This is a genomic window from Pseudoalteromonas shioyasakiensis, from assembly GCA_013391845.1.
Lineage (GTDB): Bacteria > Pseudomonadota > Gammaproteobacteria > Enterobacterales > Alteromonadaceae > Pseudoalteromonas > Pseudoalteromonas apostichopi.
Genome location: CP058414.1, coordinates 1102501 through 1160171 on the forward strand (window position 1 = coordinate 1102501; position 57671 = coordinate 1160171).

Genomic DNA, 57671 nt, shown 5'->3' on the forward strand with positions numbered 1-57671 from the left:
TGCAAACTCCGAATACCGTAAAGTACTATCCGGGAGACACACGGCGGGTGCTAACGTCCGTCGTGAAGAGGGAAACAACCCAGACCGCCAGCTAAGGTCCCAAAGTCATAGTTAAGTGGGAAACGATGTGGAAAGGCCCAGACAGCCAGGAGGTTGGCTTAGAAGCAGCCATCCTTTAAAGAAAGCGTAATAGCTCACTGGTCGAGTCGGTCTGCGCGGAAGATGTAACGGGGCTAAACTATGCACCGAAGCTGCGGATTCAAACTTTGTTTGAGTGGTAGGGGAGCGTTCTGTAAGCCGTTGAAGGTGTACCGGGAGGTATGCTGGAGGTATCAGAAGTGCGAATGCTGACATGAGTAACGATAATGCGGGTGAAAAACCCGCACGCCGGAAGACCAAGGGTTCCTATCCCATGTTAATCAGGGTAGGGTAAGTCGACCCCTAAGGCGAGGCCGAAAGGCGTAGTCGATGGGAAACGGGTTAATATTCCCGTACTTGGTATAATTGCGATGGGGGGACGGAGCAGGCTAAACAAGCATGGCGTTGGTTGTCCATGTGAAAGTGAGTAGGTTGAGAGTTTAGGAAAATCCGGACTCTTAAGACTGAGACACGAGACGAGCACCCAAGGGTGTGAAGTTGTTGATGCCATACTTCCAGGAAAAGCCTCTAAGCTTCAGATTATACCGAATCGTACCCCAAACCGACACAGGTGGTCAGGTAGAGAATACTAAGGCGCTTGAGAGAACTCGGGTGAAGGAACTAGGCAAAATCGTACCGTAACTTCGGGAGAAGGTACGCTCCTATCTGTGATGAGACTTGCTCTCTAAGCGGACGGGAGCCGCAGTGACCAGGTGGCTGGGACTGTTTATTAAAAACACAGCACTGTGCAAAATCGCAAGATGACGTATACGGTGTGACACCTGCCCGGTGCCGGAAGGTTAATTGATGGGGTTAGTTTTCGGACGAAGCTCTTGATCGAAGCCCCGGTAAACGGCGGCCGTAACTATAACGGTCCTAAGGTAGCGAAATTCCTTGTCGGGTAAGTTCCGACCTGCACGAATGGTGTAACCATGGCCACGCTGTCTCCACCCGAGACTCAGTGAAATTGAAATCGCAGTGAAGATGCTGTGTACCCGCGGCTAGACGGAAAGACCCCGTGAACCTTTACTACAGCTTGGCACTGAACATTGAACCTACATGTGTAGGATAGGTGGGAGGCTTTGAAGCAGAGACGCTAGTCTTTGTGGAGCCGTCCTTGAAATACCACCCTTGTAGTTTTGATGTTCTAACGTTGGCCCCTAATCGGGGTTACGGACAGTGCCTGGTGGGTAGTTTGACTGGGGCGGTCTCCTCCCAAAGAGTAACGGAGGAGCACGAAGGTTGGCTAAGTACGGTCGGACATCGTACGGTTAGTGTAATGGTAGAAGCCAGCTTAACTGCGAGACAGACACGTCGAGCAGGTACGAAAGTAGGTCATAGTGATCCGGTGGTTCTGAATGGAAGGGCCATCGCTCAACGGATAAAAGGTACTCCGGGGATAACAGGCTGATACCGCCCAAGAGTTCATATCGACGGCGGTGTTTGGCACCTCGATGTCGGCTCATCACATCCTGGGGCTGAAGTCGGTCCCAAGGGTATGGCTGTTCGCCATTTAAAGTGGTACGCGAGCTGGGTTTAGAACGTCGTGAGACAGTTCGGTCCCTATCTGCCGTGGGCGTTTGAGAATTGAGAGGGGTTGCTCCTAGTACGAGAGGACCGGAGTGAACGAACCGCTGGTGTTCGGGTTGTCATGCCAATGGCACTGCCCGGTAGCTACGTTCGGAACTGATAAGCGCTGAAAGCATCTAAGCGCGAAGCAGGCCTCGAGATGAGTTCTCACTAGACTTTTAAAGTCTCTGAAGGGCCGTTGAAGACTACAACGTTGATAGGCAGGATGTGGAAGTGGTGCGAGCCATTAAGCTAACCTGTACTAATTACCCGTGAGGCTTAACCATACAACGCCAAACGCGTTTTGTGACAGCGTAACAGACAGAAGTTAAGAAACTAAAGTAGACATTTACTTGATATCAGAATTCCAGATTTATTAATTTGCTCAAAAGAGCGAATTAAAACCAAATTTGCTTGGTGACAATAGCGTTTTGGACCCACCTGACCCCATGCCGAACTCAGTAGTGAAACGAAACAGCGCCGATGATAGTGTGGCATTTGCCATGTGAAAGTAGGACATTGCCAGGCTCCAAATTAAAGAAAGCCCGATTCGAAAGAGTCGGGCTTTTTTGCGTTTGGAGCTGTCAGCTTTCAGCTTTCAGACGTCAGCTGAAACACAGAGACATCAGACGTTAGATATTAGATGTCAGCTGAGCGGTAGGGTTGTTTACTGAAGAGACTCCTTCAGCAACAAAACGAGTAGGAGGCACGTCAGTGCCGAATCTAGACCTTAACAAACACATTCATGGCTAAAGCCATTCCTACAACTACACTCTTCCTAGAACCTAGAACCTAGAACCTTTATGACTTACTCTTTCTAACTCGCAAATCGTGTTTTGTTCAGCTTACTCCCCTTGTCTTTGTTCAGCCTTGGCTAATTGAATGTATTTGGTTTCTACTAGCTGTGAGAGTGGAACAAGTTCGAAGCCTTGCTGTTGTAGTTTTGGGAGTGCTTGCTGTAGAAATGCAACGGTTTCTGGGTAGGGGTGTGCAATAGCGATTGCATAGTTGAAGTGCTCAGCTTTGGTCTTTAGTTCTTCAAGTTGATGTTGTAGCTGGCTTTGGGTGACATTGTTATCAAGGAATACATGACGAGATACGTTTGCGACACCATAAAGGTTGGCAACATTTTGCGCTTCACTTTGGCTAGTTGTTCGACTATCTAAGAAGTACAAACCACGCTTTTTTAGGACTTCCATGGTCCATTTCATAGGCTCAGTAAGCTGTGTTAGCTCAGACCCCATATGATTATTGACACCTTTTACTTGTGGCAATGAGGCTAACGCATGGCCGAGAGTAGTTTGTAACTCGGACTTAGTCATGGTATCTGTTAGGGCTCCTGGACCAAGCGCTTTGCTTTTATCAAGCGCTTGCATTGGAACATGTAAAAGCAATTCTTTATGAGTTTTACTGGCACGCTCTGCAAAAATTTGCGAATAGGGGGTATGGGGCAAGATTGAGAATGTCACTTGCCCTGGTAATTTTAATATTTCAAGATCGCGCTGATGATTACCTATATCATCGATTACTATGGCTATTTGCTTTGCTTGGCAGAATAGCGGTAGGCAACATACGGCGAGTAATAAGCCTGTTCGTAGATTCACTTTTTGTAATTATTATATCCATTGTGAGCATTTACTTACTGCATAATAACTAGCTGCTTTGCTGTAAGTTGCTTTTTGTCTTGTCTATCTAGAAGTGAGCTAAAAAGCGCCAATTCTTGAATGTTTTTTATTATAACGTCTTGGTCAATTTCTGAAAGCATTGTTTGATTAATACTCACATCTGGGGGAATCCCTTTACCATCGATTGATTGACCTGCAGGTGTGTAATAGCGTGCTGTGGTCAATTTTAATGCCGTATTACCGTTACCTAATGGAATAAGCGACTGCACAGAGCCTTTACCAAATGAGGTTTCGCCAATTAGCACTGCTCGTTGATTATCTCTTAATGCTGCAGCGAGTATTTCAGCCGCAGATGCTGAGTTCTCGTTAATAAGTAGGGCGATAGGGGCACCATTGAGTATGTCACCCTTATGCGCTTGATACTTTTGATTGGCTTCGTTGAAGCGACCTCTGGTTGAAACAATAGTGCCGTTATCTAAAAACAGATCAGCGACTTCAATGGCCCCTTGTAATGTACCACCAGGATTGTCACGTAAATCAATTATTAGCCCAGAAAGTGGAAAGCTATTGGTGACTTGCATTTTTGCAAGTTCTCGAGCAACATCGTGCAGTGTGTGATTGTTAAATGCATTGATACTGATTAGTGCAACGCCTGTATCTGCTAAATAGCCACTAACGCTCTGCAAATTAATTTGTTGGCGTTTAATCGAGAAGTTGAGCTCAGCTTCTTTCTCCCTTTTAACTGCTACATCGACAGCGCTTTGCCCGCTTTCACGAATTAATTTCGCTACTTCTTCAATGCTTTTATCTATAATTGGCTGTTGATTTATACCAATAACTTCATCATTTACTTGTAAACCAGCAACTGCTGCAGGTGATTTATCAATGATGTTGACTATAAATACTCGACCATCTTCTACTTTGACTTCGATACCTAGTCCTGTGTATCGACCATTAGTGCTACTGAAGATGGCATCGAGCTCATTCTCATCCAGATACTTTGAGTAAGGGTCAAGGCGTTCGAACAATTCTTCGACTTGTAAATTATCTGGCTGGTTAACAAATGAATTTTGTAGTTTAAGATCATCTACATAATACGTATGAATATTAAAAAGGATTTCGTTTAATTCATGATGCTGAAGAGACTGTAACGAGGGCTTAGAATGAGCCTGAAACGATTGCAGCATCAGGCAGAGAAAGGTTATAAGCATCACTAAAGACAGCTGAGTGAAAAACTTAGCTGGGGAAAAGTGTGCTTTGCAAGAATGTTTAGTTTTTAGCATCAGCTGCTCCTCATAGAGTGCAGCTATTTAATCAATTAAATGCGTCTGCACCATTTTACAGGATTTACTGCGCGTCCTTTGTGGCGTATTTCGAAGTATAGACCAGGATCCGGTTGTCCGCCGCTTTGACCTACTAAAGCAATTGTCTCCCCTTCTCTAACAAGGTCGCCAACATCGCGAAGTAGAGTTTGTGCGTGGCCATACAAGCTCATGAAACCATCGCCATGATCAATAGCGATAACCCAACCAAAGCCATTTAGCCAGTCAGCGTAAACAACTTGGCCGTTCTGTACGCTTTTTACATTACTGCCTTCTTTAGCGCTGATAAGTACGCCTTTCCAATCTATGTTGCCGTGCTTACGTTGCCCAAAGCGATGGCGTAATGACCCTTTAGTTGGCCAGTCAAGTTTGCCTTTACTACTTTGTAAGCCTAGTAGTTCTACTTTTTGGTTTCGTTCTTGTTCTAGCTCTTCTATTGCGGTTATTAGGGTTTGCTCGTTTTCTTTTAAATAATCAATTGAGCTCTTTGTTTCTTTTAATGCTGATTGTAGTTTATTGAGGTTAGTTTTACGTTCTTGCTGTGCATTGACTAAGGCTTGCTGACGTCTTTTTTGTTCGTCATATAAAGCAACTAGGCGTTGTTTAGTTTTTTCAAGTTCAGCTTGGTTGTCTGCAATTTCTTGCTGCAGTGCTTTGAGCTCTTCAATTTGTTCGATGCGTGCTTTATTTAAGTAATTATAATAACTTAGTGTACGTTCAATTTTGGCAGTGTCTTGCTGGTTAAGCAGCATTTTTGAGTAGTCATGGCTACCAGCCATGTAAGCACTTTTTAACTGTGCAGCTAATAAGGTTTGTCGCTGTGCTTGTTGGGCTTTCAGCTTTTGTGCCTTTGCTTGCTGTTCACGCTGTTGTTGCTCGTTTTCTTTAACTGATTGGGCTGCAAGATTTAATGCTTTTGCATTTTTAGCAATGTCGAGTTCATGGGCGCGGAGATCTTTGCGCATTTGGGCAATTGACTTGCGTTGACCTTTAAGTTCAGCCTCTGTTTTTTGTAAAGCTGATTGAATATCTGATAGGTCTTTTTTGGTTTGATCTTCATTAGCAACAACCGAAGTTGCTACTAATGAAGTCAGTATTAAACCAATTTTAAGGAAGTGGTTAATACATTTACTCATAGCTTATTTCAGCGTCATGATTGGTTTACCAGTCATTTCACTTGGCTGCTCTAAGCCGAGTAGGTGGAGCATGGTTGGTGCCACGTCACTTAATGTCTTACCATCATGCGGTGTTGCATCACGGCCAACATAGATAAATGGCACAGGCTCACTTGTATGTGCAGTATGTGCTTGCCCCGTTGCTGGGTTAGCCATTTGTTCAGCATTGCCATGATCGGCTGTGATCAGAGCTTCACCGCCATGTTCTTCAAGTGCTGCAACCACACGACCAATACAGTGATCAACTGCTTCACAAGCTTTAACTGCAGCTTCAAATACACCTGAGTGACCTACCATGTCTCCGTTAGGGTAGTTACAGATGATAGCATCGTATTTACCGCTAGCGATTGCTTCAACAAGTTTATCGGTCAGCATTTCAGAGTTCATTTCTGGTTGCAGATCATAGGTTGCTACTTGAGGTGATGGGATCAGTTCGCGAGTCTCACCAACAAACTCATCTTCACGGCCACCGCTGAAGAAGAAGGTAACGTGTGCGTATTTTTCTGTTTCAGAAATACGTAGCTGTGTTTTACCTTGTTTCTCTAACCATTCGCCCAATACGTTTGTTAAGGGTTCCGGTGCAAATGCAATCGGCGCTTTGATGTCTGCTGCATACTCAGTCATCATTACAAAAGCGCTTAACTTAGGTGATTTTTTCTTATCAAAACCACTGAAGTCAGCATCAACAAAGGCACGAGTCATTTCTCGTGCTCGGTCAGCTCTGAAGTTAGCAAAAATAACTGTATCACCGTCATTAATTTCAGCAGCTGATTGGCCCTCTGGCACAACAGTTGTTGCAGCAACAAATTCATCGTTTTCGTCACGTGCATAAGCGGCTTCAAGTGCGGTAACGCCATCTGTATAGCTGTATTCAGCAATGCCACTAACCATAACGTCATAAGCAAGCTCGACACGGTTCCAACGGTTATCACGATCCATTGCATAGTAACGACCAACAAGCGTAGCTAAACGGCCGCAGCCAAGTTCTGTAAATACGGCTTCGATTCGTTCAATTGATGCTTTTGCACTGCGTGGCGGCGTGTCACGGCCGTCTAAGAAACCGTGAAAGTAAACTTCTTTTGCACCGCGCTTGGCAGCAAGTTCAATCGTTGCGACAATGTGATCTTCATGACTATGAACACCACCTGGGCTTAAAAGACCCATAATATGAACGGCTTTGCCAGCCTTTACAGCTTTGTCAATATTATCAACAAGTGCTGGGTTGCTATCGAACTCACCATCATCAATCGCTTTAGTAATGCGAGTGAAATCTTGGTAAACAATACGGCCAGCACCTAAATTTACGTGGCCTACTTCAGAGTTACCCATTTGTCCTGCAGGTAAACCAACATCAAGTCCCGAACCTGAAATTAATGTATGTGGGCGGGTTGCCCAAAGGTTATCGAGTACTGGGGTATTAGCAGCAAGAATAGCGTTACTTTCTGTGTCTTCACGGTATCCCCAACCGTCTAAGATCATTAATACCAATGGTTTTTTATGCTCTGTCATTATAGCTCCTGAAGATTGGCACTTATATATCACTAGCATACCGTGTTTTATGGTTTTGATCAGCTATCAATATGTCATATTAAAATATTTCACGCCCTAGCATTTTCAATTCAAGCACGTATACTTGCGTGGCAAATTTTAATTAACCCATGGCTATGCGCTGTGGCACCTAAATTTCTTAGTGGAAAACGCATGGATCAATATATTGAATTTATCTCAAATCATCCGGTTTTGAGCATTATCTGGTTGGCATTAGTCGCAATGCTGATCAGCAGTTGGTTTAAAAGTAAATTTTCGGCTATTCGTCAAATCAATCCACAGCAACTTACTTTGCTAATTAACCGTGATGATGGTCAAGTCGTTGATATACGTTCACAAAAAGAGTTTAACTCTGGCCGTATTGCAGGCGCAACTCACTTAAATCCAGAAAAAGCAAAGCAATCTGATTTTTCAAGCCTTGAAAAGTTTAAGACTAAACCCATTATACTAGTATGTACCACGGGCATGACTGCCTCAGGTATCGGAACTGCAATGCATAAAGCAGGTTTTGAGCGTGTTTATGTATTAGCGGGCGGTATGGGCGCTTGGCAATCAGCTAGCTTACCAACAACGACCGGTCGTTAAACAAAGCAGCTAACAGCCCGATAGAGGAATTATTATGAGTAAAGTTGTTCTTTACACCAAAGCATACTGTCCATTCTGCCAACGCGCTTTGGCGTTATTAGAGAGCAAAGGTGTAAACTACACGAATATCGATATTGGTGTTCACCCTGAGCGTCGTGATGAAATGATCGACAAAGCTAATGGTGGTTACACGGTTCCGCAAATTTTCATTAATGATGAACATATCGGCGGTTGTGACGACATGATGGCAATTGAAGCGCAAGGCCTTTTAGACGCAAAGCTTAACGCTTAATAAATTTTAAATATAAAAACGAATACAAGTTAGGAATTACAATGAACGAAGAAAATCAAAACGCAGCAGCAGAACAACAAGCAGGCGCTCAATTCTCAATTCAACGCATTTATACTAAAGATGTTTCTTTTGAGACACCTAATTCACCTGCTATTTTCCAAAAAGAGTGGACCCCTGAAGTTAAGCTAGACTTAGATACTCGTTCTAACAAATTAGAAGAAGGCGTGTTTGAAGTTGTTCTTGCTTTAACTGTGACGGCTTCAATCGGTGAAGAAACAGCATTCCTTTGTGAAATCCAACAAGCGGGTATTTTCACTATCGGTGAAGTTGAAGAAGTTCAGCTTGCGCACATGTTAGGTGCTTTCTGCCCGAACGTACTTTTCCCTTACGCTCGTGAAGCAGTATCAAACCTAGTTAACCGTGGTACTTTCCCACAATTAAACTTAGCGCCAGTTAACTTTGACGCACTATTTGCTCAATACATGCAACAACGTGCTGCTCAAGACCAACAGGCAACTGCAGACGCATAAGCTATGAGTACAGCACAATCAGCTGTTACAGTATTAGGGGCGGGGTCTTATGGCACCGCCCTTGCTATTTGCTTTGCCAGAAATGGTCACCCAGTTACCTTGTGGGGCCGCAATAGCGATGACGTTGCTACGCTTGCAGCTGAGCGGAAGAATCAACGTTATGTTCCTGATGTTAGCTTTCCTGAAACGCTTCAACTAGAAGCTAATTTAGAAACGGCAGTTAAAGCAAGCAAGATCATTCTTGTTGTTGTGCCAAGTCATGCGTTTGCAGGTACGCTTCAAAAAATTAAACCTTGGTTGTCAGAAGGTGCCGAAGTTGCATGGGCTACTAAAGGCTTAGAACCTAATACTGGCCGTTTATTGCAAGAAGTAGCAGTGCAAGAGCTTGGGGATGATATCCCATTGGCTGTGCTTTCTGGGCCTACTTTTGCTAAAGAAATGGCAATGGGCTTACCAACGGCTATTTCGGTATCGTCGACTTCTAAAGATTTTGCAAAGCAGCTGGCAGACCTTTTACACTGTGGACGTTCATTTAGGGTGTATAACAATGATGATTTCATTGGTATACAACTTGGCGGCGCGGTTAAAAATGTGATTGCAATTGGCGCAGGTATGTCTGACGGCTTTGGTTTTGGTGCTAATGCACGAACAGCCTTGATCACTCGTGGTTTAGCTGAGCTTTGTCGTTTAGGTTGTGCATTAGGTGCTCGTTCAGATACCTTTATGGGGATGGCTGGCCTTGGTGACTTAATCTTAACCTGTACAGATAACCAATCTCGTAACCGTCGTTTTGGTCTTGCGCTTGGTAAAGGTGAAGGGGTTGAAGCTGCGATTGAATCAATAGGTCAGGTCGTAGAAGGCTATAGAAATACCAAAGAAGTGTACCTACTTGCTGAGCGTACAGGCATAGAAATGCCAATTACGGAGCAAATTTACAAAGTGCTTTATGAAAATAAAGATGTAAAAGAAGCTGCGATGGCGTTGCTTGGCCGTGAGCAAAAATCCGAATAAACAATCTTAAAAATTCAGATTGTGCACTGTAAAATAAAAAACGCGATTCATGAATCGCGTTTTTTATTTGCAATTTTAACTGCTAGCTAGATTGCTGGTTCTCTAACGTGTCATTAATAAATTCGCTGACTTGCTCGGCTTTTAATGGTTTACAGTAATAATAACCTTGCTGGAAATGACAACCCATAATATGCAGCATATAGGCCTGCTCCTCAGTTTCCACTCCTTCAGCAACCACATTTATATCCAAATATTTAGCTAGTCGCACTATGGTGGCAGTGATATTGCGATCTTGTTCATTCTTATCGATGTCTTTTACGAATGACTTGTCGATTTTGAGCGTATCTATTGGAAAACGCTTTAGGTAACTTAGCGATGAATGGCCAGTGCCAAAGTCATCAAGCGCGATATGTACACCAATTGATTTAATCCGTTTCATTTGCTGTTCTGCAAACTCAGGGTTATCCATCATGGCGCTTTCAGTGATTTCAAGTTCTAAGCAATGTGCAGGCACGTCAAATTTAGCCAAGTTGTCGATTAGCGTTTCGATAAGGCTGCTTTGTTGAAAGTGTAAGGCTGAAATATTAATAGCTACATTACCAAATGAAATGCTTTGCTTTCGCCACTGAGCCAGCTGATTAAGAAGTTGCTCCATCAGTAATTGGGTGAGCGGAATAATTGCCCCATTTTGTTCTGCGAGAGGAATAAACTCATCAGGAATAATGATGCTGCCATCCTCTTGTGGCCAACGAACTAAAGCCTCAAAACCGTACAATTGGTTGTGCTGAGCATCAAACTTAGGTTGAAAGTAAAGCTCAAACTCATTGTTGGTAATCGCTCTAAATAAAGCGCTTTCTTTGGTTAATTCGGTTGGGTCGAGCGTGTGGCGGTCTTTATCAAAAAACTGATAAGTATTACGGCCCATTTTCTTAGCATGATTTAGGGCACTATTTGCGCTGCGCATTAAGTTTTCACAGTTGTATGCATTGTCTGGGTAGATAGCAAGGCCACAACACGCTGTTAGCGAGGTTTCAAAACCATCTAACATAAAAGGGGTCTTAAATTGTTGTAGTACGATGTCTGCGGTCTTTTTGGCGAAGAACACCGTTTTGCCAGAGTATAGGTAGGGCGGCACCAGTACCGCGAATTCATCAGCACCAATTCTTGCAATAGTAAAGCCTGAATTTAGGGAGTCGGTTAAACGACAGGCGACTTCTTTTAACAGAACATCGCCAATCGTGTGGCCCAGTGAGTCATTAATTTTTTTGAAATTGTCTATGTCGATAAAGATGATCAACAGGCTTGGGTAAGTGTCATTACAGGCTTTAATTGCTTTTTCAAGTGATTCTATAAAAATGGCGCGGTTTGATAAGCCTGTTATGCTGTCTTTGGTAGTGAGCTTGAGCATAGCTCGCTCGTTATTCTTACGAGCAGTCACATCAGAAAACATACCAACGTATCTTACAGAGCTTTTCGCAAAGCGTGGTGTGGTCACTTTTGTTATACACAAATCAATGGCGTAGGGTTGCCCATCTCTACGTAAATTCCAAATTTCGCCAGACCAATAACCGTCATTACTTAACTCCTGTTGTATGATTTCTTCGAGTTGCTTATCGCGACCAGCTTGCGTTAATGCTTTGAATTTTTTGCCAAGTACATCGTTTTTTTTATAACCCGATATTTCACTAAATGCGTTATTGATTTCTATGATCCGAAACTGCTCATCGCTGACCCAAATTCCATCTTTAGACTGAGAGAGTAGGGCATCCAATAGCGTCATCTTTTGATTTCTTTGATAATAGATGACCGCTCCAACAAGGATGACAATAGCTAAAAGAATCAGCAGTAAAAGGGGCGCTATGTTTGGGGCTTGCGAGATAGTGGGATTTGAAACAGCAGTAGAAGCAGCACTAGAAAAGTGCTGCATCAGTAAAATGATACTGCCTACTTGGGCGAAAAAGCGCATTAAAATCCATCTTTAGGGAACAAACTAACCTATTTAGGTTAGTCCATAAAAAATGGTCGTGCTAAACAATTAGTAAATATTTATTACGAGCGTTTTTTCAATAAGTTATTGACCGTTCACAAACCCCAGTTGACGCCAAGACTCATAAACAAATACAGCCACAGAGTTAGATAAGTTCATGCTACGGCTATCTTTTTGCATCGGAATGCGAACTCGCTGCTCTTTAGGTAATGATTGAATGAGCTCATCAGGTAGGCCGCGGGTTTCTGGACCAAACACTAAACAATCGCCTGGTTGGTATTGCGCTTGGTGGTGAAATTGGCTGCCTTTAGTGGTACACGCATAGACTTTTTTCGGCTGGCACTTTTCAAGATATGCTTCAAACGACGCATGGCGCTGTACATGGCTAAATTCATGATAATCAAGACCAGCACGTTTGACCCGTTTATCATCCCACTCAAAACCAAGTGGTTCAATTAGGTGCAGCGCATAACCCGTGTTCGCGCATAAGCGAATGATATTACCCGTGTTCGGTGGAATTTCTGGTTGGTACAACACAATATCAAGCATTTGAATCTCATTTAAAAAGGATTAGATCTGCTGCTGAGTATACACGAACTAGAATGAAAAGATGATATACTCAGTCTAGTTACTCTCTGAAGGTAAGTTGTTGTGCAGCATCGTAGTTATGAGTTTTGGGTTAGAACAGCCAGTCTAGTCACCATTGTAATGGTGAGTTTGATGATCGCGGCAAAAAGCTGGGCTTGGCTTGCATCAGGCTCAGCCTCGATGCTCGGTTCATTGACTGATTCGTTAATGGATATCACTGCATCACTGATGAGCTTTTTAGTCCTAGGTTATGCATTACGTCCTGCTGATGATGATCATCGCTTTGGTCACGGTAAAGCTGAAGCGTTAGCTGGGCTTGCACAAGCCGCTTTTATTGCCGGCTCGGGTTGTTTCTTAGCTTTTCATGCTGTTGAGCGCTTATTTAACCCTGTTATTTTAAAGCACTCTGATCTCGGTATTTGGGTTAGTATTTTTGCTATCGTTTGTACGCTTGTGGTGGTATTTGTTCAAACAAAAGTGATTAATCACACTGAGTCAATTGCGATAAAAGCAGACTCTATTCATTATAAAGGCGATTTAATCTTAAACTTGGCTGTATTACTGGCAATCGTATTAGCTAAGTACGGTGTCGCTTATGCCGATCCATTGTTTGCTATTGGTGTGGCTGTTTATTTGCTTTATAACAGCTGGGATATTGCTCGCGAAAGTGCTGACCACTTAATGGATAAAGAGCTTCCTGATGAAGAGAAACAACAAATATTGGAGATTGTGAATAGTCATCAAGACGTGTTTGGCGCCCATGATATCCGTACTCGCCAAGGTGGTAAAATTAAGTTTATTCAGATGCATTTAGAGCTTGAAGATTCATTATCATTGATCAGGGCGCATCAAGTCGCAGATGAAGTAGAGGCCTTAATTCAAACACATTTTGATTGTGAAATGGATATTCTCATGCACCTAGACCCGCTTTCAGTGGTTAATAAAACACGTCAAAGTGCAGCACAAAACTGATAAAAATCACTGAGTACAGCCTGCCTTATCTCGTCGCGTTCACATAACAGTTCGTGGCGTGCACCAGCATAGCTTTTTAGTTGTGCCTGTTTTTGTTTATGTGTAAGTGCAAACTGAGCGGCGTTATCGACCACTGTATCTTGCTCAGCACTGGCGATAAACAAAGGAATATCGACTTTTTTATCGACTAAAGAGGCGATAAAATCAAACGATGCATTGAGCCAACCATAGGTTACCCCACCTAACTGTAAATCATTTTCTGCAGCATACAGCTCTCTGAACAGTTTATAGCGAATTTCACTACTGGTTAGCTCATTGGCTGCAAAGTCGACCGGTAAGTAGTCGCTTTGGCCAAATGCATAACTGTGGCTAAGACCAATTAAAGATGCAATTTTAGCAGCCAGTTTTGCTACAGGCTTTGGTGTCCCTTTGGTATAAATATCAAACATGGGCGCTGACAAAAATGCCCCCGAAAATTGATGTTGATATCGTGACAGGTAATCATAGGCAATGGCGCTCCCCATTGAGTGTCCGAGCAGTACTTGTTTTCCTTGCCAGTGTTGCTTCACTACTTTATCTATAAACATAGCAAAGTCATCAGCATAATCAGTAAAGCGGTTTACATAGCCTTTATGTGTGTTTTCTAAATGGCGATAAGAGCGGCCTTGTCCTTGGTGATCAACACTAAAAACAGCAAAGCCATTTTGATATAGCTCCCATAGCAACTCTTTGTATTTAACCAAAGACTCTATTCGACCACTACTAATAACAACAGCGGTTTTTGCTTGGCGAGGAATAGCATAACCGTAATAAAGCTTACCATGAGCTGTACTCAGAAAGTCTTGCTGTAATTGCTCAGAAAAGAACTTATTAATATTAGGTATGTTACTGACAAGGCTTGCTTCGCTGCTATAAAACATTTACTCACTCTTAAAAGGAAGGCGGATGTTTACACAAAGTCCACCGTGTTCTTGGTTTTCAAGTGTTAGTGTACCATCATGTACTGAGATAGCATTCTTTGCAATTGCAAGACCTAAACCGGTACCACCTGTACTCCTATCGCGGGAATGCTCTTGACGAAAGAAAGGCTCACAAAGTCTTGCAAGGTTACTTTCTTCAACCCCTTTACCGTCATCACAAATAGTGATGTAGATAGCATCTGATTCAATTAAACCTATTGAAATAGAGTGCTCAGCGTATTTAATCGCATTACGTAGAACATTCTCGAGGGCGCTGGCAATTAAGGTTTCGTCACATTTGATGTCGGCTGTTAGTGCCCCATTGACAATGAGCTCTTTATTATTTTGCTTGGCTTCAAATTTAGCATCGTTTAGTACGTGATCAACAATCACTTGCAGAGATTGTTTACTTAACGCCAGTGTTTGGCTTTTAGCCTCTAAGCGAGATACTTGGAGGACATCAGCAATCATTTTATCGAGCTGATTTGCCTCTTTTTCAATGCGTTCTAAATAAGCGTTTTGTGCGTCATCGGCTTGCATTTGCGCAAGTCCCGTGGCCATTTTTAAACGCGTTAATGGTGAGCGTAGTTCATGGGAAATATCTGCGAGTAATCGCTTTTGGGCGCTTATAAGCTGCTCAAGTTGCACTGCCATGGTATTAAAGTCTCGGCCAAGTACACCTAGCTCATCTTGACGAGTAGGGGATACATCGGCACGGGCAGTTAAATCACCATGAGCCAGTTTTTTTGCGGTTTCTTTTAGACTATTAATAGGGGCAATTAAATTACGGCTAAAGAAGAAACTAAGCATTAATGAAGCAATTAAAGCAATGAGTAGTTTTAGCCAAATTGGCATCAGCCATAAGCTGACAAAAAACGGTTTTTTGCGTTTTTCATCAATCTCGTAGAGATAAAATTTACCTTCAGGTACATTCAATACTACAGGCCCATAGGCTTGATATTCATCGGTAAAAATAATTTGCGGACGCATATATTTGGTAAAGTTAAGCAAGCTCAAATCAATGTCTTTGGATACCGGTTCGCTGAGCATCTCAACACCATGCACCTCACCATTTAAGTACAATAATTTATGTTTGGATAAGCGCGGATGAGATAGTACCTCTTGAGTAGATTTACCGTGTTTAGCAACTATGCGTTCAATACTTTTAGCGGTGTACTCAAGATTTTTAAGCATGGGTCCACGCAGGTCATCATTGCCTACATTGCTCGTTAACTGGCTTAAAAACACCAATATAGTGATAGTGGCTATGACAGTAACCCAAAACCAGGCAAAGATTTTTAAAAATAAATAGTGGCGGGGATGCTTTAGCCAGCTCGGTGTTTGCATATTATTCGCCTTGTATTAGTACATAACCACTGCCACGCATGGTTTTGATCCGTTCATTACTCACGTGTTCTGCAATCTTTTTACGAATGTTACTTACATGCATATCGATTGAGCGGTCAAAAGGGGCGAGGCGTCTACCCAGGACTTGCTCACTTATTTGTTCTTTACTTATCACTTCACCTGCATGCTGTACGAGCATAGTAAGAATTTCATATTCAGTGCCTGTTAGGCTCAGTACGATGTCGTTTACCGAAGCCTCTCGCGTTGCGAAATTGATATTGATACTGTTTACACTCAATGAGCTGGCATGTTGACTCGATAAGCTATTGATATGCTCTATACGACGGGTTATTGCTTTAACGCGGGCTAGCAGCTCTCTGTGGTTAAATGGCTTAGGAATATAATCATCTGCGCCCAGTTCTAAACCAAAGATGCGATCAAAGTCTTCGCCTTTCGCGGTTAGCATGATCACTGGGGTAAGCTTATGCTGTCTTAATTGTTTTAACACCTCAAAGCCATCCATAGATGGCAACATAACATCAAGCAATATGAGCTCATAGCTATGCTTAATAGCTTGTTTTAGGCCCTCAGCACCATCATGAACACACTCTACTGTAAAACCTTGTGCTGATAAGTACTCGCTGAGTAATTCACACAATCCTGTATCGTCGTCGATCATCAATAGTTTCATTTTGACACCTAGCTATTTACTTCTTTAAGGCTATTTTACTCACTAAATTGTGTAAAGGTGAATCTTTACACAACCTTTACACTGGTTTGCGTTCATTTGCATTGAGTTAGATATAGTTATCACATTGGTCGGAAACGACAGTAAAGCACAACCCAACAAAAGGTAATGATTATGACTATTTCAAAAAAGCTTTCTAAATTCGTACTTGTTTGTGGTTTAGCAGCAGCCAGTGTAGGTGCTACTTCAGCAATGGCGAAAGGTGACTTTAACCGTGGTATGAACCCGCAGGCTCGTTTTTTACTTTCTGAGCGCGGCATTGATAAGTTACAACTTAGCGAAGATCAGCAAACGCAACTAAAAGCGATTTTTGCTGAGCAAAAATCGCAATTTGCAGCACTTCGCGGTGATAAAGATGCAATGAAAGCCTCTCGTGCAGCACACAAAGAGAAAATGGATGCGTTATTAGCAACGAAAGCATTTGACGAAAATGCCGCATTGGAGCTGATTAAAGCTCGCCAAGAAAAAGGCCAGCAGTTTGCAATGCTGAAAATGAAATCTGACCATGCAATTTGGCAAGTTTTGAATGCAGAGCAGCGCGAAAGTTATCAAAAAATCAAACAGCACCTTCGTAAAAAAGGTCACAAAAAGGGCCATTATGGCCTGAATAAAGGCGAGCGTTCAGAAGGTTAAAAGTAAATGTATATGAAAATGCGGCAAATGCCGCATTTTTTGTATTACACTGCAATCAGACTTTATTCTTTAAAGAATGCATCATCATTTTTAGCCAGCATCGCTTCGATGTCTTCAATCATATCTTGGCTTAGCTCATTGGCATTGTTGATAGGACTAGAAATTTTATTATTTTCAAACGACCACTCGCCTAAATCAATTAGCTGGCAGCGTTTTGAACAAAATGGGCGATGCGGACTCTGCTCCGACCATTCGACTTTTGATTTACATGTTGGGCAGTTTACAACTGTTGGCATGGAATAACTCTTAAATAAGCACTTTAGTCAGATCTTACTGAACAGTTAGCTGATAATCCAGTAACGAATTTGTTTTAAAAACTCGTTACTCGGTTTATTTCTTTCAATGAGGTAACTCCATCGGCAGCTTTTTTAAGACCAGATAAACGCAGATTATTAAAGCCTGAACGAAGCGCTACTTCAGCAATTTCTAGCGAATTACCACCACGCATAATGATTTGCGCGATTTCAGGGGTAATTTGCATTACCTCGTAAACACCAACTCGACCCTTATAGCCATCTGTACAACTATCACAACCATTTGGTGCAAATAACTGGACTTCACTGAGCTTATCTTTATCAAAACCTTGGCGAATCAGCTCTTCTTCAGGAAGTGTTTCTGGCGTTTTACACTTAGGGCAAAGACGTCTCGCTAGACGCTGAGCAATAATAAGGCTGATTGAGCTAGCTACGTTGTAAGCTGGTACACCCATGTTCAAAAGACGGGTGAGGGTTTCAGGTGCTGAGTTTGTATGCAGGGTAGATAATACCAAGTGACCTGTTTGTGCCGCTTTAATAGCAATTTCAGCTGTTTCAAGGTCACGGATCTCACCAACCATCACCACATCAGGATCTTGTCGTAAAAAGGCTTTTAATGCATTGGCAAAGGTCATATCTGCTTTCGGATTGATCTGTACTTGGTTAATCCCTTCAAGGTTTATCTCAACAGGATCTTCGGCTGTACTGATGTTACGTTCTGGCTGGTTGAGAATATTCAAACCTGTATACAATGATACTGTTTTACCAGAACCAGTAGGACCCGTTACTAAGATCATGCCTTGTGGTTGATCAAGTGCATCCATATACAGCTTTTTCTGCTCTGGTTCATAACCAAGAACATCGATACCCAGCATAGCACTTGATGAGTCGAGAATACGCATAACGATTTTCTCGCCCCAAAGGGTCGGTAATGTACTGACACGGAAATCGATACTTTTTCGTTCAGTAATTTTAAGCTTAATACGGCCGTCTTGAGGTTTACGTTTTTCTGCGATATCAAGTCGTGACATTACCTTGATCCGCGCCGATAAACGGCTGGCTAAGCTATTGGGTGGGCTTGCCATTTCATGCAAAATACCATCGATACGGAAACGCACACGGTAGCGGTGTTCATAAGGTTCAAAATGCAGATCCGAGGCACCTTTTTTAATCGCATCCATCAAAATCTTATTGATGTAAACAATAATAGGGGCATCGTCTTTGTCTTCATCTTTAGGTGCTAAGTTTTGTGGGCTCTCTGATTCTAAATCCCCAAGCTCTTTGAATTCGCTTTCACTTAGATGCAAGCTTCCTGCAGCATCAAGTAATTGCTCAATTTTGTTTTCAAGTTGAAGATAATCAACAACGACCACTTCGCATGAAAGACCGGTACTAAATTCAAAGTTTTCAAATGCACCGTAGTCGGTCGGATCTGAGGCGGCAATATAGAGCTTACGGCCTTTTTTTACTAACGGCAGAATATGGTGTTCACGAATGAGTTTGTCTTTAATAAGCTCTTCAGAAATATACGCTACATCAAAATCTCTAATATCAAAATAAGGCACACGAAATAGGTCTGTACATTGCTCCGCAAGTTCATGCCCATCCATTCCACATGTTTTAGAAATAAGCTCGGCAGTAGAGCTGTATTCGCGCTGCTTTGATTTTACGGTCTCTGCATCAATACGACCGAGTGTAATAAATTTTCTAAGTAGCGGTGAGTTTATATTCATTGAACACCTAGTTTGATCCTTTATTTGCCACAATCTAACAGAAAAAGTAAGGCTATTACATCAGTCTTGTCTGATTTAGGAAAAATTGCAAAATAATTTCACCATAAACTCAGTCATTTAGAATGCTTGTTGGTACTTTTGTATTGGTTTTGGGTAGGCTTTGTTTAATGAAAATCTATAAACAAAATCAATAGCCTAGTTCGAGTGTGTCAGGTACTTTTTATGTAGCTTTAGCACATCAATTTTTACCTCTTCAAGAGGGCGGTTGTTATCTAATATATCCGTTGCTTTTTTTTGCTTGTCAGCTCTCGACATTTGTGAGGCTATGATTTGCTTAGCTAATTCAGTAGATACATTATCACGAGCTGTAGTTCTTGTTATTTGCACTTCAACCGGAACATCAATTAGTAAGGTGTGATCGCAGTATTTTTCTAGGCCATTTTCAAAAAGTAAGGGAGCAACTAAGATGACATACTGGCTGGTGGCTTGCTTTAATTGCGTGATCATTGACTCCCTAATAAGTGGGTGTAATAAGCTGTTTAGCCATTGCTTTTCTGATTCATTTGCAAAGATAATCGTTCTTAGTTTTGCACGATCAAGCGTGCCTTCGCTAGTAAGTATTTCATTACCAAAATGTTCAGTAATTTTTTTGAGGCCAATAGAGCCTGGCTCGACGACTTCTCTGGCTACGACATCGGCATCAACAACTTGAATACCAAGCTCTTCAAACATGGCGCTTACTGCACTTTTGCCAGAACCAATACCACCGGTTAACCCTAAAACCCAGTTTGCCATAATTAGTAACCTAAATAGTTAAAGTAATAGCTTTGAATTTGCTGACCCCAAAGCAAAGTTACCCAACCTGCTATGGCAAGGTAGGGTCCAAAAGGGATTGGCGTGGTTTTGTCCTTACCTTGAATAAAGATTTGCGCAATGCCGATGATAGCACCGACGACACTTGATAATAGCACTATGGTTAATATATCTTGCCAACCTAGTAGCGCACCGAACACGGCTAATAGTTTAAAGTCACCATAACCCATGCCTTCCTTACCTGTGGCAAGCTTAAATAACCAGTAGACACTCCATAAGCTTAAATAACCAACCGCGGCACCTATTATGGCATCGGTTGGAGCAATGGTAATACCCGTAGTGGCGGCAATCAGCGCTAGCCAAACCAATGGGAGGGTTAGCTGGTCAGGCAGCAACATGTGATCTATATCGATAAAGGTTAAAGCGACTAAAACCCAAGTAATCACTATATAAAGAAGAGCAAGCTTCGTTGGGCCAAAAACAGCAGCAACAATTAAACTTAAAACTGCTGTAAGCATTTCAACAATAGGGTAACGAACAGATATAACGGTTTTACAATTTGCACAGCGACCCTTTAATAATAACCAACTTAGCACAGGGATATTTTGCCAAGCTTTGATCGGTGCTTTGCATTTAGGGCAGGTCGAATTTGGCTTTACCAGATTAAATGGCGCTTGTTCTGTCTGTTGTTTTGAATTGAGCTCACCGGCCAATAAGACACGGCATTCAGTTTGCCATTCTCTTTTCATCATCAGTGGTAAACGATAAATCACCACATTTAAAAAGCTACCAATACATAGGCTAACTAAGCCGACGGTCAAAAAATAAAACCACTGCTGAGTTTGCATCGCAGTGGTTATATCAAGAAAAAAGTTTTCCATTAAAATACCTAACTTCTGGCCATTTGCAGGCCGATTTTACTTCGCTGTGTTGAACCGTTTTTATTATTTATTTTATGTAGTAAGTTATCAACTAGCGTTTACAGTTTACAGCTTACAGCTTACAGCTATGTGTTAAATCACAGAACCTAATTGGAATATAGGTAAGTACATAGCAACAATTAAACCACCGACAAGAACACCTAAAACCGCCATAATAAGTGGCTCAAGTAAGCTCGATAAACCATCAACGGCATCATCCACTTCCTGCTCATAAATGGTGGCCACTTTGGCAAGCATACCATCGAGTGAACCTGACTCTTCACCTATGGCAACCATTTGTACGACCATATCGGGGAATATTTTTGAGTTTCGCATTGCCCAGTTCATTTGATTACCTGAGCTTACTTCGGCTTTAATTTCTAAAATTGCATATCGATAAACCGCATTACCGGAAGCGCCCGCTGCAGAATCAAGTGCATCAACCAGCGGCACACCTGCTGCGAAGGTAGTAGAAAGTGTACGGGCATAGCGAGCAACTGCTGCTTTATTCAAGATCATACCGATAACGGGCAGTTTTAATATCGCTCTGTCATTGGCATCTCTGAGTTTTTTACTTTTCAGCAGAGCTTCTTTATAGATAAAGCCAGTAGCGATAATAGCAATGAGTATTATCCACCAATATTCCTGCATAAATTCAGATATACTAATCACGATCAAAGTAAATGCTGGTAATTCAGCACCAAAACCACTAAAAATATCTTGGAATTGTGGTACCACAAATATAAGGAGGATAGATGTTACTATTAAAGCGACCACTAACACTGCAATAGGATAAAACATAGCTTTTTTAATTTTTGATTTTAAAGCTTCAGCCTTTTCTTTATAAAGGGCTACGCGGTCAAAAATTTTATCAAGGGCGCCTGATTGCTCACCTGAGGCAACTAGGTCACAGTAAAGGTCATCAAAATAGCGTGGATGCTTACGTAGACTTTGTGAAAGAGGTACGCCAGCTCTTACATCGTCTCCGATACTTTCCATCAATTTTGTAATGCTTTTATTTTGTGCACCTGAACCTATCATTTCAATAGATTGGATAAGGGGGACCCCTGCCATGAGCATGGTCGCTATTTGTCGAGTGATAAGAGCAATATCTTTAGGTGTAATTTTCTGAATTCGAGTTCCGAACAGTGGCTTTGCTTTACGTTTTACTTTAGAAGGGGTTATACCCTGTTTACGTAGTTGAGCTTTGACTAGAGCTATACTTTGTCCTGTTAATTCACCTTCCAGTTTTTTTCCTCTGGAATTGACTCCAACCCATTGAAAAACCGAACTATCAACTGTTGTGTTTTTTTTTGTCATTTTGTTATAGCTCAAATGGAGAGGGCCTAAGCCCTCTCCAAAGTGTTAAACACCAGGGCAGGTAGAAGTTGAAAGCTTCTCTGCAACAGTTGTTGCACAACTCCAAACTCCTGCAGCAGTTCTTGAAAGGGTTACCGTTGCTCCATTTACAGTGCCTGAACCTTTCATTGTGCATTGAATTGCAGTAGCTTGTGCACCACTTGCAGCTGGTGCATTTATGGTGAATGAACTACAACGCTCAGTACTAGCAGCTAGCCCTAAATTTGCAGTTGTGTAGAAGGCATCAGGGCGAGACTCAGAAAAAGCAACATCATAAGCACTTCTTGCAGCTGATATTTCCGCGATAGAACCTGAAACTTGAGCTTTTTGTGTGTAATCCTGATAAGCAGGCAGTGCTATCGCTGCCAAAATACCGATGATTGCAACTACAATCATTAATTCAATTAGGGTGAAACCCTGTTGCTTTTGTTGTGTCATTTTGTTCCTCTCCTAAAGGATATGTTTATTGTAAGTTTAGCTGTAACTTCAGCGTTGTAAAACCAAGGCTCAATTTACAGGATAAATCTTACAGTTTTACTTAAAGTCAGTTTGAGTAAAGCTTGATGATTAACAAAGTTTTACTAGAACATCCTATGTTCAGAGTTCATAAAATTTACTTTAGCATTATTAAGCGTTTTTGGAAGCCATTTTCCTGTTCAATAAGCAGTTTTTCAGAACTTTCCTACCTTTGTTTGATGTAAAATAAGCTTAGATCTAGTTCTTTGTACTATTTATAAACACCGCATCTCTTTAGGAACTTATTGAATTGATTGCAATCTTGTGTAGGTTCAGGACATGGGTATCCAAAATAATTAAAAACGCTGAGTGAATGTTGGTTTTTTGTTACTATCTCAGGCTTTTTACGTATTTAATGCTTTTTTAATTTCTTGTCAATGAATTAGGTAAAGCATTAAATACGTAAAGGAGAGTTTTAGCCGTTAAATCGCATTGAAAGATCGATTGATTGTAAATTTTTTGTAAGTGCGCCACTTGAAATAAAGTCTACACCTGCCTGTGAATAGGTTTTTAAGGTTTCAAGTGTCATATTGCCAGATACCTCAAGCTTTGCTCGCTTGTCTGTAAGCACTACAGCTTGTTGAATTTGTTCTACGGTAAAGTTATCAAGCATGATGATATCAGCCCCTGCGTTAATCGCTTGTTCAAGCTCATCAAGTGATTCCACTTCCACTTCAACTGGCTTTGTGGGGTGGTTGATTTTAGCCTGTGCGACTGCTTTATCAATTCCACCACAGGCAGCAATGTGGTTTTCCTTAATTAGGAAAGCATCAAACAAGCCAATGCGATGATTCGCGCCGCCACCACACTTTACAGCATATTTTTGTAGGGCACGTAAGCCTGGAATGGTTTTGCGCGTATCGAGTAGTTGCGTGGTCGTGCCTTCAAGTTCTTTTACATAATGAGCGGTTGTTGTTGCTGTACCACAGAGGGTTTGTACAAAGTTAAGGGCAGTTCGCTCTGCAGTTAAAATAGCCCGAGCTGAGCCAGATGCAGTGAAGAGCGTAGAATTTGCTGTGACTCTGTCGCCGTCATTTACGAGTACCTCAACTTTTACTGAAGGGTCGACTTGGTTAAATACTTCTAAAATAATGTCTTTACCACAAAATACACAGTCTTCACGGGTAATTACCTTGGCATTGGCTAGCTCGTTTTCTGGAATTAGTTGCGCGGTAATATCACCGTCATTTGCGCTTTGGTAATCTAAATCTTCATCAAGGGCAAGTTTTACCAGTTGGCTAATTAAAGTGTGAGGGACTGACATGTCTAAAGCTCATTGTTTATTAATAAATTGGCGAAATTTTACTATGTTTAACTTCTTAATAGAAGACAAAGATTGCCCACATTTATGTAACCTTAGCCTCACTTTAAGCGAGTAAATTAAAGCAACTAGACCCTGAGTTTTTAACCCTTTACACTATTTAACTTTATTGTCATCGTTAGTTTTTAATATGCATATAAATGAATTAGGGCAATTAAACAATGTGTTACAAAGGCCTTGTACACATTTTGATGAGCGCCCTGAAAACGAAGTATCATTACTTGTTATTCATAATATCTCATTGCCAGCGGGGCAGTTTGCAACGCCCTATGTTGATGATTTATTTATGGGGGTAATTGATTGTACGGCACATGAAACCTTTGTTGATTTAAAAGGGTTAAGAGTGTCTGCGCATTGCTTTATTCGTCGCACGGGTGAAATTATTCAGTACGTGCCTTTTGAGAAGCGAGCTTGGCATGCGGGTATCTCAATGTTTGAAGGCAGAGAGCAGTGTAATGACTTTAGTGTGGGCATTGAGCTTGAAGGCACAGATACGCAAGCGTATACCCAAGCACAATATAATGCATTACACTTAGTGACTAAGGCGTTAATGGATAAGTATCCTGCAATAAACCGTTCACGCATTGTTGGCCATTGTGATATTGCTCCCGGCAGAAAAACTGATCCTGGTAGTAGTTTTGATTGGCAGTACTATTTTGATTTAGTGTTTTAGTTGAAAGGATATAGGTAAAAGCATGATCTTAATTTCAATAATTATTGCTTTGGTGATTGAGCGTTTAGGAGCTCGAGCTGATTACTGGCAAATCGGTTTTTATGCCAATACCTATTTAAAGCATTCGCAAAAGCAACTGTCAGAAAAGGGGTTGTTTAATTCGCCAATTGGTTTTTTGATATGGTTAATGTTACCTGTACTTGCCGCGGGGTTAGTTTATCAACTCTCTGATTTTATTATCTGGCAGTTGGCTGTGAATGTTGCTGTGCTGCTGGTTTGTTTTGGCTGTGCTAAGCAACGTGCTTTGTATAAGTCTTACTTAAATGCCTTAACACGAAACGATCAAGAAGCGGCTACCTTATATGCATTACAAATGGGCCAAAAGAAAACAGAAGATGAGCCGCTTGGTGAGACCTTTGGCCAAACTTTAGCTTGGTTAAATTTTCGCTTTTATTGTGCCGTTATTTTTTGGTTTGTGGTTTTAGGTGTACCTGGTGCGGTTCTTTATGCGCTGGTTCGTACTTTTGCTGACAAAGTAAGAGATGATCACCATGTTCCCTACGCTAAGCGTTTTAAACTAATCCATAGTTTATTATTCTGGCTTGACTGGTTACCAGCACGGGTTGCGAGCTTTGGTTATTTAGTGATTGGTAACTTTAATAAAGGTACTAGTTGTTGGCTGAAGTATGTGCTCGACTTTTCAGTGAGTAACCGAAAAGTTGTTACGCAAACCGCTCTTGCCGCTGAGCAAATCGAGCAACAACATTTTGGCTGTACTTATGAAGCCACTTGCATGATGAAGCTTGTAAAAAGAAATGTCTTGTTCTTTTTAGTGATTATCGCTGCATTAACCCTGTTTGGTGGCTTGGCGTAGGCGCGATTTTATATTGCGTTTTGATTTATAGGTGTGTACGAGTTTTGTCGCGGGGTAAACCCGCTGCTACAAAGCTACTCAATTCAACTAACATCTAAAACCTGACCTCTACCCGCTGCTACAAAGCTACTCAATTCAACTAACATCTAAAACCTGACCTCTAAAAGCTCAGTTGCCCAATCTGGTCTGACCATTTATTTTTTATTGTTTTTTCCTTTAGAAAAAGCCACTTTAATCCATACTGTTTAATCTTTAGACGAATTGCGTTAGGGTGTAACCGGGCGCTGAGTGTAGTGAAATTGACAGAAATTCGGGTTTTTGATAACGTATGCGATAAATTTGGTATGACCAATTTACCTTTTTGGTCAAAGCACAAGGCTAAGTACCCGATATTTATGGGGTTAGCGCATAATAATGCGGACGTTAATAAATGTCTTTAAAGATTAAAGCAGCAAAGTTATCTGATGTAATTTTACAACAACTTGAGAATATGATTCTTGAGGGGTCGTTAGCGCCAGGCGAAAAGCTGCCTCCTGAACGTGAATTAGCGAAACAATTTGAAGTATCGCGACCATCATTACGAGAGGCAATTCAAAAGCTTGAAGCCAAGGGATTAGTAACGCGTCGCCAAGGCGGTGGAACGTTTGTAAAAAATCAGCTTGAAGAGGGGCTCACTGATCCGCTTTTTGATTTGATTAGTAAGCATCCAGAGTCACAATTTGATTTACTAGAATTTCGTCATGCCCTTGAAGGAATTGCTGCATACTATGCGGCTATGCGCGGTACGACAAATGACTTTAAAAAAGTAAAACAAAGCTTTGACAATATTGCGCTCGTTAATGACGACCTTGTGCAAAAAGCAAAAGCAATTAACGCATTTCATTTTAGTGTGGCAGAAGCATCTCATAACGTTGTGTTACTACATTTAGTACGTGGCATGCAGGCATTGCTTGAGCAAAATGTATTACAGAATTTAACTGTACTGTTAAAAAAACCACAGATCAGCCAACAGCTCGCAGAACATAGACGACTGTTGATGGATGCGGTTATTGAAGGAAACCCAGAGCAAGCTCGTCTTGCTAGTAATGCTCACTTAGCCTTTATCGAAGAAGCCTTACTTGAGGCTGGCAAAGAGCATTCGCGGATTGAACGTAGTTTAAGACGCACCAAACAACATTAAGCAAGTGATTAGCTAAGTTTAGTTAACAACTTAATTTTAAGATTTATTAAAATAATTAGTATTTTAAACATAAGGAAACCTCCATATGTCTGAAGTCAATAAAATTGACGTAGACGCGCTAGAAACACAAGAGTGGTTACAAGCCCTTGAGTCTGTTGTGCGTGAAGAAGGTGTTGAACGTGCTCAATTCTTACTTGAGCAAGTGTTAGAGCAAGCCCGTTTAGACGGTGTTGATATGCCTACTGGCACAACCACTAACTACGTTAATACCATTCCGGTAGATCAAGAACCTGCTTACCCAGGTGACGTAAACATTGAACGTCGTATTCGTTCAATTATCCGTTGGAATGCGATCATGATCGTATTACGTGCGTCGAAAAAAGATCTAGACTTAGGCGGCCATATGGCTTCTTACCAGTCTTCAGCTGCATTCTATGAAGTATGTTTTAACCACTTCTTTAAAGCACCAAACGATGTAGATGGCGGTGACTTAGTTTATTACCAAGGCCACATCTCTCCTGGTATTTATGCTCGTGCATTCGTTGAAGGTCGTTTAACAGCTGAGCAGCTTGATAACTTCCGTCAAGAAGTTGATGGTAACGGTCTTCCTTCATACCCACACCCTAAATTAATGCCTGAGTTTTGGCAGTTCCCTACAGTATCGATGGGTCTTGGTCCAATTGCATCAATCTACCAAGCTCGTTTCTTAAAATATTTAGATGGTCGTGGCTTAAAAGATACTAAAAACCAACGTGTATACGCTTTCTTAGGCGATGGTGAGATGGATGAGCCAGAATCTCGCGGTGCAATCTCATTCGCAGCTCGTGAGAAATTAGATAATCTATGTTACCTAATCAACTGTAACTTACAGCGTTTAGATGGCCCAGTAATGGGTAACGGTAAGATCATTCAAGAGCTTGAAGGCCTATTCAAAGGTGCTGGCTGGAACGTAATTAAAGTTGTATGGGGTAGCGGTTGGGATATCTTACTAGCTAAAGATACAACAGGTAAATTGCTTCAGTTAATGAACGAAACCATTGACGGTGATTACCAAACATATAAAGCAAAAGATGGTGCGTACGTACGTGAGCACTTCTTTGGTCGTTACCCTGAAACAGCAGCGCTTGTTGCTGATATGACTGATGAAGAGATCTTCGCGCTTAAGCGTGGCGGCCATGAGCCATCAAAACTTTACGCTGCATTCAAAAAAGCGGAAGAAACCAAAGATCGTCCAACAGTAATCCTAGCGAAAACTGTAAAAGGTTACGGCATGGGTGACGCTGCTGAAGGTAAAAACATCGCACACCAAGTTAAGAAAATGGATATGACCCATGTTGAACACTTACGTTCACGTTTAGGTCTACAAGACTTAGTTTCAGACGAAGAAATTAAAGACTTACCATACTTAACTCTTGAAGAAGGCTCTGAAGAGTATAAGTACCTTCATGCACGCCGTGAAGCGCTACAAGGTTACACGCCTAAGCGTATTCCAAAGTTTTCTGAAAGCCTAACATTGCCAGAAGTTGACGCGTTCAAGCCGCTACTTGAAGAGCAAAAACGTGACATCTCTACAACAATGGGCTTTGTACGTGCACTTAACGTGTTACTAAAAGATAAAGGCATTGGTAAAAACATCGTTCCTATTATCGCCGATGAAGCACGTACCTTTGGTATGGAAGGTTTATTCCGTCAAATTGGTATTTATAACCCGCATGGCCAAAACTACACACCTCAAGACCGTGATATCGTTTCTTACTATAAAGAAGCTACATCAGGTCAAGTACTACAAGAAGGTATCAACGAGTTAGGTGCAATGTCATCATGGGTTGCTGCTGCAACATCATACAGCACTAACGATTTACCAATGATCCCATTCTACATCTACTACTCAATGTTTGGTTTCCAACGTGTAGGTGATATGGCGTGGATGGCTGGTGACCAACAAGCGCGTGGTTTCTTACTAGGTGCTACTGCAGGTCGTACAACGCTAAACGGTGAAGGTTTACAGCACGAAGATGGTCACAGCCACATTCTTGCTAACACGGTTCCTAACTGTATTTCTTATGACCCGACATTCGCATACGAAGTAGCGGTAATCATGCAAGACGGTATCCGTCGCATGTACGGTGAAGACCAAGAAAACGTGTTCTATTACCTAACGCTAATGAACGAAAACTACCATCAACCAGCTATGCCTGAAGGCGCTGAAGAAGGTATTCGTAAAGGTATCTACAAACTTGAAACTGTGGCTGGCGATAAAGCAAAAGTACAGTTACTAGGTTCAGGTACTATCATGATGGAAGTGCGTAAAGCAGCACAAATCCTGAGCGAAGAGTATGGTATTGGTTCTGATGTATTCTCTGTAACTTCATTCAATGAGTTAACACGTGACGGTCAAGATGCTGAGCGTTTCAACATGCTTAACCCTGAAGCAGAACAGAAGACTGCTTACATCACCAACGCATTAACAGATGCCGTGACTGTAGCTGCAACAGACTATATGAAGAACTATGCTGAGCAAGTTCGTTCATTTGTACCAAGCAGCAACTATAAAGTGTTGGGTACTGATGGTTACGGTCGTTCTGATAGCCGTGAAAACTTGCGTCGTCACTTCGAAGTGAATGCTGGTTATGTTGTGGTTGCAACACTATCTGAGCTTGCTAAACGTGGTGAAGTTGAGAAGTCAGTGGTTGTTGAAGCAATCAAGAAATTTGACATCGACACAAACAAAGTTAACCCGCTATACGCATAAGAGGTTCCAATGAGTATTGAAATTAATGTACCAGATATCGGTGGCGATGAAGTTGAAGTAACCGAAATCCTTGTTAGCGTTGGCGATAAGGTTGAGGTTGACCAATCGTTACTAACGGTTGAAGGCGACAAAGCATCAATGGAAGTACCTGCTGCACAAGCAGGTACGGTTAAAGAAATTAAAGTAGCTGAAGGTGATACAGTAACCACAGGTTCACTTATCATGCTCTTCGAAGGTGAAGAGCAAGCTTCTGCACCTTCTGAAACAAAAGAAGCAGCTAAAGCAGAACCTGCTCAGCAATCTTCAGGTTCAGCTACACAAGAAGTCGCTGTACCAGATATCGGCGATGATGAAGTTGAAGTAACTGAAATCATGGTTTCGGTAGGTGACACGGTTGAAGAAGAGCAATCTTTATTAAGCGTTGAAGGCGATAAAGCGTCAATGGAAGTACCAGCGCCAATCGCAGGGACTGTTAAAGAGATCAAAATCGCGACTGGCGATAAAGTAAAAACGGGCTCTTTAATCTTTGTGTTTGAAACTGCATCAAGTGGCTCAGAATCACCAGCTGCAGAATCACCAGCTGCAGAATCAGCTCCAGCTGAATCAAGCACTAAAGAAGTAAATGTGCCTGATATTGGTGGTGATGAAGTTGAAGTAACCGAAGTGATGGTTGCTGTTGGCGATAAGGTTGAAGAAGATCAATCAATCTTAAATGTTGAAGGCGATAAAGCATCAATGGAAGTACCTGCACCATTTGCCGGTACAGTTAAAGAAATCAAAGTAGCAGCAGGCGATAAAGTATCAACTGGCTCACTTATCTTTGTATTTGAGGTAGCGGGTAGTGCACCCGCAGCAGCGGCACCTGCTCCTGCAAAAACTGAAGCAGCTCCTGCACCTGCAGCAAAAGCTGCACCGGCCGAGAAGCCTGCATCAGCACCGGCAAGCAACGAAGGTTTTGCAGATAACAAAGCCTATGCGCATGCATCGCCAGTTGTACGTCGTTTAGCGCGTGAGTTTGGTATTAACTTAGCAAACGTAAAAGGCACGGGTCGTAAGAATCGTGTTGTGAAAGAAGACGTACAAAACTACGTGAAAGACCTTGTGAAGAAAGTTGAATCAGGTCAGCTTTCTGCAGGTAAAGGTAATGCTGGTGGCGGTGAGTTAGGTCTTATTCCTTGGCCGAAAGTAGACTTTGCTAAGTTTGGTGAGATCGAAGAGAAGAAACTTTCTCGTATTCAGAAGCTATCTGGTGCTAACTTGCACCGCAATTGGGTACAAATCCCACATGTTACACAGTTTGATGAAGCGGATATCACAAGCCTAGAAGCATTCCGTAAAGAGCAAAATGCCCTTGCAGAGAAGAAAAAGCTAGGTGTTAAAATCACGCCGCTTGTGTTCGTAATGAAAGCTGCTGCGAAAGCACTTGCTGAATTCCCAACGTTTAACTCTTCTCTATCTGAAGACGGCGAAAGCTTAATCTTGAAGAAGTACATCAACATTGGTGTTGCAGTTGATACGCCAAATGGCTTAGTTGTTCCTGTTTTCAAAGATGTTGATAAGAAAGGCATCATTGAGCTTTCTCGCGAATTGATGGATATTTCTAAGAAAGCACGTGAAGGCAAATTAACTTCATCTGATATGCAAGGCGGTTGTTTCACAATCTCAAGCCTCGGTGGTATCGGTGGTACAGCGTTCACACCAATTGTGAATGCGCCAGAAGTTGCTATCTTAGGTGTATCTAAATCAGAAATGAAGCCTAAGTGGAATGGCAAAGAGTTTGAGCCTAAATTAATGGTTCCATTATCAATGTCATACGACCATAGGGTTATTGACGGTGCACTAGCGGCACGCTTTACTGTGACACTAGCAAGCTATATGAGCGATATCCGTCAATTGGTGATGTAATCGTTTCATAATTTATAAGAATCAAATCCCAGCAAGTTGTTTTTTGCTGGGATTTTTACCATTGGCAATGATACAATCTTTGCCATAGAACAATCTTGGTATAGATATCTGCTCTCCCTTTCTGCCTTGCAGAAACATGGCAGTTAAACTTAAGGGCAGTGTCCCGTTCAAACATTTAAGGTAATAGCATGAGCAACGAATTAAAAACTCAAGTTGTTGTACTAGGCGGTGGTCCTGGTGGTTATTCTGCGGCTTTCCGTGCTGCTGACTTGGGCTTAGAAGTTACATTAGTAGAATCTCGCAACACGTTAGGCGGTGTATGTCTAAATGTGGGTTGTATTCCTTCAAAAGCACTTTTACACGTAGCTAAAGTGATTGATGACGCAGCTGAAATGTCATCTCACGGCGTTACTTTTGGTAAGCCTGAAATCGACCTAGACAAAATCCGTGATTGGAAAGAGTCTGTAATCGGCCAATTAACTGGCGGCCTAGACGGCATGGCTAAAATGCGTAAAGTGAAAGTAGTTAGCGGCTACGGTAAATTCACTGGTAGCAACACCCTTGCTGTTGAAGGTGAAGACGGTACAACAACGATCACTTTTGATAATGCTATTATTGCCGCAGGTTCTCAACCTGTTAACTTACCTTTCATCCCTGAAGATGACCGTGTAATTGATTCAACGGGTGCTTTAGAGCTTAAAGACGTTCCTGAGAAACTACTTGTTTTAGGTGGTGGTATCATCGGTCTTGAGATGGGTACTGTATACCGTGCGCTAGGTTCTGAAATCGACGTAGTTGAGTTTGCTGATCAATTAGTACCAGCAGCTGATAAAGACGTTATTAAGATTTACCAAAAATACGTTAAGAACAAGTTCAACGTAATGCTTTCTACTAAAGTTGTTGGTGTTGAAGCGAAAGAAGACGGTCTATACGTTTCATTCGAAGGTAAAAACGCACCGGCTGACGCAGTACGTTACGATAAAGTACTTGTTGCTGTGGGTCGTACACCTAACGGTAAATTACTTGACGCAGACAAAGCGGGCGTTAACGTTGATGAGCGTGGTTTCATTAATGTTGATAAACAGCTTAAAACAAACGTTGATCACATCTTCGCTATCGGTGATATCGTTGGTCAACCAATGCTTGCGCACAAAGCGGTTCATGAAGCTCACGTTGCTGCAGAAGTTATCTCTGGCCAGAAACATTTCTTCGATCCTAAGTGCATTCCTTCAATCGCATACACAGATCCTGAAATTGCATGGGTTGGTGTAACTGAGAAAGAAGCTAAAGAGCAAGGTTTAAGCATCGAAACTGCAGTATTCCCTTGGGCTGCTTCTGGTCGTGCGATTGCTTCTGCACGTACTGAAGGTCAAACTAAGCTAATCTTCGATAAAGACTCAGGTCGTGTTATCGGTGGTGCTATGGTTGGTATCAACGCAGGTGAAATGTTAGGCGAAATCGGCCTAGCAGTTGAAATGGGCGCAGACGGTGAAGACCTAGCGTTAACTATTCACGCTCACCCAACGTTAAACGAATCAATCGGTCTAGCTGCTGAAATCTTCGAAGGTTCAATCACTGACCTTCCAAATAAAAAAGCAGTTAAAAAGAAGTAAGTTCTTTTGACGAATAGCTTAAAAACCCAGCTTCTGCTGGGTTTTTTGTTTTAGTTTAGAGCTAAAACAAACCACTCAGATTAATATCTATTCCCCTTATTTTTAGCTACAATACGCGCCGTTCAATTTTCTGGTAAATACAGTGGCTACTATCTCAAATAACTCCGTGTTAGTACTTCGTGCTTTACAAATGGCTGAGTCTCGTCGTGAATTTAAAGCGCGAGGAGCTAAATTAACGCGTTGTGAGCGCTGTTTATTAGCTGAGCATTATTGTATCTGCGAAGGGGTAGAGCAGGCTGAGTGTGAATCGGCGGTCTGCTTACTTATGTATCACAATGAGAGTTTTAAGCCATCAAATACTGGGCGTTTAATTGCTGAGATCGTTCCAGATAACCACGCTTTTAAATGGGATAGAACGAACCCAGATGATGCTTTGTTAAGCTTGTTGGCAGATCCACAGTATCAGCCCATGGTTATTTTTCCTGCTAGTGATGTTGAAGATGAAACCCGTGTGATCACTGAAGTAGTGCCTGAGGACGGTAAACGTCCATTGTTTATCTTTTTAGACGGTACATGGCGCGAAGCAAAGAAAATGATCCGTAAAAGCCCTTATCTAGATAACTTACCTGTGCTTTCTATTACGCCTGAAAAGCTCTCAGATTATCGATTGCGTGTTGCCCCACATGAGCATCAATTAGGCACCGCTGAGGTTGCTATTATGGTGCTTGCGCTAGCTGGTGAAATGGATGCTACGAAAAAGCTAGAGGAACATTTTTTTAAGTTCAGAGATGCATACTTGCTTGGTAAGAGAAATAAAGGGCGTCCAGAGTAGTTCCTTTTGGATAAAAGAAAAGCGCGAACTATCTCTAGTCGCGCTTGCGGAATCTTCTTAATTTTTTGCATCCTGCAATTGAATCTAATCAACTCCCTAAACTTTGCCACTCCATGCGATTACACTTTACTTATTGGTTCTGTGTAATATAAGGCAATCCCGCCTTGTTTCCTTGTAAGTCCATTACATCCTTGCTGGTAATTACTTTACCCTTCCCTTACGTGTCATCCAGACACTATCCCTTTATTTGCAAATCCGTTGCGATGCCCTAACGGCCTGTCCTTTGTTCCACTTTTTTAACTTCCTGTATAACAACATCCTGCTGTTATTCCATTCCACATCATCCTGATGCTGTCCGTAGGTTGTCACTCCTTTGCGTTACTCTTCCTGAGCCTGTCCTTAATTCCTTATTCTCCAAATGAACCTTATTCCGCGGTTTTATGAGTAATGCTTCCTTATCCATCTACTCATTAAGCTTCTTGCTTAGTTGATGTAAGTAATTATAGAGAAATGGTCAAAGCTGAGTAGGTCAAAATCCTACTTAATCTATTGGTTATTTTATTGTCATTTAATATATATTATTAAATTTCAATTGGTTATGTGTTTTTGGGCAGTGTTTTCTGGTGCTTTTTACTCAATTGCTGCCATATAGGTGAGACATCTCTTACATGTAAATTCCTAAATGGCAGCTAGGTTGATTGAAATATGAGTTTAAACGGGTGCACTTTGCGCTAACTCTAGGTAAAATATTTTGATAATTGTTATTATTTAGGTGCTATAAAATGAAGAAAACAGCCTTAGTATTAGTTAGCGCATTATTGAGCGTGCCGGCATTTGCTGCAGACGTAGTAAATATTTACTCGTTTCGCCAGCCATTCTTAATTCAGCCTATTTTGGATGATTTCACTAAGCAAACTGGCATTAAAACTAATGTGGTATTTGCGAAAAAAGGTCTGATTGAGCGTGTAAAGCGTGAAGGCAAGCACAGTAAAGCTGATTTAGTATTAACCTCAAATTTTAGTGCACTTATTCAATTAGAAGATTTAGGTTTAACACAATCAATTAATAGTGATGTGGTAAATGCGAATGTGCCAAGCACCTTTCGCGATGCAGATGGTCAGTGGATAGCGCTTACTAAACGTGTACGTAATGTATACTCTGCAAAAGAGCGTATTGGTGCTCTTTCTGAGTTAACATATGAAGATTTAGCCGATCCAAAGTACAAAGGCAAAATTTGCACGCGCTCAGGCAAACACCCATACAATTTAGGTTTAGTTGCTTCGATGGTTGCTCACCATGGCGAAGTAAAAACTAAGCAATGGTTAGAAGGTGTTAAAGCTAATTTAGCGCGTAAGCCGCAAGGTAATGACAGAGCGCAAGTAAAAGCTGTAAAAGAAGGCTTATGTGATTTGGCGTTAGGCAACAGCTACTATTTCGGTAAAATGCTGCAAGATGAGCAGCAAAAGTCTTGGGCAGAAGCTGTTTATATTAACTTCCCTAATCAAACTAACCGTGGTTCTCATATTAACGTATCGGGCGTTGTTATGACCCGTTACGCTAAAAACCCTGAAAATGCCTTGAAACTGATTGAGTATATGACCGACAATAAGGCGCAAAATATGTATGCTTCAGTTAATATGGAATACCCAGTAAAGCAAGGGGTTGCATTATCTGAGATGGTTGCATCATGGGGGGAATTTAAAGAAGACAGTCTTCCTCTTGATGAGATCAGCAAATATCGCCCTGTGGCACTGAAGCTAATTGACGAAGTAAAATTTGATTTATAACGAGAACACACCTCGTTTTATAAAAGCTGTTTTTTAACAGCTTTTATTTTATCTGGTATTAATCCACTTATGCATGTGAAGTTTTCGCTGTCGCGTTGGCAGCTTATAGCCTGGCTTATTGGCCTGTTGCTTGTTACGCCATTAGGCTTTTTGTTATTTGAATCTCTGCAAGGGGATTCAGACGTATTTCAGCACCTATTTGACACGGTGCTTTGGGATTATACCCGTAATACGCTATTACTCATTGTCGGAGTGGGACTATTAAGCTGCGTTATTGCTTTACCGTTAGCTTGGTTAACTGCATATTGTGATTTTCCGGGACGTAAGCAGTTTGAGTGGGCTTTAATGCTGCCATTAGCAATGCCAACGTACCTCATAGCTTATGTGTATACTGACTTACTTGATTATGCTGGGCCAATTCAAATAGCGCTAAGAGAGTGGTTTGGTTGGCAATCACCAGATGATTATTGGTTTTTTGATATTCGTACGTTAACCGGGGCCATTATTATGATTGCTCTGGTACTCTATCCATACTTATTCCTTATTTTTAAAACAGCGCTTAGAGAGCAGTCTTTTAAATTAGTACAAGCTAGTCAGTTGATGGGGTTATCGCCATTTAAAAGTTTCTTAAGAGTTAGTTTGCCCCTTGGTCGAGGGGCTATTGTGGCAGGAATAACATTAATCAGCATGGAAGCAATGGCTGACTTTGCCACCGTTAATTATTTTGCGGTGAGTACATTAACGACTGCTGTTTACGATACTTGGCTTGGCTATTACTCATTGACGGCTGCAGCGAAAATCTCTGGCATTATGCTACTCATTTTGTTTTTAACCATCATGGTGGAGCGCTTTAGCCGACGTAATCAAGCTGTATATGAACGTCAGTCAAGTATCAACAGCGCAACATTATATCGCTTAAAAGGCTGGGCTGCATGGGCTGCAAGCTTAGCTTGCATGTTAGTTCTGTTACTTGCTTTTATACTGCCTGTAGGGGTGTTAATTAAGTACGCCATTGCGTATTCCGATGAAGCATGGAATGGGGCATTTTTTAATTACGCTTGGCAGAGTTTTAAAGTCGCTGTTGTGGTGAGTATTGCAACCATCCTATTGAGCTTGTTGGTATTGTTTTATCAGCGAATTGCTAAACAAGCTTACTCTTTACTTCCTGGACGTTTAGCTAGTACAGGTTATGCCTTGCCAGGTACAGTGTTGGCCATTGCCGTATTACTCCCATTAACTCAGCTAGATGATGCATTAAATAACTGGCTTGAGCCTTTTGGTTTATCGCCTGGGTTACTTTTGAGTGGCACTTTATTTGCCATGATCTTTGCTTATGTTGTGCGTTTTTATGCAATTGCGCATGGTGCGCTTGAAAGTAGCTTTCTGCGTATTAGTCCATCGCTAGATATGGCTAGTCAATCAATGGGCAAAGGACCATTACAAACCTTATGGCGGGTACATTTACCGTTGTTAAAACGAGGGATTCTTACTGCTGGTTTGTTAGTATTTATTGAGTGCATGAAAGAGTTGCCAGCAGCTTTATTACTTAGGCCTTTTAATTTTGAAACGCTTGCGACCCATGTTTTTCAGTATGTTAGTGATGAGCAGTTAGAGCTTGCGTCTATTTCAGCTTTGTTTATCGTGTTAGTTGGGTTAATTCCTTTGTATTTCGTTAATCGTTCGATGGAGCAAAATCACTCATGAGTCATTTGATAATTCAAGACCTAGCTTATCAGTATAATGGCACTAAGGTGTTGAGTGAACTCAATCTTAATGTTGAGCAAGATGAAATTGTTTGTTTGCTTGGCGCAAGTGGCTGTGGCAAAACCACCACCTTAAAGGCAATCGCGGGGATTTTACAGCCCGAGCAAGGCTATATGAGCATAGATTCAAATGTGGTCAATGATAGCGGACTATTTGTTGCACCTGAAAAACGTAATATCGGCATGATGTTTCAAGACTATGCGTTATTCCCTCATCTAACGGTTAGTGACAACATTGCGTTTGGCCTCAGTAATATGAGCAAAGCACAAAAGCGTGAGCGCGTGGACGAAATGCTCAGCCTTGTTAAATTAGATGGTTGTGCTGGACGTTACCCTCATCAACTTTCAGGTGGTCAGCAGCAACGAGTCGCGATTGCTCGTGCTCTTGCTTATAAGCCAAGCTTATTATTACTTGATGAGCCATTTTCGAATATTGACACACAAGTACGCTTTGAGCTTATTGCAGATATACGTCGCATTATTAAAGATCAGCAGGTATCTGCGGTATTTGTTACCCACTCGAAGGAAGAAGCTTTCGCCTTTGCCGACACGCTTGCGGTTATGCATGGTGGAAAAATCGCCCAACAGGGCTCCGCGGAGCAGTTATTTAGCCAACCTAACTCAAAGGTGGTTGCAGAGTTTCTTGGTACGGGCATATACTTAACGGCGAAAGTATTAACGCCAACTGAATACGAAACGGCGTTTGGTGTGGTTCACTCATTGACGGCGAACAATGTAGATTGTCAGCAAGGTCAAGTGTACATAAGACCGCACTATATTCAGTTGTGCGAAGCTGCTCACAGTGACGCAAACAGTTTAACAATCTTGCAAAGACGCTTTATCGGTACGCGTTATGTGTATCGTATCAATATTGCAGGGCAAGAGTGTGAAGTTGCCGCAGAGCAAGATCGCGTGTTAGCTGTTGAGCAGCCTGTAAAAATAAAAATAATGCCGCACACAGTCAATTTTTTTCATGATTAATCAATCTTGAATCCTTGGCTAGGTGCAAATAACGAGAAGCTAAGGATTCACTATGGCGCAAGCGCAATCTGGGATTTGTGCTGAAGCAAACTTACATGGTTTGCACCTGTTTTTTAATGTTTACGATGGCCATGATGAGTCATTACGTAAAAAACTAAAACGCGTCAGCGTTATTCAAGATGAGTTTGCAGATCAGTTCTCTGAAGCCATGCTGTCGTGCGTGGTTGCCCTTGGTGCTCAGTATTGGCCGCATATCCTGCCCGAATTTATTCCAAGTCAATTACAAAGCTTTCCTAATGTGACTCATAGTGAGCATGTGATCAGTGCACAGCCTTTTGACTTGTTTGTACAAATTCGCTCAGACCGCGAAGATGTAAACCATCTATTTGCTCTGCAAATTCTAAAGTTATTAACACCGGATGTAGAGCTGGTGGAGCAGGTACGTAATTTTCGGTTTTTAGATGGGCGTGATTTTAATGGCTTTATTTATGCTGGTGATACCCCTCATGGTCGTCAAAAGCGTAGCACGGCTCTTATCAACAAACCGGGGCACTTTGAAGACCAAGGCAGCTATATTCATGTGCAGCGTTTTGTGCATGACTTGAGTGTCTGGCAGCATTTGTCGTTGTTCGAGCAAGAACAAATCATGGGGCGTACGCGTCTTGATAATACCTTGATTGTGCCTGCTGTAGAAACTAGTCATGCGGTTCGCAGTGAACTAAAAGATGAGCACGGTCAGCCACTATTACTTAATCAAAGCATGCCATTTGGTGATGTGCATAAACAGGGGATTTTGATGGTTTCGTGTGCGGCGCAAGGGGATGCGTTTGAGCAGGTATTAAAGAGCCGGTTAGGGCAGGGCGATTGCTATGATCATTGGCTCGATTTTACTCAAGCCGATATGGGATCTGCGTTTTTCGCCCCGTCAGTAAACTTTTTAAAGCAGCTTTAAACTGTATCGAATAAAGTGCGCACGCGATCAAGCGTGACATCGATTTCTGAAATCTTCGCAGGGGCGATAAAAATAGTGTCGTCGCCTGCAATAGTGCCTAGTACACCATCCGCCTTACCTAGAGAATCAAGTAATCGAGCAATTAATTGAGCTGCGCCTGGGCTAGTACGAATAATGATCATCATTTCGTTATGCATAATATCGATAACAAGCTGACGCAGCGGGCTTTTCGCTGTTGGTACACCCATTTCAGCCGGTAAACAATAAACCATTTCTTGCTTTGCATTACGGGTACGTACAGCACCGAACTTGCTTAACATGCGAGAGACTTTACTTTGGCTAATATTATCAAAGCCTTGCTCTTTCAATGCTTCGACAATCTCACCTTGTGAGCCGAAGTTTTCTTCTTTTAATAGCGCTTTAAACGCTTTGATTAGTGCTTCTTGTTTGTCTTGTGGTTGCATGTTGCCGTTTCTTTATTCATAAAATGTGGAGTAATTCTACACAACTCTGCATATTTATGCAGTATTAGTTTACAAAGTCGTCCAAAATGCTGTGTCTTTACAGCTAAGTTTACAACTATGGTCGAAATTATACGCGAAATAAGCAGGATAAATTTGTTTTTAGTCGCTAATTTCATTATCTTTAGGGCCACAAATATTTCCTACCTCAAATTACGGAGAATTCCAATGAAAGTTGCTGTTTTAGGCGCAGCTGGCGGTATCGGCCAAGCATTGTCTTTATTATTAAAAACAAGTTTACCTGCAGGTTCTGAATTATCGTTATATGATGTTGCCCCTGTTGTTCCTGGTGTAGCGGTTGATCTTTCTCACATCCCAACAGACGTTAAAGTTGAAGGCTTTGGTGCTGACAACTTAGACGCAGCATTAGCTGGTTGTGATATCGTTCTTATCCCAGCGGGTATGCCACGTAAGCCTGGCATGGACCGTGCGGACCTTTTCAACGTAAACGCAGGTATCATCAAAACATTAGCTGAAGGCATCGTTAAAAACTGTCCTAAAGCGTTAGTAGGTATTATCACTAACCCAGTAAACGGCACTGTGCCAATCGTTGCTGAAGTATTCAAAAAAGCGGGTACTTACGATGCTAACCGTGTATTCGGTATCACAACGCTTGACGTGATCCGTTCAGAAGCTTTTGTAGCTGAACTTAAAGGTTTAAGCGCAACTGAAGTTAAAGTTCCAGTGATCGGTGGTCACTCAGGTACTACAATCCTTCCTCTTCTTTCTCAAGTTGAAGGTGTTACTTTCACTGATGAAGAAGTTGCAGCATTAACACCACGTATCCAAAACGCAGGTACTGAAGTTGTTAACGCTAAAGCCGGTGGCGGTTCAGCAACTCTTTCAATGGGTGCAGCAGCAGCGCGCTTCTGTATGTCTTTAGTGAAAGGCCTACAAGGTGAAGAAGTTGTTGATTATGCATACGTTGCAGTTGAAAACGGTGACGCAGCATACTTCGCACACCCAGTACGTCTAGGTAAAAACGGCGTTGAAGAAATCCTTTCTTACGGTGAGTTAAGTGCATTCGAAGAGCAAGCTAAAAACGACATGCTAGCTACACTTAACAAAGACATCCAAGAAGGTGTTGATTTCATCAACGGTTAATTCCGCCGGATGATAGGCGCTTTGCTTATTCGTTAACTTAGTAAAAGCGCTGAAAACAAAAAAGCCTGCAAATGCAGGCTTTTTTAATGGCTCGAATAAATAGAGTTTAATGATCGCGGGCAACGGCGATGCGGGCCAAACTCTCTAATGCTTGTTTGTAAGGTGTGTCTGGTAAGAAAGCAATACAAGCAATCGCTTTGTTAGCTTCTTGTTCTGCTTTTTGCATCGCAAACTCAAGCGCTTTAGTGTCAGCTAGTGCTGCTAGAATGCTCTCTAAGTGATCCATACCATTACCAAGCTCAATAGCTTCTCGTACCAGCTTAACTTGCTCGGGAGTGCCTTTTTGCATTGCGTAGATAAGCGGTAGGGTAGGTTTACCTTCAGCTAAATCATCGCCAATGTTTTTACCAAGTTGCTCGGCATCGGCGTTGTAATCAAGGACATCATCTACTAGTTGGAATGCAGTCCCAAGATGCATTCCGTATAAGTTTAATGCTTCAAGTGTTTGTTCATCTTGCTCAGTAATAATTGCGGCAAGGCCTGTTGCAGCTTCGAACAATTTGGCTGTTTTGCTGTAAATAACCTGCATGTAGCTTTGTTCTGTGGTGTCAGGGTCGTTACAGTTCATTAGCTGTAATACTTCACCTTCAGCGATGACATTCGTTGCATCAGCCAAAATTTGCATAATTGGCATTTTTCCAAGGCCAACCATTAGCTGAAACGAACGTGTATAGATAAAATCACCCACCAATACGCTTGCTGCATTACCGAACTCAGCATTTGCTGTAGGTGTGCCGCGGCGCAAATGTGACTCGTCGACAACGTCGTCATGCAATAAAGTAGCGGTATGAATAAATTCGATGATAGTGGCAAGCGTAATGTGGTCTTTACCCTCATAACCGAGTGCTTTTGCCGCTAAAATGGCCAACATAGGACGAACGCGTTTACCGCCGCTGTTTACTATGTATAAACCGAGTTGGTTAACCAATGCGACATCTGAACGCATTTGGGCATGTATAAGTTGATTGACGTCATCCATTTCATTTTCGATTAACGTCTGGATAGCTTTTATATCCATTGATCTCCGAGCCAATATTTATGGGTATACGGGGCTGATTGTACAACAAAAAAAGCACTTGCTCGATATTTTGTGATGATTCATTAAAAAAACACTGTAAAGTTTTTTATTTGAGATCAATTTTGCCAAGATAAATTTATAACCTTGATTAATAAGTGATCAGCTTTTTGAATTTTCAAGGTGCGTATTATTAGCGTAATTTAATTGTCATGAGATCGTAAAAACCGCTTGGCATGTGGTGTTTTTAAGATAGAATAGAGAAAAATATTGAATTGCTCTCAATGCAGCTATTTTTTATTCATTTTATCGAAAAAGAGGCTTGCTAGTTTTTGCACATTAGCGTAAACTTCGCGCCCTATTGAAGAATATTTTAGTTGCGTCGATTTGAGGGCGCACAGACGGAGTTAATTATGTACGCGGTTTTCCAAAGTGGTGGTAAACAGCACCGTGTGACTGAAGGTCAAACAATTCGTCTTGAGAAATTAGACGTTGAAACTGGTGCAGCAGTTGAATTTGATTCAGTACTTTTAGTTGCTGATGGTGAGAAAATCGAGATCGGTGTACCGTTCGTAAACGGTGGTAAAGTAACAGCTGAGGTTGTTTCACACGGTCGCGGTGAGAAAGTTAAGATTGTTAAATTTAGACGTCGTAAGCATTCTCGTAAGCAAATGGGCCATCGTCAATGGTTCACTGAAGTTAAAATCACTGGCATTAGCGCTTAATTAGAGGTACTGAGAAATGGCACATAAAAAAGCAGCTGGTAGTACTCGTAACGGTCGCGATTCAGAAAGCAAACGCCTAGGTGTTAAGCGTTTTGGTGGCGAATCAGTTCTAGCGGGTAGCATCATTGTTCGTCAACGTGGTACTCGTTTCCACGCTGGCGCAAACGTAGGTATCGGTAAAGACCACACTATCTTCGCAAAAGCAGATGGTAAAGTTCAATTCGAACAGAAAGGTCCTTTAAACCGTAAATACGTAAATATCGTAGCTGAGTAATCAACTCGATATTTGAAAAACCCCGCCTTTGCGGGGTTTTTTGTTTTAAGGCACATAATAGTGCGTATAAATATATACCTAAGCACCTTGGCATTGGGTGCTGAATAGGGCACTTAGGTATATAATAGAGTTATTAACAAGCCAATCTTAAAGTGAGTAATCATGAAGTTTGTAGATGAAGTAGAAATTCGTTGTGACGCGGGTGATGGCGGCAGCGGTGTCGTATCTTTCCGACGTGAAAAATATGTACCAGATGGCGGTCCTGATGGCGGCGACGGCGGCGATGGCGGCAGCGTGTATCTACAAGCCGATGAAAACTTAAATACGTTAATTGATTACCAATTTGAGCGTTTTCATAAAGCAGAGCGCGGCACAAATGGTCAAAGCCGTAACATGACTGGTAAAAAAGGCGCTGATTTAACGCTTAAAGTACCTGTGGGTACACGTATCATTGATGTTGATACTGAAGAGTCATTAGGTGATTTGACCAAGCATGGTCAAAAGGTTGTTGTTGCAAAAGGTGGTTTCCATGGCTTGGGGAATGCACGTTTTAAATCAAGTACAAACCGTGCGCCTCGTCAAAAAACATTAGGTACACCTGGTGAAGTTCGCAGCTTACGCCTAGAGCTAATGCTACTTGCGGATGTTGGCTTACTTGGTTTACCAAATGCCGGCAAATCAACGTTTATCCGCAGTGTTTCTGCAGCTAAACCAAAAGTGGCTGATTACCCGTTTACGACGCTTATTCCTAATCTTGGTGTAGTACGCCCAGACGCTAATAAGTCATTTGTAATTGCTGATATCCCTGGTCTAATCGAAGGCGCTTCAGATGGTGCTGGCCTGGGTATTCGCTTCTTAAAGCACTTAGAGCGTTGTCGTGTATTACTGCATATCATTGATGTTATGCCTGTTGATGGCACAAATCCGGTTGATAATGCCTTTGCGATTATTAATGAGCTGCACCAATACAGCCCTAAACTTGCTGAAAAGCCGCGCTGGTTAGTGTTTAACAAAATTGACCTATTACCAGAAGGTGAAGCTGAAGCCCTGTGTAATGAAATTGCCGAAGAGCTAGGTGAAGAGGCTAATGTTTACCGTATCTCTGCTGCGAATAAACAAAATACTCAAGCACTTTGTCATGACATTATGGCGCTACTTGATAGTATGCCGAAAGAGAAATTCGCTGAAGAAGAGAAAGAAGAAGTTGAATTTAAGTGGGATACTTATCATCAGAAAGCGACCTCTCAAGACGATGATGATTGGGATGACGACTGGGATGATGATGACTACGATGTAGAAGTTATCTACCAACGATAAAATTTAAAACTGAAAAGGAGCCATGCGCTCCTTTTTTATTAATAAGAAAAAAGTATTAAGGTTTAGTGTGAAAATTTCAATGATTGCTGCTATGGCAAATAACCGAGTAATTGGTCAAGACAACCAAATGCCATGGCATTTACCTGCCGATCTGCAACACTTTAAAAAAGTAACCATGGCAAAGCCTGTGATCATGGGCCGTAAAACGTTTGAATCAATAGGCCGCCCTTTGCCAGGCCGTCAAAATATTATTATCACGCGTAATGCTGATTATACCGCAGAGGGTATTGAGGTGGTTACTTCACCTGAGGCTGCGCTGGAATTGGTTGCTGATGTTGAAGAAGTTATGATTATTGGAGGTGGAAATATATACGAACAATTTCTATCTCAAGCAGATCGTCTATACTTAACATTCATCGACCTTGAAGTGGCCGGTGATACGCAGTTTCCAGATTACGAAAGTGTTGCTAATTGGACAGTTGTAGAGCAAGAACAGCATCAGCCTGATAACAAAAACTCTTACTCGTATACCTTTGTAACGCTGTATAAAAATTCGTAACATTATTGCGGTAAAAATAATTAGTTGGTACAATATTACACAATCTTGGTAAGAAGAAAGTATTACATAAGGGCAAAATATGATGAAGTTACCAAATATGTTACTTGCAGCGGCTGTTGTTTCAGCGTCAGTTGCGTATACAGCACCAGCAAAAGCTGATGATCAATTAGCGGTTTCTATCTGTGAGTACATCGCAGCTGATGATAAAAACCGTTTACGTAGTAAGCTGAAAAGCTCACGTGTGAAAATTCGTAACATCTTTGATGCTGTAAAATGTAATGGCAAAAATATGCTTCGTCATGCAATTGAAAGCGGCGCTGCGGATGCTGGTGAATACATCGTTAAGAACTTATCTAAAAGCTCTTTAGAAGACGGTGCAGACATCGCATGGGCTGAATCAAACGGTCACGGTGGTTCACCACTGATCGCTGTTATTAAAGACCGCGCTGGCCTTTAATTTAAACGCCAATAGAATTTAAGAAACCGCACTCGTTGCGGTTTTTTTGTGCCTGAATAACACCTTATAAAGTGAATACATATAAAAAAGCCGTGTTTGCTTTCACAAACACGGCTTCTATCTTTGTTAGATCGTAGCTCGTTTACAGCTTCTTAAACTTTAAACGCGTCTACCGATAAACGTAGTTCTTCGGCTAACTTAGCAACTTCTGAACTTGAAATATTGGTTTGGTTTGCGCCCTCAGCTGTTTGCTCTGCGATTGCAACAATCGACTCTAAGCGTTCGCTAATTTCTTGCGATACTTGCTGTTGCTCATGAGCAGCTGTTGAGATCTCCTCACTTACGTTATGAGCTTGCGCAACGGCTGCGGTGATTGAGTCAAGAGCTGTGTTGGCAAGGTCTGATTGCTCAACACACGACTCAGCCTGTTGCTTACCTTTCGACATTGCCGATACAGCAGCCTCTGCACCAACCTGAAGCGATTCAATCATAGCTTGGATCTCTTGCGTCGATTCTTGAGTCTTACTCGCTAGAGAGCGTACTTCGTCAGCTACAACAGCGAAGCCTCGACCTTGTTCGCCAGCACGTGCAGCTTCAATTGCAGCATTCAGTGCAAGTAGGTTAGTTTGCTCTGCAATGCCACGAATAACATCTAAGATGCCACCAATTGATGCGCTATCTTTGTGTAGCTTATTGATAACTTGTGATGCATCATCAACTTCACGAGCAAGTTGTTCAATAGTCGCTTTGTTTTGCGAAGAAATACCTTTAACACGGTCAGCTTCTTTATCTGCGTTCTTGATTTCACTTAGTGCTTGTTGAGCGCTACTGCTTACTGCTTGTGATGTGCTGCTCATTTCAGTGGTTGCTGTCGCAGCTTGTTCAACTTGCGCTTGTTGATTACGAATAGCTTGGCTAGATTCTTCAGTGATTGCTGAAGTCTCTTCAGAGGCTGCAGCAAGCTGTGTAGAGCGAGAGATAATACCTTGAATAAGCGTACGTAAACTTTCGATTAGCGTATTACAACTGCGTGATAGCTCACCGAACTCGTCTTTAGCAGAGTCGTCTAGGCGTTGAGTCATATCGCCGCTAGCAACAATATCAAGAATACGGTTTACTTCAGAAAGTGGTTTAGTAATACGGCTAACAGTAATTGCTGCAACAGCAATAGCAATTAAAGTGGCGATAACCATGGCAATCCAAGTCCAAATCGTTGCAGTAGATACGTTACCACTTACATCTTGTTGTAAGTCAAAGGCAAGAACCGTAGCTTGGTCAACAAGCTCTTTAAGTTGCTTTAGAGCTTCAGTGGTTGATTTTTCTGCATTAGCCAGCTCAGATTGAGTTTGTGCAATTGCATCAATGAGACGTTTTTTATTTGCTGATAAACTGTTGTTGCCGCGAACGTTGTCAGCAAGACTTTCAAAATAACCATTTAGGTCATTATATAAATCCGCATTATTATCAATGATAGCTGGACGGATAAGGCCAAGGCTTCGTTCAACTTCTTCTAGGTAATAAGTTTGTTCGTTTTTGATGATATCTAAGGTATTAAGCGTTTTAACCGTTAGCATGTCTGTGCTATTAGTTACTACTGATTGGAAGTTATTTTCCATGTTATTGGCAGCTTGATAAGCACGCGAGTGGTTTTCTTCAAGACCATCAATATCAATAATATCAAGTACAACAGAGTTAGCATCTTCAGCACTTATCTCGATGTTTTCAAGCTGGGTGCGCAGTGTTTTGTTGAGCTCAAGTTGAGTTTGTTTGTCTTCAAAAAGGTTATCGACAGATTTAGCAAAGCGTTTATAAGTTTGTTCAACTTCTTGGCTGCTTTGTTTCAGTTTCGGATCGTTACTAACTACCTGTTGTAAATCTTGGTAGGAGTTATCGTAACGCTTTTTCTGTTCGTTAAAGTTTTTTCTAAGTGCAGCTAATTCATCTTGTGATGTAGTGTAAAAGCTCGCTTGCGCTGACTTACTCATCAAAATGAATTCAACTTGCAACTCATAACTTTTGTCGAGAGCCGGTAATGACAGCTGATTAACTCGCTGTGTCGATTGATCAATGTTGGTAATTCTGATCAACGAGTTACCACCAATAAATAGCAGGAGTAACGTAATAACAATAAAGCCACCCCAAATTCGCTGTCTAACGGTCAAGTTCATATGTAATTCCAGAAAATAGTACTAATCAATACTTATCGGCAAGGTTGCCAATTAGTTAAGTAATTAAATTTAATTAGCTTTAAATTAAATCAACTTTAATTTATATAAATCTAACAGATGTTCAGCTATTTTTCAGTTTATTTAGATAAAAGAGTGGGATTTTTCGACAAAACAGTCTTTTTTGCTGAGTTCCATGAGTGTCATTGCGCCTCCCCATACACAGCCAGTGTCGAGGGCATGAATATTTTCGGCGTTTACTTTACCTTCTAAAGCGGCCCAGTGACCAAATGTGATCTGTTGATTGAGTTCAGAAATATTCGGATGCTCAAACCAAGGTAGTATTGAGCTATCTTCACTAACGTTGGTTTTATTGCTGAAATCTAGCTCACCGAGTAAATTTACAAAACGCATACGAGTGAAGTAATTAACAATATAACGAAACTTGGCTTCATTACTCATCGTTGATTGCCATTCTAATGGATGGGAGTCATACATATTGGCAAAGTAATGATTGGCATCGCTACCTTGATAGCAACTTTCTGCAAAGCGAGCGCGCTTTAATGCTTTTTTAATCGACCAATTTGGATTTAAGCCGGCATGGCTTATTAGCATGTCGTAGCGTTCAAGCCACAAGGCTAAAGGCTGTTGTTGCAAAAAATGAATATATTCAGAGCGTTTTGGACTAGAAAAAACAGCATCAAGCTTATCTTTAGGATTTGCTGGTTTATTTAAATAATGACAGGCAATAAGGTGTAAGTCATGATTACCAAGGGTAATGGTTACACTGCCTTGCATTTTATAAAGACGCTCGAGGCAGGCGAGTGAGTCAGGGCCTCGAGCGACAATATCGCCAACTAAGTAAAGGTGATCTTGGCTTGGGTTGAAGTTGACACGTTTGAGTAACGTATCAAATTCACAGTAACAGCCTTGTAAGTCACCAATTGCGTAATCAGCCATTGTTACCTAGTGCAAAATGTTTGGACAGGCTAAACGAAAAACGTCGATTGGCGCTTCAAACTCAGTACCAAACTCGTTACGCATGGTGTAATGACCTTGCATTGTGCCAACCGGGGTATCAAGTACAGCACCACTGGTGTATTTATAGCTTTCGCCAGGAGCAATAGTGGGTGTTTCACCAACAACACCTTCGCCTTGTACCTCAACTTCTTTACCATTGGCATCGGTAATTAACCAATAACGACTTAAAAGCTTAGCGCTACATAAGCTGTGGTTTTTAATGGTGATTGAGTAAGCAAAAACGTATTTATCTTGTTCAGGCTCTGATTGACCTTCTACATAGAAGGTTTCAACCGAAACCTTAATTGGAGAACCTAAATTACTGCTTGTTGTCATAAATCCAATTAGCTATATCAATAAATTGTTGTAAAGATAGGCTTTCTGCACGAAGAGTGATATCAATACCTATACCTGTTAGTTCTTCAGCTGTAAGTAAGTTAGATAAGCTATTACGCAGTGTCTTACGACGTTGGTTAAAAGCTTCTAAACAAACGGTGTTTAATAACTTAGTACTTTTAGCTGAACGTTGTTCTGGCTTTTTAGGGATCAAGCGGATAACCGCTGAATCTACCTTAGGTGCAGGCTTAAAGCATTCAGGTGGCACATCAATCACTGGCATTGCGTGGCAGTAATACTGTGTCATCACACTTAAACGACCAAAGGCTTTACTGCCAGGGCCTGCAACCATACGTTTGACAACTTCTTTTTGCAGCATAAAGTGCATGTGCTCAACATTATCTGCGAACTCAAATAAATGGAATAGCAGCGGGGTCGAAACGTTGTAAGGTAAGTTACCAAAAATCTTTAACTTTTCGTCAGACTTGATCAGAGAGCTGAAATCGAACTTCATTGCATCGCCTTGATGCACTGTTAATTTAGGCCCTAAAAATGGGTGGCTCGTTAAACGTTCTGCTAAGTCTTTATCTAGCTCAACAACAGTTAGATGGCCACTTAATTCAGCTACAGGCTCAGTGATTGCACCAAGGCCTGGGCCGATTTCTACTAAATTGTCTTCAGGTTTAGGATCAATAGCCGTGACGATTTTGTCGATGATCATGTCATCGTTTAAAAAGTTTTGACCAAAACGCTTACGAGCGCGGTGTCCTAAATGTACTTTATCTGTCATTGATTCTGTGCTTTTTCATGGGCGAGCTTAATTGCTTCGCGGATCGCTAATTCAAAACTACCTACATCAGCAGTACCAGTGCCAGCTAAATCTAGTGCCGTACCATGGTCTACTGAGGTGCGAATAAATGGCAGGCCAAGGGTAATGTTGACCGAATTGCCGAAACCTTTGTATTTTAGCACAGGTAATCCCTGATCGTGATACATTGCAAGCACAGCATCTGCTTGTGATAGATATTTATCTTGAAACAGGGTGTCAGCTGGTAATGGGCCAATTAAGTTCATACCTTGGTTATTCAGATGTTCTAAAGTTGGCGTTATGGTGTCAATTTCTTCAGTGCCTAAATGGCCATCTTCACCCGCATGCGGGTTGAGTCCACACACTAATATACGCGGCTTTTCAATACCAAACTTAGTTTGTAAGTCATGGTTTAAAATCGTAGCCACTTTACTTAAACGTTCAACAGTAATCGCACGAGACACATAAGCAAGTGGTATATGTGTTGTTACGAGTGCCACGCGTAAGCCTTCTGTTGCTAGCAACATAACTACATCGGCAGTATTTGATTGCTGTGCGAAATACTCAGTATGACCACTAAACGAGATACCCGCTTTGTTGATAATTCCTTTATGGACAGGTCCTGTGACAACAGCTGCAAATGTACCATCCATGTTTTTTTCGCTGGCGATACGTAGCGTATCCAACACGTATTGACCGTTAGCGTCATTAAGTACGCCGACTTCAACGTCAGTGCCTAAATCCACTTGATGTAAGTAAACACTGCCAGCAGGTGCAAGGCTTGGCGCTTTGCTATCATCAAACTCAATTAAGTTGATATCTAAGCCAAGTAATTTGGCGCGCTGTTTTAAAAGCGCACCATCAGCAATCACCACCAGTTGGGCATCCCACTGGTGCTGCGCTAACTTGATAAGTAAATCAGGGCCAATACCGGCTGGCTCACCTGGGGTAATTGCGATTCTAATGGTCATAATTTTTATTCTGTTGGGAAAATATCAACGTGCGCTTGCTCACGCATTTCTTGCTGCCAGTTGAAACTTTCTTCTTTAAATTTACGATTAAACAGTAGCTGATGTGCGCGGTTGCGCTTAGCTTGTTCAGTTTTATCTGCTACACGCTTGTCAAGAAGCTGTACAATGTGCCAACCGAATTGAGTTTCTGAATGGCTCACTGATTTCATTTTTATCTAGAGAAAGCAAAGTATTTTTGAATTCTGGTACATAAGTACTTGGATCAGTCCAATCATATTCACCACCTTTCAATGCTGAACCTGGATCTTCAGAGTATTCTTTAGCAAGTTCGCCAAAATCTGCTTTGCCTTCACGTAGATCTTTTGCAAAGCCTTTTAGCATGTCACGGGCTTTTTCTTCACTTAAAATTATTGATGGTTTAATTAGAATATGGCGTGAACGAACTTCAGTCGTTTCAACTACTTGGCGGCCACGAACATCTTGCACTTTGATAATGTGGAAACCTGCACCTGAACGTAGAGGGCCAACGATATCGTCTTTTTTATGGCCTTTTACCGCTTCAGCAAACAGCGATGGCATTTCGTTGATACCCATCCAACCTAGCTGACCACCTTCAAGTGCTTTTGAGCCACTTGAAGATGAAATAGCGATACGCTTAAACTCTTTGCCTTCTTTTAAAAACTCGATAACCTTTTCTGCTCGAGTTTTAGCACTCGCGATTTCATCTGCTGACGCATCACTAGGAATATCAATCAAGATGTGACCGATATCGTATTCTTCGGCACTTTTGCCTTGGGTTTCCATGATTTTTAGAAGGTTATCGATTTCTTGCGGGCTGATATAAATACGACGGTCAACGTTCGCACGCATGACTTGTTGCGTGGTGATTTCTTTACGAATTTCTTCACGGTAAGCTGTATAGCTTTCACCTGCTGCTTCGATAGTACGGCGTAAATCCGCAATTGTACCGCCTTGCTCACGAGCCATGTTTTCTAGTGTTTGGTCTAACTGAGAGTCAGAGATCTCTAAACCCATTCGCTCAGCAAGTTGCATCATCAGAGTTTGGTTTACTAAACGCTCAATAGCTTGAATTCGAAGCGTGTCATCAGACGGTAACTCTTGACCTTGCTCTGCTGCTTGAGTTTTTACACGGTTGATAATGGTGTCGACTTCACTTTGTAGAATAACACCTTGGTTAACAACACCAACGACTTTGTCAATTTCGACAGGTGTTGCGAAAACGCTTTGGCATAGGCCAACTGTTAATAATGCAGATGCTAATAATTTTTTTAAATTCATACTTTTTCTAATACTCTTGCTAATAGTACTGCGGTACTAGTTATTAAGAAAATACGGTCTACGATAGCCAAAAATACCTTGTTGTAATAATTTTTGTGCATCATAACGGCTTTTACTTCCAAGCCCTTTTAATACGATATTGAAGCCAATACTGGTATCAAAAGTTGCTTGTTCTTGACCAATCGCCTGGTTCAAATCTGTTTCGATTTGACGACGGCCTGTGATTTGAAACGCCCAACAGCAGGATTCATACTGAAGACCGCTGAAAACTTCAATACTACGACCGCTTTCTAAATCGCGGTGGTAGCTACCAACAAACTGCCAATCTTGCGATAGCGGAATGCTTGTAAATAAACCAATTTGCTCGATTGTATTGCCTGAGACATCATTTGCATAGCGATGGTTCAATTGCACGAGCTGTTTATCGTCACCTTTATAATCTAAGGTGATATTTGATTGAATAATATCTTTGCCGTCAGTGTCGTACTGAATCCCACCTGATAAATACCAGCGACGGTGCCAATGTAACATGGTTTGCGCTGCGAACAAGGCATTGTAGTTAGTATCAACATTAATGCCTTGTGTTGTAGGTTTTGCGTCATTACTTAAATAAAAGATTTGTCCGGCACTAAAGTTAAATACTTCTTCGTTTTCATTGCTAAATAAGCGGGTTGTCGCACCTAACGTAAATTGGTTTCGCAGTGGCAATACGGTCGATGCTTGAGAATCGACGGTCTCTAAATAAACCAAAAAAGTCGTCTTGTAATTTTGTTGTATCGTAAAGGCCAATGTTTGATTGGTCTTTATTAGGGGTGTACAAATACTGAATTTGTGGTTCAAGTGTTTGAATACCATCTTTAAAGAAAAATCCAGTATCACGTTCAAAATTTAATTGGCTGTATAAACGCACTTTTGGCAGGGTACGCGTGACCTTTTCGTCGTAGTCGGTTCCTGTTAAATCACCATGCTGGTTATATTCTGTATGCAGTAAACTGAATTCAGATAAAAATGACCATGCATATTCTTGGTAACCAAAGCTTGCTTTCGGTTCGATATGAACACGACTTGCTTCATCAATGACTGCGTTATCATTAGTGAAATAGCTAAGCTCACCATCAAGGGTTAAATCAACGCCATAAAAATCATACGCATCAGTTTGCGAAAAGCTAATTTGTGGCAGTGCCGCGTATGACTCGCGGTGATCACCAAGTACTTCAAAACTTTGCAACTTGATATTGGTACGCCAAGTGTCACCTAAATGAGTTAGTGAACCTGTGCGGTATAACTGAGTATCTGTGCGAGTCGCATAACCAGAATTTAAATCAGTTAAGTAGTTATCATCACTAACGTTAGTAATATCTATATTACCGCGCCAGTTTTCACCAAAGTAGCTTTGCTGCTGCCAATGGAATAGATAACGCGAGTCAACATTTGGTTCTTCATCATCTTTATCTAAGTATTCAACAGCAATAAGACCGTTGTTTTGCTTCGTTAAATAACGAAATTCACTAATAATCTGTAAACCGCGCTTTGACATATAGCGAGGCGTAATGGTGGCGTCGTAATTAGGTGCAATATTCCAGTAATACGGTGTGTTGGTTTCAATACCGTAGCGGCCTGAACTTGAGAAGTTAGGTGTTAATAAGCCTGATTTACGGCGGTCATCTAATGGAAACGTAAAATAGGGAATATAAAGAACCGGCGTATCAAATACCCGTAATACGGTATTGCGGGTTTCGCCCCAACCATCTTCACTGGATAGATCAATTTCGTCAGCTTCAATTGCCCACACCGGTGTTTCGCCCGGGCAGGTAGTAAAGCTTGCGTTCATCAGGTTTAAGCCAGACTCGTTTACTGTTAGTTTTTCTGCGCCACCATGACCAAGTTGGTCGGTGAGCTTATAATCAGCACCAAGCAAGCTTAATTCAGAATTATTTAAATCCGCATTGAGCCCAGAACTATTAATTTGGCTTACTTTATCGCGATAAACGATAGGGCCGGTTGCATTAAGTAACCCACGTTGTTTGTCAATCAGTGCACTTTGTGCGGACAAATTCATCGTTAGGGTGTTAATATCTACATTACCGGTAAATTCTGCGCTTTGGGTACCCAATAGTTCAATATCATCTGATTTGATATCGATCATATTAAGTTCAAGGCCAGGGAGCGGTTGCCAAGCTCTGGTTTGCATTGAAGTGCCACAAAGGTTGTGTGTCAGTTCAGTTTCGGCGAACGATGGTGCGCTAAGTACGCTTAGCATCATTATGCCCCAGGTTTTGCTCATTTAATGACCTTAATGCTCTTTGGTTGGATATAAGCTAGACATAATAAAGGAAAACAATGGCAAATACAGTAATTGACTTAGTGAAAAATAGATATCTTACTAAATGAATCGTTATAAAAGTTTACAGCAGTTTTTAAATCCTCATTTTAAAGAGGATGAATATCAATTAGCCGCCATCACTGGGGATGCGAGCTTTCGCCGTTATTTCCGCGTAAATACAAGTGAACAGAGCTATATCGTCATGGACTCAGACCCCAATAAATTAGATAACACGCCTTATATAGAACTCAATAAAGTGTTTTCTCAACATGGCTTTAAATTACCAAAAATTCTTCAAGCAGATGAAAAGCAAGGCTTCTTCTTATTGAGTGATTTAGGCAATACTCATTTGGCCGATTTACTGGGCGACGAAGACCGCACTTTACACTACAAACATTTAATAAAGTTAAGTGCACAATGGGCGCAAATCCCACCTGCCCAAAATATGAAAGTATTTGATGGTGAGTTTTTACAGTTTGAACTGAGCATTTTTAGAGATTGGTTAGTTGATAACTTTATTGGTGAGCAACTTTCTGTTGATGAACAGCAAATGTGGCAACAGGCTTGTGAGCTATTAGTTAATAATGCCCTTGAACAACCGATTGTTACGGTTCACCGAGACTTCCATAGCCGCAATATTATGCGCACAGGACAGCAATGGGCGATCATTGATTATCAAGATGCCGTACAAGGGCCAGTGTGTTATGACCTTGTTTCGTTATTAAGAGATTGCTATTTTAAGTTGCCAGAGCAAGAGCTCGATTACCTTTTACATTACGCTTATGACGAATTTTGCGAGCAAAAGCTTTTGCAAGACATCTCATTTACGATGTTTAAACGTTGGTTTGATTTAACTGGCGTGCAGCGTCATTTAAAAGCGGCAGGTATATTTTGCCGTTTGAAATTGCGTGACGGTAAGTCTGGCTATTTGAGTAATGTACTGCCAACCCTTACATACATCAGTAATGTCAGTAAAGAATACCCAGAGTTAACAGCCCTTGGCCAGTGGATAGAGCAGATAATTATTCCACAGACTAAGCAGCGTTTAACAAAAGAGATGAAATGAAAGCAATGATCCTAGCGGCAGGGCGCGGTAAGCGCATGATGCCGCTAACAGAAACGATGCCAAAGCCGATGCTAAAGATTAACGGCAAGCCATTATTAGAGCATCATATTAATAACTTACGCCAAGCAGGCATTACCGATATTGTCATTAACCTTGCTTGGCAAGGTGACAAAATAACAGAGTATTTTGCTGATGGTTCGAAGTTTGGTGTATCGATCACTTACAGCCAAGAGCAGGCTGGGGGTCTTGAAACCGCCGGTGGTATTATTCAAGCATTGCCGTTATTGGGTGAGCAATTTATAGTCATCAATGGTGATGTGTTTACTGATTACGATGTTACTTCGTTGATGCAGCTTCATCTGCAAGTAGGTGAGGCGCATATTGTCCTTGTTGAAAATCCTGCTCATAATCCTGATGGTGATTTTGCTCTAAGTCATCTAAGCCCAGATAGTCAAAAGTATACTTTTTCGGGTATAAGCCGCTATCATGTTGATTTTTTTGAAGGTCTCAGCGCAGGTATTCGTCCACTTGGGCCCATTTTGAGAGAAAAACTCACAGAGCATCAAGTTTCGACTGAGCTTTATTTAGGTCAGTGGGATGACATTGGCACGCCTGCCAGACTCGATGAAATAAATCAGCGTTTCACTTTGTAATAACAATAGAGGTTTGCCAAATTATGTGGGGAAAAGTACTCGGTTTTTGTTTTGGCTTTATGTTTGGCAAGTTTATTGGTGCCCTACTAGGTTTATACCTAGGCCATATGTTCGATCGCAGTTTAAAACAAGACTTTGATAAAGCAGGTGGTTTTTCTGGTTTGTTTAAAGGCGATGACATTAACGAACGCCAAGCTCTTTTCTTTTCAAGCTGTTTTGCGGTAATGGGGCATATTGCCAAATCGAATGGTCGCGTTAGTGAAACTCATATTCGTGCTGCAAGTTTGTTTATGGACGAAATGGGCCTATCGGGCCATGAGCGCCGTGAAGCTCAAGATGCCTTTCGTAGCGGTAAAGAAACGGACTTTTCATTAAAAGAAACCGTTCATGACTTTAAGGAGCGCTTTGCCCGACGTCATGATTTATTGCAATTATTCCTCGAAATACAAATTCAAATGGCCTTTTCTGATGGCCACCTTGCAGAGCAAGAAAAGCAGCTCTTGCAAGAGGTGAGTAAGCAGCTTGGTATTTCGCGCACTCAGTTCGGATTTTTATTAAAGCGCTACCAAGCCGAATTTGCGTTTCGCCAGCAACAACAGCGCTTTTATGAGCAGCAACGTCAACAAAGCCAGCAAAATCGCAGCAGTCATAGTGAACAAAGAGGGCACAGTGTGCCACCCAATAATGGTATGAATCGCGCGCAAGCTTTGGCTCTTTTAGGCTTAAACAATGATGCTTCTGCGCGAGATATTAAAGTAGCCTATCGCAAACTCATGGCTCAGCATCACCCCGATAAGCTGGTATCGCAAGGTTTACCAAAACATATGATGGAAGTGGCAGTAAAGAAAAGCCAAGATATTCAAGCAGCCTATGAGTATTTAAAAAAGGCGGCGTAGGAAGCCATCAACTTCTTTGAGCAGCCTCTCGTGCTGCTCAGGCTCAGAAGGAACACCAAATAACTCTCTTTGTCGATAGTCATATTTTGCGTGTTTTCTTACCCAGCGTTTCCTGTCTTTTACGCTTTGCAGCGTGTCAGGGTTACCCTCACTATAGAAAATATCTAATAACGGTGGGCTGATGGTCGATAGCGTAGCATTGAGATGCTGGTTACGAATACTGTTGGGTAAATAACTCCCTAAGCTAATAAAGGCGTTTAGTTCGTTATTTGGAAAGCTAGCATAGTGCTCAATTAATAGCCCCGCACTGGCACCTTGAGCCACAACAATTATGTTGCCGCCCTCATCCATTGCACTGTTATACAAGGCATTGAACCTGGCTATTAACTTTAACTTGTAATCATCAAGCACAGCTTCACTAATATTGGGTGCACCTGTAACAAAATGAGGCGCTTGTTGTGCTTGGGCTGGCGTGGCAGGAGCAGTTTGTTCATCGCTTTGCGTAGTTGACTCTTCAGCGTCTTCAGAGCTCTCAGGCATTGCCATGTCAGCAGGGTGCCAATCAATGTCTGGCATGGTCATGGCAAGAGTTGCATAGCCAATTTCATTTAACTCTTTACGTAAAAAGTTAATGCCAGCATTGTTTGTTGGTAAGTGCTGCCAATCGGGAATAATGAGCACAATTCCACGTTGACTTGCAGCCATCGATTGACGATATAAGCTGATAAACTCATCTTCACCAGCAAGCAGGGGACGCACTTCATCAGTTGGTAAAAAACGTTGAA

General features: G+C 41.7%; 50 protein-coding genes, 2 rRNA genes and 2 pseudogenes (2 of these 54 only partly in view). 28 read left to right on the forward strand and 26 right to left on the reverse strand.

All coding sequences use genetic code 11. The annotated features are described in order from the left end of the window. Together HYD28_05060 and rrf are read left to right on the forward strand one after the other, a co-directional pair. Positions 1-2014, forward strand: a 23S ribosomal RNA gene (locus HYD28_05060); it begins 896 nt to the left of the window's first position. A gap of 106 nt (positions 2015-2120) precedes the next feature. Continuing rightward, positions 2121-2235, forward strand: a 5S ribosomal RNA gene (gene rrf / locus HYD28_05065). A gap of 317 nt (positions 2236-2552) precedes the next feature. On the opposite strand, the gene HYD28_05070 is transcribed toward rrf, so the two are convergent. From HYD28_05070 to HYD28_05085, 4 genes are read right to left on the reverse strand one after another with little or no spacing between them, the layout of a single operon-like run. Then, positions 2553-3311 carry a divergent polysaccharide deacetylase family protein gene (locus HYD28_05070; protein QLE08383.1) on the reverse strand — a complete coding sequence of 253 codons (759 nt, stop codon included), beginning with the start codon at positions 3309-3311 and terminating at the stop codon, positions 2553-2555. 35 nt (positions 3312-3346) lie between these two features. Further along, a complete protein-coding gene (locus HYD28_05075) occupies positions 3347-4615 on the reverse strand; it encodes a S41 family peptidase (GenBank protein QLE08384.1) in 1269 nt (422 codons plus the stop codon). A 35-nt stretch (positions 4616-4650) separates the two neighbouring features. After that, complete coding sequence (locus HYD28_05080; protein ID QLE08385.1) at positions 4651-5790, reverse strand: peptidoglycan DD-metalloendopeptidase family protein; 1140 nt, start codon at positions 5788-5790, stop codon at positions 4651-4653. Positions 5791-5793: 3 nt separating this feature from the next. Continuing rightward, positions 5794-7338: a 2,3-bisphosphoglycerate-independent phosphoglycerate mutase gene (locus HYD28_05085; GenBank protein QLE08386.1), complete on the reverse strand. Its 1545-nt coding sequence runs from the start codon at positions 7336-7338 to the stop codon at positions 5794-5796. Positions 7339-7530: 192 nt separating this feature from the next. Here HYD28_05085 and HYD28_05090 point away from each other — a divergent pair, with 192 nt between their 5' ends. From HYD28_05090 to gpsA, 4 genes are read left to right on the forward strand one after another with little or no spacing between them, the layout of a single operon-like run. After that, on the forward strand, positions 7531-7962 hold the full coding sequence (locus HYD28_05090; protein QLE08387.1) for a rhodanese-like domain-containing protein: 432 nt from the start codon (positions 7531-7533) through the stop codon (positions 7960-7962). A gap of 34 nt (positions 7963-7996) precedes the next feature. Next, complete coding sequence (grxC, locus tag HYD28_05095; GenBank protein ID QLE08388.1) at positions 7997-8254, forward strand: glutaredoxin 3; 258 nt, start codon at positions 7997-7999, stop codon at positions 8252-8254. A 41-nt stretch (positions 8255-8295) separates the two neighbouring features. Further along, on the forward strand, positions 8296-8784 hold the full coding sequence (secB, locus tag HYD28_05100) for a protein-export chaperone SecB (GenBank protein ID QLE08389.1): 489 nt from the start codon (positions 8296-8298) through the stop codon (positions 8782-8784). Between the two features lie 3 nt (positions 8785-8787). Beyond that, entirely contained in the window at positions 8788-9795 is a 1008-nt protein-coding gene (gene gpsA / locus HYD28_05105) for an NAD(P)H-dependent glycerol-3-phosphate dehydrogenase (GenBank protein ID QLE08390.1), read from the forward strand. Between the two features lie 82 nt (positions 9796-9877). Here gpsA and HYD28_05110 read toward each other — a convergent pair whose 3' ends face one another. Both HYD28_05110 and trmL read right to left on the reverse strand, forming a co-directional pair. Then, a complete protein-coding gene (locus HYD28_05110) occupies positions 9878-11575 on the reverse strand; it encodes an EAL domain-containing protein (GenBank protein QLE08391.1) in 1698 nt (565 codons plus the stop codon). A gap of 291 nt (positions 11576-11866) precedes the next feature. Further along, a complete protein-coding gene (gene trmL, locus HYD28_05115; GenBank protein ID QLE08392.1) occupies positions 11867-12331 on the reverse strand; it encodes a tRNA (uridine(34)/cytosine(34)/5-carboxymethylaminomethyluridine(34)-2'-O)-methyltransferase TrmL in 465 nt (154 codons plus the stop codon). Positions 12332-12433: 102 nt separating this feature from the next. Here trmL and HYD28_05120 point away from each other — a divergent pair, with 102 nt between their 5' ends. Continuing rightward, complete coding sequence (locus tag HYD28_05120; GenBank protein QLE08393.1) at positions 12434-13342, forward strand: cation diffusion facilitator family transporter; 909 nt, start codon at positions 12434-12436, stop codon at positions 13340-13342. Here HYD28_05120 and HYD28_05125 read toward each other — a convergent pair. Genes HYD28_05125 through HYD28_05135 form a run of 3 tightly spaced genes read right to left on the reverse strand, consistent with a single transcriptional unit; the run spans position 13321 to position 16339 of the window. Next, the gene (locus HYD28_05125; GenBank protein QLE08394.1) at positions 13321-14262 is read right to left on the reverse strand and encodes an alpha/beta fold hydrolase; all 942 of its coding nucleotides are present in this window, start codon (positions 14260-14262) and stop codon (positions 13321-13323) included. The two genes, HYD28_05120 and HYD28_05125, sit on opposite strands and share 22 nt — an antisense overlap. After that, positions 14263-15648 carry a HAMP domain-containing protein gene (locus HYD28_05130; GenBank protein QLE08395.1) on the reverse strand — a complete coding sequence of 462 codons (1386 nt, stop codon included), beginning with the start codon at positions 15646-15648 and terminating at the stop codon, positions 14263-14265. 1 nt (position 15649) lies between these two features. Beyond that, positions 15650-16339 (reverse strand): response regulator, encoded by a 690-nt coding sequence (locus tag HYD28_05135; GenBank protein ID QLE08396.1) that lies wholly within the window; start codon positions 16337-16339, stop codon positions 15650-15652. Between the two features lie 171 nt (positions 16340-16510). Here HYD28_05135 and HYD28_05140 point away from each other — a divergent pair, with 171 nt between their 5' ends. Further along, entirely contained in the window at positions 16511-17029 is a 519-nt protein-coding gene (locus HYD28_05140) for a Spy/CpxP family protein refolding chaperone (GenBank protein QLE08397.1), read from the forward strand. A 62-nt stretch (positions 17030-17091) separates the two neighbouring features. Here the strand turns inward: HYD28_05140 and yacG are convergent, their stop codons facing one another. The 7 genes from yacG to nadC all read right to left on the reverse strand — a co-directional run bounded on the left by yacG (position 17092) and on the right by nadC (position 23948). Continuing rightward, positions 17092-17325, reverse strand: coding sequence for a DNA gyrase inhibitor YacG (yacG, locus tag HYD28_05145; protein QLE08398.1), 234 nt, complete (start codon positions 17323-17325; stop codon positions 17092-17094). Between the two features lie 74 nt (positions 17326-17399). Further along, positions 17400-19076, reverse strand: a complete 1677-nt coding sequence (gene pilB / locus HYD28_05150) for a type IV-A pilus assembly ATPase PilB (GenBank protein ID QLE08399.1) — start codon at positions 19074-19076, stop codon at positions 17400-17402. Between the two features lie 195 nt (positions 19077-19271). Continuing rightward, positions 19272-19871 carry a dephospho-CoA kinase gene (gene coaE / locus HYD28_05155; protein QLE08400.1) on the reverse strand — a complete coding sequence of 200 codons (600 nt, stop codon included), beginning with the start codon at positions 19869-19871 and terminating at the stop codon, positions 19272-19274. Between the two features lie 2 nt (positions 19872-19873). Further along, entirely contained in the window at positions 19874-20770 is an 897-nt protein-coding gene (locus HYD28_05160) for a prepilin peptidase (protein QLE08401.1), read from the reverse strand. 132 nt (positions 20771-20902) lie between these two features. Then, positions 20903-22030 (reverse strand): type II secretion system F family protein, encoded by a 1128-nt coding sequence (locus HYD28_05165; protein ID QLE10490.1) that lies wholly within the window; start codon positions 22028-22030, stop codon positions 20903-20905. 144 nt (positions 22031-22174) lie between these two features. Further along, positions 22175-22606, reverse strand: coding sequence for a pilin (locus tag HYD28_05170; protein QLE08402.1), 432 nt, complete (start codon positions 22604-22606; stop codon positions 22175-22177). Positions 22607-23099: 493 nt separating this feature from the next. Then, entirely contained in the window at positions 23100-23948 is an 849-nt protein-coding gene (gene nadC / locus HYD28_05175; GenBank protein QLE08403.1) for a carboxylating nicotinate-nucleotide diphosphorylase, read from the reverse strand. Positions 23949-24135: 187 nt separating this feature from the next. Here nadC and ampD point away from each other — a divergent pair, with 187 nt between their 5' ends. From ampD to HYD28_05230, 11 genes are all read left to right on the forward strand, one after another. Further along, positions 24136-24678, forward strand: a complete 543-nt coding sequence (ampD, locus tag HYD28_05180) for a 1,6-anhydro-N-acetylmuramyl-L-alanine amidase AmpD (protein QLE08404.1) — start codon at positions 24136-24138, stop codon at positions 24676-24678. A 22-nt stretch (positions 24679-24700) separates the two neighbouring features. Beyond that, entirely contained in the window at positions 24701-25552 is an 852-nt protein-coding gene (gene ampE, locus HYD28_05185) for a beta-lactamase regulator AmpE (GenBank protein QLE08405.1), read from the forward strand. A 430-nt stretch (positions 25553-25982) separates the two neighbouring features. Continuing rightward, a complete protein-coding gene (gene pdhR / locus HYD28_05190; GenBank protein QLE08406.1) occupies positions 25983-26732 on the forward strand; it encodes a pyruvate dehydrogenase complex transcriptional repressor PdhR in 750 nt (249 codons plus the stop codon). 85 nt (positions 26733-26817) lie between these two features. After that, positions 26818-29484 carry a pyruvate dehydrogenase (acetyl-transferring), homodimeric type gene (gene aceE / locus HYD28_05195; GenBank protein ID QLE08407.1) on the forward strand — a complete coding sequence of 889 codons (2667 nt, stop codon included), beginning with the start codon at positions 26818-26820 and terminating at the stop codon, positions 29482-29484. 9 nt (positions 29485-29493) lie between these two features. Beyond that, a complete protein-coding gene (gene aceF / locus HYD28_05200; GenBank protein ID QLE08408.1) occupies positions 29494-31389 on the forward strand; it encodes a pyruvate dehydrogenase complex dihydrolipoyllysine-residue acetyltransferase in 1896 nt (631 codons plus the stop codon). A gap of 188 nt (positions 31390-31577) precedes the next feature. Beyond that, complete coding sequence (gene lpdA / locus HYD28_05205) at positions 31578-33002, forward strand: dihydrolipoyl dehydrogenase (protein ID QLE08409.1); 1425 nt, start codon at positions 31578-31580, stop codon at positions 33000-33002. Positions 33003-33192: 190 nt separating this feature from the next. Then, a complete protein-coding gene (locus HYD28_05210) occupies positions 33193-33834 on the forward strand; it encodes a DTW domain-containing protein (GenBank protein QLE10491.1) in 642 nt (213 codons plus the stop codon). A 782-nt stretch (positions 33835-34616) separates the two neighbouring features. After that, a complete protein-coding gene (locus HYD28_05215; protein QLE08410.1) occupies positions 34617-35621 on the forward strand; it encodes a Fe(3+) ABC transporter substrate-binding protein in 1005 nt (334 codons plus the stop codon). Positions 35622-35690: 69 nt separating this feature from the next. Next, a complete protein-coding gene (locus tag HYD28_05220; GenBank protein QLE08411.1) occupies positions 35691-37325 on the forward strand; it encodes an iron ABC transporter permease in 1635 nt (544 codons plus the stop codon). Further along, entirely contained in the window at positions 37322-38365 is a 1044-nt protein-coding gene (locus HYD28_05225; GenBank protein QLE08412.1) for an ABC transporter ATP-binding protein, read from the forward strand. Before HYD28_05220 ends, HYD28_05225 begins: the two co-directional genes overlap by 4 nt. 52 nt (positions 38366-38417) lie before the next feature. Further along, positions 38418-39317: a Dyp-type peroxidase gene (locus HYD28_05230; GenBank protein QLE08413.1), complete on the forward strand. Its 900-nt coding sequence runs from the start codon at positions 38418-38420 to the stop codon at positions 39315-39317. Here HYD28_05230 and argR read toward each other — a convergent pair. Then, on the reverse strand, positions 39314-39781 hold the full coding sequence (gene argR, locus HYD28_05235) for a transcriptional regulator ArgR (GenBank protein ID QLE08414.1): 468 nt from the start codon (positions 39779-39781) through the stop codon (positions 39314-39316). The genes HYD28_05230 and argR overlap by 4 nt on opposite strands. Positions 39782-40006: 225 nt before the next feature. Between argR and mdh the strand changes: the two genes are divergently transcribed. Then, positions 40007-40942, forward strand: coding sequence for a malate dehydrogenase (mdh, locus tag HYD28_05240; GenBank protein ID QLE08415.1), 936 nt, complete (start codon positions 40007-40009; stop codon positions 40940-40942). Positions 40943-41048: 106 nt separating this feature from the next. Here the strand turns inward: mdh and ispB are convergent, their stop codons facing one another. Next, positions 41049-42020 carry an octaprenyl diphosphate synthase gene (gene ispB, locus HYD28_05245; GenBank protein ID QLE08416.1) on the reverse strand — a complete coding sequence of 324 codons (972 nt, stop codon included), beginning with the start codon at positions 42018-42020 and terminating at the stop codon, positions 41049-41051. A 410-nt stretch (positions 42021-42430) separates the two neighbouring features. On the opposite strand from ispB, the gene rplU reads away from it, so the two are divergent. The 5 genes from rplU to HYD28_05270 all read left to right on the forward strand — a co-directional run bounded on the left by rplU (position 42431) and on the right by HYD28_05270 (position 45349). Next, the gene (gene rplU, locus HYD28_05250; GenBank protein QLE08417.1) at positions 42431-42742 is read left to right on the forward strand and encodes a 50S ribosomal protein L21; all 312 of its coding nucleotides are present in this window, start codon (positions 42431-42433) and stop codon (positions 42740-42742) included. A 16-nt stretch (positions 42743-42758) separates the two neighbouring features. Next, positions 42759-43016 carry a 50S ribosomal protein L27 gene (gene rpmA, locus HYD28_05255; GenBank protein ID QLE08418.1) on the forward strand — a complete coding sequence of 86 codons (258 nt, stop codon included), beginning with the start codon at positions 42759-42761 and terminating at the stop codon, positions 43014-43016. 162 nt (positions 43017-43178) lie between these two features. After that, complete coding sequence (cgtA, locus tag HYD28_05260; protein QLE08419.1) at positions 43179-44333, forward strand: Obg family GTPase CgtA; 1155 nt, start codon at positions 43179-43181, stop codon at positions 44331-44333. 67 nt (positions 44334-44400) lie between these two features. Beyond that, positions 44401-44892 carry a type 3 dihydrofolate reductase gene (folA, locus tag HYD28_05265; protein QLE08420.1) on the forward strand — a complete coding sequence of 164 codons (492 nt, stop codon included), beginning with the start codon at positions 44401-44403 and terminating at the stop codon, positions 44890-44892. 79 nt (positions 44893-44971) lie between these two features. Then, positions 44972-45349, forward strand: coding sequence for a DUF3718 domain-containing protein (locus HYD28_05270; GenBank protein QLE08421.1), 378 nt, complete (start codon positions 44972-44974; stop codon positions 45347-45349). Between the two features lie 152 nt (positions 45350-45501). Here the strand turns inward: HYD28_05270 and HYD28_05275 are convergent, their stop codons facing one another. The 7 genes and pseudogenes from HYD28_05275 to lptD all read right to left on the reverse strand — a co-directional run bounded on the left by HYD28_05275 (position 45502) and on the right by lptD (position 54232). After that, the gene (locus tag HYD28_05275) at positions 45502-47517 is read right to left on the reverse strand and encodes a methyl-accepting chemotaxis protein (protein QLE08422.1); all 2016 of its coding nucleotides are present in this window, start codon (positions 47515-47517) and stop codon (positions 45502-45504) included. A gap of 141 nt (positions 47518-47658) precedes the next feature. After that, complete coding sequence (locus HYD28_05280; protein ID QLE08423.1) at positions 47659-48474, reverse strand: symmetrical bis(5'-nucleosyl)-tetraphosphatase; 816 nt, start codon at positions 48472-48474, stop codon at positions 47659-47661. Between the two features lie 6 nt (positions 48475-48480). Then, complete coding sequence (gene apaG, locus HYD28_05285) at positions 48481-48870, reverse strand: Co2+/Mg2+ efflux protein ApaG (GenBank protein ID QLE08424.1); 390 nt, start codon at positions 48868-48870, stop codon at positions 48481-48483. Beyond that, on the reverse strand, positions 48854-49660 hold the full coding sequence (rsmA, locus tag HYD28_05290) for a 16S rRNA (adenine(1518)-N(6)/adenine(1519)-N(6))-dimethyltransferase RsmA (GenBank protein ID QLE08425.1): 807 nt from the start codon (positions 49658-49660) through the stop codon (positions 48854-48856). The genes apaG and rsmA overlap by 17 nt, the downstream gene beginning before the upstream one ends. Beyond that, positions 49657-50649, reverse strand: coding sequence for a 4-hydroxythreonine-4-phosphate dehydrogenase PdxA (pdxA, locus tag HYD28_05295; GenBank protein QLE08426.1), 993 nt, complete (start codon positions 50647-50649; stop codon positions 49657-49659). Before pdxA ends, rsmA begins: the two co-directional genes overlap by 4 nt. Before the next feature lie 5 nt (positions 50650-50654). Next, positions 50655-51948: pseudogene (gene surA / locus HYD28_05300) on the reverse strand (peptidylprolyl isomerase SurA). A 36-nt stretch (positions 51949-51984) separates the two neighbouring features. Next, positions 51985-54232 (reverse strand): annotated as a pseudogene (gene lptD, locus HYD28_05305) (LPS assembly protein LptD). Between the two features lie 103 nt (positions 54233-54335). On the opposite strand from lptD, the gene HYD28_05310 reads away from it, so the two are divergent. The 3 genes from HYD28_05310 to djlA are packed head-to-tail and all read left to right on the forward strand — an operon-like array spanning position 54336 to position 56886. Beyond that, the gene (locus HYD28_05310) at positions 54336-55337 is read left to right on the forward strand and encodes a phosphotransferase (GenBank protein ID QLE08427.1); all 1002 of its coding nucleotides are present in this window, start codon (positions 54336-54338) and stop codon (positions 55335-55337) included. Continuing rightward, the gene (locus HYD28_05315; GenBank protein ID QLE08428.1) at positions 55334-55990 is read left to right on the forward strand and encodes a nucleotidyltransferase family protein; all 657 of its coding nucleotides are present in this window, start codon (positions 55334-55336) and stop codon (positions 55988-55990) included. Before HYD28_05310 ends, HYD28_05315 begins: the two co-directional genes overlap by 4 nt. A gap of 23 nt (positions 55991-56013) precedes the next feature. Next, the gene (gene djlA, locus HYD28_05320) at positions 56014-56886 is read left to right on the forward strand and encodes a co-chaperone DjlA (GenBank protein QLE08429.1); all 873 of its coding nucleotides are present in this window, start codon (positions 56014-56016) and stop codon (positions 56884-56886) included. Here the strand turns inward: djlA and HYD28_05325 are convergent. Then, positions 56869-57671, reverse strand: the 3' portion of a protein-coding gene (locus HYD28_05325; protein QLE08430.1) for a DUF3530 family protein. Its footprint extends 118 nt past the window's final position; 803 of the gene's 921 nt are visible here — the last part of the coding sequence; its start codon lies beyond the right edge, outside the window; it ends in the stop codon at positions 56869-56871. The genes djlA and HYD28_05325 overlap by 18 nt on opposite strands.

Bases quoted from the DNA above. Each gene is read 5' to 3' on its own strand.
- HYD28_05080 (QLE08385.1), bottom strand. From the start codon at position 5,790: ATGAGTAAATGTATTAACCACTTCCTTAAAATTGGTTTAATACTGACT.
- HYD28_05140 (QLE08397.1), top strand. From the start codon at position 16,511: ATGACTATTTCAAAAAAGCTTTCTAAATTCGTACTTGTTTGTGGTTTA.
- yacG (QLE08398.1), bottom strand. From the start codon at position 17,325: ATGCCAACAGTTGTAAACTGCCCAACATGTAAATCAAAAGTCGAATGG.
- djlA (QLE08429.1), top strand. From the start codon at position 56,014: ATGTGGGGAAAAGTACTCGGTTTTTGTTTTGGCTTTATGTTTGGCAAG.
- rplU (QLE08417.1), top strand. From the start codon at position 42,431: ATGTACGCGGTTTTCCAAAGTGGTGGTAAACAGCACCGTGTGACTGAA.
- HYD28_05215 (QLE08410.1), top strand. From the start codon at position 34,617: ATGAAGAAAACAGCCTTAGTATTAGTTAGCGCATTATTGAGCGTGCCG.
- HYD28_05075 (QLE08384.1), bottom strand. From the start codon at position 4,615: ATGCTAAAAACTAAACATTCTTGCAAAGCACACTTTTCCCCAGCTAAG.
- HYD28_05280 (QLE08423.1), bottom strand. From the start codon at position 48,474: ATGGCTGATTACGCAATTGGTGACTTACAAGGCTGTTACTGTGAATTT.
- grxC (QLE08388.1), top strand. From the start codon at position 7,997: ATGAGTAAAGTTGTTCTTTACACCAAAGCATACTGTCCATTCTGCCAA.
- HYD28_05270 (QLE08421.1), top strand. From the start codon at position 44,972: ATGATGAAGTTACCAAATATGTTACTTGCAGCGGCTGTTGTTTCAGCG.
- gpsA (QLE08390.1), top strand. From the start codon at position 8,788: ATGAGTACAGCACAATCAGCTGTTACAGTATTAGGGGCGGGGTCTTAT.
- ampD (QLE08404.1), top strand. From the start codon at position 24,136: ATGCATATAAATGAATTAGGGCAATTAAACAATGTGTTACAAAGGCCT.
- HYD28_05220 (QLE08411.1), top strand. From the start codon at position 35,691: ATGCATGTGAAGTTTTCGCTGTCGCGTTGGCAGCTTATAGCCTGGCTT.
- apaG (QLE08424.1), bottom strand. From the start codon at position 48,870: ATGACAACAAGCAGTAATTTAGGTTCTCCAATTAAGGTTTCGGTTGAA.
- HYD28_05090 (QLE08387.1), top strand. From the start codon at position 7,531: ATGGATCAATATATTGAATTTATCTCAAATCATCCGGTTTTGAGCATT.
- HYD28_05315 (QLE08428.1), top strand. From the start codon at position 55,334: ATGAAAGCAATGATCCTAGCGGCAGGGCGCGGTAAGCGCATGATGCCG.
- aceE (QLE08407.1), top strand. From the start codon at position 26,818: ATGTCTGAAGTCAATAAAATTGACGTAGACGCGCTAGAAACACAAGAG.
- ispB (QLE08416.1), bottom strand. From the start codon at position 42,020: ATGGATATAAAAGCTATCCAGACGTTAATCGAAAATGAAATGGATGAC.
- cgtA (QLE08419.1), top strand. From the start codon at position 43,179: ATGAAGTTTGTAGATGAAGTAGAAATTCGTTGTGACGCGGGTGATGGC.
- coaE (QLE08400.1), bottom strand. From the start codon at position 19,871: ATGGCAAACTGGGTTTTAGGGTTAACCGGTGGTATTGGTTCTGGCAAA.
- pdhR (QLE08406.1), top strand. From the start codon at position 25,983: ATGTCTTTAAAGATTAAAGCAGCAAAGTTATCTGATGTAATTTTACAA.
- HYD28_05310 (QLE08427.1), top strand. From the start codon at position 54,336: ATGAATCGTTATAAAAGTTTACAGCAGTTTTTAAATCCTCATTTTAAA.
- HYD28_05275 (QLE08422.1), bottom strand. From the start codon at position 47,517: ATGAACTTGACCGTTAGACAGCGAATTTGGGGTGGCTTTATTGTTATT.
- nadC (QLE08403.1), bottom strand. From the start codon at position 23,948: ATGTCAGTCCCTCACACTTTAATTAGCCAACTGGTAAAACTTGCCCTT.
- lpdA (QLE08409.1), top strand. From the start codon at position 31,578: ATGAGCAACGAATTAAAAACTCAAGTTGTTGTACTAGGCGGTGGTCCT.
- pilB (QLE08399.1), bottom strand. From the start codon at position 19,076: ATGAATATAAACTCACCGCTACTTAGAAAATTTATTACACTCGGTCGT.
- HYD28_05135 (QLE08396.1), bottom strand. From the start codon at position 16,339: ATGAAACTATTGATGATCGACGACGATACAGGATTGTGTGAATTACTC.
- rpmA (QLE08418.1), top strand. From the start codon at position 42,759: ATGGCACATAAAAAAGCAGCTGGTAGTACTCGTAACGGTCGCGATTCA.
- HYD28_05170 (QLE08402.1), bottom strand. From the start codon at position 22,606: ATGACACAACAAAAGCAACAGGGTTTCACCCTAATTGAATTAATGATT.
- HYD28_05210 (QLE10491.1), top strand. From the start codon at position 33,193: ATGGCTGAGTCTCGTCGTGAATTTAAAGCGCGAGGAGCTAAATTAACG.
- HYD28_05085 (QLE08386.1), bottom strand. From the start codon at position 7,338: ATGACAGAGCATAAAAAACCATTGGTATTAATGATCTTAGACGGTTGG.
- trmL (QLE08392.1), bottom strand. From the start codon at position 12,331: ATGCTTGATATTGTGTTGTACCAACCAGAAATTCCACCGAACACGGGT.
- HYD28_05125 (QLE08394.1), bottom strand. From the start codon at position 14,262: ATGTTTTATAGCAGCGAAGCAAGCCTTGTCAGTAACATACCTAATATT.
- mdh (QLE08415.1), top strand. From the start codon at position 40,007: ATGAAAGTTGCTGTTTTAGGCGCAGCTGGCGGTATCGGCCAAGCATTG.
- pdxA (QLE08426.1), bottom strand. From the start codon at position 50,649: ATGACCATTAGAATCGCAATTACCCCAGGTGAGCCAGCCGGTATTGGC.
- secB (QLE08389.1), top strand. From the start codon at position 8,296: ATGAACGAAGAAAATCAAAACGCAGCAGCAGAACAACAAGCAGGCGCT.
- aceF (QLE08408.1), top strand. From the start codon at position 29,494: ATGAGTATTGAAATTAATGTACCAGATATCGGTGGCGATGAAGTTGAA.
- HYD28_05230 (QLE08413.1), top strand. From the start codon at position 38,418: ATGGCGCAAGCGCAATCTGGGATTTGTGCTGAAGCAAACTTACATGGT.
- argR (QLE08414.1), bottom strand. From the start codon at position 39,781: ATGCAACCACAAGACAAACAAGAAGCACTAATCAAAGCGTTTAAAGCG.
- rsmA (QLE08425.1), bottom strand. From the start codon at position 49,660: ATGACAGATAAAGTACATTTAGGACACCGCGCTCGTAAGCGTTTTGGT.
- HYD28_05225 (QLE08412.1), top strand. From the start codon at position 37,322: ATGAGTCATTTGATAATTCAAGACCTAGCTTATCAGTATAATGGCACT.
- HYD28_05160 (QLE08401.1), bottom strand. From the start codon at position 20,770: ATGGAAAACTTTTTTCTTGATATAACCACTGCGATGCAAACTCAGCAG.
- ampE (QLE08405.1), top strand. From the start codon at position 24,701: ATGATCTTAATTTCAATAATTATTGCTTTGGTGATTGAGCGTTTAGGA.
- HYD28_05130 (QLE08395.1), bottom strand. From the start codon at position 15,648: ATGCAAACACCGAGCTGGCTAAAGCATCCCCGCCACTATTTATTTTTA.
- HYD28_05110 (QLE08391.1), bottom strand. From the start codon at position 11,575: ATGACGCTATTGGATGCCCTACTCTCTCAGTCTAAAGATGGAATTTGG.